The organism is Pseudomonas grimontii, assembly GCF_007858185.1.
Taxonomy (GTDB): domain Bacteria; phylum Pseudomonadota; class Gammaproteobacteria; order Pseudomonadales; family Pseudomonadaceae; genus Aquipseudomonas; species Aquipseudomonas grimontii.
The window spans coordinates 111,822-168,273 of sequence record NZ_VFES01000012.1 but is presented as its reverse complement, the minus strand read 5'-3'; the positions used below and the strand labels follow the sequence as shown (position 1 = coordinate 168,273).

Sequence of the window (56,452 nt, the reverse complement as noted above, 5' to 3'; positions counted from 1 at the left end):
CGCTGTTCATTTCCTGGCGGCCCTGTTCCAGCTTGTCTTTAAGCGCACTGTGCCCGGTAAAGCCGCGAGCCAGCGCCACGCCGCCGATCGCCACCTGAATCAACCCGAAAATCCCGCCACGGCGCAGGCCTTTGCCCACCATCATCACGCCACCGGCCACTGAGCCGATGCGTTCCCAGCCATGCACGTTCTGGGTGGGCTGATTCTGGGGAGACGGGTTCTGGAAGGGGGTGTGTTCGATGATAGGTCGCAAGGTTTTGCTGTCGCTCATGATCTGTCTCCAACAAGGGCAAGTGTATGCAGCTGACTGCGTGCAGGCGCCGGATGTTCCCAAAAGATCAGTACTTGGGGCCCGAACGGGTGTTGTTGCCCTTGGCCATGCGGTCGTAGAGCACCACGTTGACGGTGGCGGCGAGGTTCATGCAGCCGGTGGTCGGGATGTACACGACGTCTTCGCACCAATCGCGGATGTCTTTATCCAGCGATCCGTCTTCAGGGCCGAAGATATACAGCGCGCGGTCTGGGTGAGTGTATTCGGGCAGTGGGCGGGCGCCTTCCACCAGCTCCACGGCGACCGGGATGCAGCCCAGCGGCAGGATCTTCTTCAGGTCATCGATGCCGATCAGTGGAATATCGTGGTGGACCTTCTTGGTGTCGGTGATGAAGTCTCGCGCGCGCTCGTAACGCACGCCGGTGTAGAACACCGAGGCCACGCCGTAGCAGCCTGCGGCACGCATGACCGAACCGACGTTTTCGGGGGATTTGGGGTTATACAGACCAATGCAGCTGTAGCGTTTATTGCCCACGGGAGTGCCTTAAAAAGGCAGCAGTATAGCGGCAAGCTACAAGCTGCAAGTAAAAGAGCCATGGCTTTTTCTTGTAGCTTGCTGCTTGAAACTTGAAGCTGCGTAATTCAGTCGTCTTTCTTCATCAACCCCGCCAACGCTGCAAACGGGTTATGCGTGGCCTTGGCGATTGTCGGGCTGCTGGTGGAGCCTTCGCCGAAGTACTGCTGGTCGGTGTAGCGCGAGTGTTCGTTGTCGTGGCAGTACAGGCACAGCAACTCCCAGTTCGAGCCATCCTGGGGATTGTCATCATGATTGTGGTTACGGTGGTGTACGGTCAGTTCACTCAAGCGCTTGCCGGCGAACTCACGGGCGCAGCGGCCGCACACGTGGGGGTACATCTTCAGGGCTTTGTCGCGGTAGCCCATTTCCCGGTCGCGCTGGGCATCGGCAAGGATGCGGTCCAGCTTGGCGGTATGGGAGGGCGGGTTGGTCGAGCTCATCATGGCTCCTGGCTATTTGGTGGGTCACGGATGAGGGTGATTCTAGCCGTTCGACATGCAGTTGGCTGCGGCTTTTTCAGTAACGTACGCAAGCGCTCTCATCCGAGACATACCCTGTACACCAATACCGCCGGGCCAGCCGTGAGCAGCGCCCAGGCCTCAGGTACTCTCGTTTGCTCCACAACAGAGAACCTCAGAGGTATGTGATGCCCCGAGTAACCACACCAAATCAAATTCCCTCTTTCCAGGCCGTCAGGCCTGGCTGTGACGATGCTGGCCCGGCTGCTAACCGTTCTATTTTTATCAAGGTGAAAGGTTTTTTCCGCAAAGGCCATGCAGTATCGCCAAGCCAAAAAGCCTCACCGCCCACGCAAACCGTTTTTGTCGACACGGGGCGTTTCAAGACCGTCAGGGACAACACGTCGATGCTGTCCGCGCAGTATTTGTCCAGCTGCTCAGCCCTGGCAGTGCTTTCAGGCTGGAATGGCAGTACCTACGAATCGCGTACGTTGATGCATCTGAATGGAGGCAGCCTGCCCTACGGCTTGATCGATCAAGACGTCCCTGAGTTGCTTGCCGAGCTCAAGGGTTCTTTGGCGGGTGGCGGTAAAGTCATCTGGGTAGGGGGGGGGGATGCGCAGACCGATTTTCAGCTGGCACTCAGCCTGAAGCAGGAGAAGGGAGGTCTTCATCCACTGAGGGACCTGCTGGAAACTCCAGGTATTTGCACGGTAATCGCCGGCTCCAGCGGCATTGACGTAAAGCCTGACGGCACCTTCAAGCTGGCACCGGTGGGCCGGGGCGAGCTGACCGAGCGGGACGTGCAGCAGATGCGTCAGTTCATGTGAGGATTGTCTAGCAGGCACCTGGCGCCCTGAAGGGTGCCAGCGTGCAACCGGGGGGCACCAAGCCGGGCAGCCTTGTCGTTATGACCAACCACCGCCCAAGCTTTTGTAAAGGGATATCCGATTGTTGATCTGCAACAGGCGCACAGTGATCAGATCCTGTTGCGCCGAACTTAAGCGGCGCTGCGCATCCACGACTTCCAGATAACTGTTCAGCCCTTCGTTAAGCAGCAGGTTTGCCAATTCTACCCGGCGTAGCTCGTTCGCCACCGTGCGTTCCTGGGCGTCAAGCCTGATTTGCAGGGGTTCGGCAGAGCCCAATGCATCGGCCACTTCACGAAAGGCTTGCTGGACCGTCAACTGATAATGGGCCACGGCGCTTTCGCGTTGGGCCTTGGCAACGTCCAGTTGGGCCAGGCGCTTGCCCATATCAAACAGTGGCACTCCCAACTGCGGGCTGAACGACCAGCTTCTCGCATCACCGGAGAACAGTTGCCCCAACTGAGGGCTACTGAAACCGAGCAGTGCGGTCAGGCTGATGGACGGTAAAAAAGCCGAACGTGCAGCCCCTATGTTCGCATCGAGCGCCCGCAGGCGTGCTTCAGCCGCTCGGATGTCCGGGCGGCGGGTCAAGAGTTGCGACGCAAGGCCGGGGCTGACAGGCAGGATGACGGAGCCGTCGCGCCAAGCGGCCGACAGCAGGCGGGATTGATCCAGCGGGTTCCCCGCCAGGTACTCGAGGTTGTGAAGGGTGAGGTTCAGCTCGCGATTGGTCTCCGCCGATTGCCTCTGCAGATTCTGCAACCAGCTGTCTGCCTGGCGATCCTGCAACTCGCTGACAAGACCTGCTTCATAACGCGTGGTCATCATCCGTCTTGCAGCATGCGCCATGGTGAGCAATTGCTGGTGTTGGTCACGCATTTTCAGCAGGGCCAAGGCTTTGTAGTAGTGGCTGGCCACTTCTGCTATCAGGCTGATCTGTACGCTACGGGCATCCTCCTGGGTGGCCACAAAGCTATGGCCTGCGGCGTCCTTGAGTGCAGCCAGGCGCCCCCACAGGTCCAGTTCGAATGCTGTGATGCCAAGCCCGACCTGGCCGCGTTCGAGAATGTGGCGTTGACCATCAGGCGAATCCAGGGCGGACACCTGCTTTCGTTCGGTCGAGCCGTTGAGGCCTACTGCTGGCCATTGCCCGGCGCGTTGGATGCCATGCTGAGCACGGGCCTCCTCGATGCGCAGGATGGCAACATGCAAGTTGCGATTGTGCTGCAAGGCTTGCGTGATCAGCGCATAAAGTTGCGGGTCGGAAAAAACTTCGTGCCATTCAGACAGCGCCTTTGCCTCTATTTCAGTTGGGTGATCGCGCCAGTGCGCGGCAACTGGCAAGGCTGGCGCCTGGTAGTCAGGGGTCAGTGAGCAACCGGCCAGGCCCAACGTCAGCAATCCGGTCCAGGCTTTCATGGGGCAACTCGGCGGTGGGTGTGTTTGGTTAAGGCGGCAGGGATGTTTGAGCGTCGCTGCGCCGAATCGGGCTGTCTTTGATAGAAGGCTTCCATCTGCGACAGGTAGAACCAGTGTTCCGGTGCCTGGCGGATAAAGCGCTCCATGGCTTTGCTCCAATGGGCCAGCATGTCTTGCACCTCCCCGTGCGCGATATGGGCAATCGCATGCAGCTGGCCGTGGCTTCCAAGCTGGACGCGATGGCCGGCCAGCAGGACCGGGCAGCCCAGTCGTGAAGCGAGGAACATTGGCCCTTTGACAAACTGGGCTGCACGTCCGAAGAGTGTCCCATCGACCGGTTCACCGGCCCTGCTGGTATTCAGGCTCACCGGTATATCCGAGAAGATGATGACTTGATGGCCTTGCCTGATACGGCGCGCAATACACAGCGCTGTGGCGGGTGAGTTGCTGTCGAGAATCTCGACCTTATGACCCAGGCCTTCCAGGCTCATGAGGGCGCCGTAGGTGAACGGGTCTCGGTAGTTCCAGATCGGAATGACGAAACGCGTCGGTGCAACGTAGCGTTCCACCAGCCTGGCGACTGCCATCCAGTATTCGCCGGTATGGAGCAGCACCAGCAGGTACGGACTGTGAGGCAATCGTTGCCAGTGGTTTTCTGGATCGACCCAGGCAACCGAGCGAATCCAAGTGCGTAACAGCGCTGGGTGCCGCAAGGGGTAACGCTGTTGGTGGATGCCTTTTTGCCATTCAATAGCGATATGACGGCAGGCGCAGGCTTCAATGTCCTTGGGGGGCAGATCGAATAGCTCAAGGTTTTGGACGGTTCGCTGGTAGTGTGCGCCGCGCGCGCGCGCTGGCAAGTGCGCTAGCCACTGCGGTAACCGTACCAGCCCGCGCGCCCGCACTTCGTCGCCCAATGCCGTTGCCAGCAAGGTACACACGGTCTTGTGAATGCGGACCTTGCCGACAGCCCAGCGCAATTGCCAGCGCAGGCTCATGGGCGGTTTTCCGGCATGGGCAGCAGTTGGCCGTCGACCATCTGCAATACCCGGTCGCAGGCTTTGGTCACCGCCAAGTCATGCGTCACGACTACGCAGAGCATGGGGAGCCGGCGCAATGTTTCGATGATCACATCCCTGGCATCGCCATCCAGGTGCGAGGTGGGTTCATCGAGCAACAACAGGCTTGGGCGACGGAAAAGCGCGCGGGCGATCAACAGCCGTTGTCGTTGCCCGGAAGACAGCTGTACGCCGCCCGGGCCGAGCAATGTATTGAAGCCATTGCTCAATGCGCGAATGCTGTCCAGCAGGCCGGCCTGTTCGACACACACCAGCAGGTATTCGCCATCCAGGGGCTCGATGCCCATGGCGATATTTTCGATGACAGAGCCGTCGATGATTTCGCCAATCGCAGTGACATATGCCACGTTTTTTTGATAGCGCCGCAAGCCGAAGCGTTGCAGCGCCACACCATTGATCATCAACTGGCCCTGGTCGGGCGGGTAAAATCCCGCGAGGACTTTCAGCAAGGTGCTTTTGCCACACCCTGACGGCCCGAAGATCGCGATTTTGCGCCCGCTATCCGGCAGGCTCAGGTGCACGTCCTTGAAGGTCGGTCGATCAAACGAGCTGTAGCGAAACAATGCACCGTCCAGGCTGACCGAGGTAACCGGATCCGGTTCATTCAGCCCCTTGGCGCTATAGACGCAGGTCTCCATCGCTTCCCTGGGCTCGTCGACGATCTGCTCGACCCTGAGCAACTCGACACGTACCAGCCGCAGGTTGATGTAATTGTCGATGGCTTTGAACAGGCACCCCATGAACAGGTCTTTGTAGAGAACAAAGGCAAACAGGTCGCCGACGCTGTTTGTCCCATGCAGCACTGCCAACGCTCCTATCGCGCTCACCAGCAACGAGTGACTGTGAGATAACCCCTCGTGGACCACGTTGTTCATGACTTGCAGGTGTTGAACCCGTGCCCTGGCGCTTTCCATGTCAGCTTGGTGATTGTTCCAGGCGGCCAGTCGGTCCGCTTCGTATTGATAGAGTTTCATCGACTCGATGTTGCCCAGCGTGCTCAACAGCGTGACGTTGCGGGCCGTCTCTGCCTCGATTGAGGCCTTGTGATGTCGCTCCATTGCCGGCAGCGTGATGCTGCGGAATACAAAAAACACACCGCATAGCGCTATCGACAGTCCAGCCAACATTGGGTTGATCAGCGCCATCAACGCCAGGAACAGCACGCTGGCCAGCAGGTCGATGGTGATGTCCATCGTCCCGGAGGTGAATTGCAGATAGGCTTTTTCCGTGGCCTGGGTTCGACGCAGCAGGTCGGCCGCGGCGCGGCGCTCGAAGTACTGCACCGGCAGGCGCAGCAGCCAGGCAACGACTCCCGTTGCCAGGTCCAGGCTCAGCGCCACTCGCAGGCGCATGTCCAGGATTGCCCTGAGCCACGCAGCCAGGGTTTTGAAGATAAACAAAGCGCCAAAGATATAAAGGATAAGGTACAGAAAGTCCTGATCGTTCTTTGCCACGACCTCGTCGATTGTCAGGGCAAACAGTTTGGGGGCGGCGATGGCACCTACGTAGCCAAAAATGGATAGCAGCCCCATCGGTATCAGGTAGCGCAACAGCCAGGGGTTGCGCTCCAGCAGGTGGGTAAAACTCAACGACTGTTTGGCTGTGCCCTTGGCCTTCGTCGTGAATGAAAGACTCGGTTGCACTTCCAGCGCGATTGAACTGAACATCGTCAGCGCTTGGGCCCAGGTATAGAACCGCCGCCCGACCGCTGGGTCGACGATATGCAGCCCGCGAGCATTGGTGGATTCCAGAACCACGTAATGCCGGTTGTTCCAGAACAGGATTGACGGCGTACGCAGATGCACCGTGTTAGCGAGGGTCAAGCGCAGGGGGCGGGAAATCAAGTTGTGTTCTTCGCACATCTTGACCACTTGCAACAATGACATTCCATCGCGTGCCACCCGGTAGTGCTGGCGCATGTCGCGAAGGCTCAGGTTTTTGCCGTAGTAGCTGCTGATCATGGCGATGCAGGCGATGCCGCATTCGGACATCTCGTCCTGGAGAATCACTGGCATGCGTTTGCGCAGCCACTGCCGCGAGCGATTGAGTGCGTCGGTCAGTACCTGTTTGAATGCTGTCATACCGAATGCCCGTCAGTGGGAGGCAAGCTTCGAGGATCGGGGGTGCGTTCGATGCCCTTGAGCACAGGCAGGAATAGCCATTGCATCAGATTCAAGCGCTCCAGGCTCAATGAGGCGCGCAGGGTCATGCCGTCCTTGAGCCACCCCTGTTGGATCTGGGTCCTGCTGCCCTCGAAGTCGAGGTTGACCTCCACCAGATATACCTGGCCGTTGCGGGCAGGATCGGCGGTGCCAATCGGCGTGGTGTTCAGATAGGTACTTGAGGTGCTGTGGACAATAGACCCCTTGATGACCCCGTAACGCGCATAGGGGAACGCGTCGATTCGCACGATCACCTCACTGCCCACATGGGCGAAGCCAATGGCGGAAGGGCTGACTTCAAGCACCACCACCGGGGCATGGAGGGAGGGCTGGTCGATCCGCAGCACGATCATCGGGAGCCCGATGTCCGCTCGGCTGCCTGAAAAAACCGAAACACTGTCGACAACGCCGTCGACGGGGGAAAGCAGTACGTACTCTTGGTTTTTGTGCAGATTTTGCAGCTGTTCGCGCAGTTCATGGTCTTGACGTGCTAGTTCGCTGAGGCGGCGGGTCAAGGCCTGTTCGTTCTCAAGGCTGGCTTGTTCAAGCTCAAGCAAGCGCTGCTGGGCGTGAGTCCTGGCCAGCTCATTGGTGGCCAGGTCCTGAAGCACGGACTCGTGATGGACCGTTGCGGCGTTAAGATCTGCCTGGGATATGGCCTGTTGTTCTGCCAGGCGTTCATGCCGTTGTTTTTGTTCCAGGGCGATGTAGGCACGACGCTGTATGGACTGTTGGACGGTGCTGTTCAGTTGCAGGCTTGCACGCAATTGTTCACGTTGCAGGTGGAGCAGTTGCTGCTGGGCGTCATGGGTTGATCGTGCGCTGGCCTCGTCGGCAAGCCGGTCTGCCAAGAGGTGCTCAAGCCGTTCAGCGCTCGCGCTGGAAGACGTCGTGTGGGTTTGTCCACTGACGATTTCCGGGTTGTTGTTCAGCATCTGCAGTAATGGCTGGCCCTTTTTGACTGCCTCTCCGGCGCCCACCAGCACCTCTTTGATATGGGCTGATCGTTCGCTGGTAATACGTACAATATCGCGGGTCTGAATATGGCCTGTTATTTCCTCTTTTCTTGCATAAGTGCCCGTGAACAGCAGGATGAGTGCAGTAATGAAAAAGAGGCAAATCAACCAGCCGAATACCAATGGCCGAAGGGATGACCTTGGCGTGACACTTCCCAGTTCAAGCATAATTAGACCAGTGACTCTCTCAATACTTGTAGGGGGATGTTAATGATCCAGTCAATAAGAAGGCCAAGGAAGGTAGTTGCTCTTTCCCTGGCCTGTTTTACAGCGCAAATAGTGGCTTTATGAATCAGCTGTTAGTAATAGCCTTGCCAACACCACCGAACCAGTCCTCGACCGTTTGTGCTGCTCCGTCCACCCACTTGCCTGCGTCTTGAAAAGCACCGCCGCCACGGATTTCCTCAAGTTCGTTGATGTCGAGTTCGATCATGGTTTCTTCTTGCATAACAATCACCCTTGTTACGTATGAGTAAGAAGCTGTAACGGATACTGAAAATAATTACTTCGTCTCCGAACAGTGTCTGCACGGTAAAGCGTTGTGCCGCGCAGTGGTGGCAGTTTCTTTGATTTTTAACGAAAGGAATGTCAGCCGCGGGTGTTGGTGTATGTAAGAAACAGGTAAAAGTGTCGGTGGTCATTTATCGGCAAGCACAGGCGTTGCCGATAAAATATAAAGTTTGGTTCATACGGCGGAGCGGTTTTTTCAGCTCTTGAGTTTTTCCGCAATCCAGATGGTGTGCCGGGTGCCCTTGTTGCCATGGGCAAACACCTGCACTTCCTCGGCCTTGAAACCGGCCTTGCGCAGTTTGTCGCTGAACAGCCTGTCGGCGCTGGCGGACCATACCGCGAGCACGCCCTTTGGCCGCAAGGCCTTGGCGCAGGCGGCCAGGCCACCGGCGGAGTAGAGCCAGCTGTTGGCCTTTTGCGTGAGGCCTTCGGGGCCGTTGTCGACGTCAAGCATGATCGCGTCAAAGCCCTGAGGCTCGGCCTGCAGCACCTTGGCCACGTCTTCCATGCGGACCACTGTGCGCGGGTCCAGCAGTGGGCGCCCTGACTTTTCCCCCAATGGCCCACGGTTCCACTCCACGACACCGGGCACCAGTTCCGCCACCACCACTTCGGCGGTCTTGCCCAGGTGCTTGAGCGCCGAGGCCAAGGTGAAGCCCATGCCCAACCCACCGATCAATACCCGTGAGTCCGGGCGCCCCGCGACCTTGCGGCAAGGGATTTCTGCCAGCGCGTCTTCGGAGCCGTGCATGCGCGTGTTCATCAACTGGCCGCCGTCACCGCCCTGGATCTTGATGACAAAGTCTTCACCGTATTCGAACAGGCACAAGGCACCGCCGTTGTCGGGGATCGGGGTGGTGTCCAGCAGAACGAAACGTTTCATGGAAATCTCATTGGGAAGGGCATTCTTGCGCGGTTGGGAGTAGCCTTACGACATTCCGGTCAGGCCATGGAGCCATCGATGAAGTGCAGCATTCTAACGGTCATTGTGTTGAGCGCGCTCGCATTGGGTGCAGCGCAGGCTCAGGAGTTGCAAACCGTACCGGTGGCGCCGGCACCGACCCCAGGCGCACCGGGCACTCCAACGCCGACGCTGTATCCGCAGATCACCCCGCCGGCCGTGCCGAAGACGAACGGCTCACCGCCGTTGGTGCCGATCGTATTACCGACACCGCCGAAGGACCAGACGGTGCCTGGCCTGCAGCAGAACGACAGCAAGCCGAAGACGCCCGGCGGTTAAAACTGTTGCGAGAGTAATTGCCCATCGGCCATGCGCAGGCGCTTGGACAATGCGATGGCGATTGCGCGAATGATCTTCGCCGCCACACGCGGCGTTTCATTGAGCATCTTTTCCAGGGCGTCCTTGCCCAGGTTCAATAACACGCAGTCACTGGCGGCCACGCAACTGGCGGAGCGCCGCTCGCCGTCAAGCACCGCCATCTCACCAAAGGCCCGGCCGCTGCGCAGGGTGGCGATGGTCAGGCGTTGGCCGGTGTGGTTGGTTTTCTGCACCGCCACCTGGCCGCTGTGGATGATGCACATGAAAGTGCCGGCATCGCCCTCGAGGAAAATCACCTCGCCCTCGGCAATGCTGCTGATATTGAAGTAGCCGGCGGCGACGTGAAAGTCTTCCGGCAGCAAAGGGTCGAACAGGCCGCAGTCCATGAGCATGTCGCGGATTTCGGTATTCATTAGCGTCGGTAGTGCCATGGCTGCAATCTTGGTCCATCAATCAGGAGGCGGTCCTGTGTTCAGACAGGGCCGCCCCGTGAAGTTCCTTAAATCAGCCCCAGCGCCTTGAACACAAATGCATATTCGAGCGCTACGTCACGTAATCCCTGGTAACGACCGCTCATCCCACCGTGGCCGGCACCCAGTTCGGTCTTGAGCAACAGCAGGTTGTCGTCCGTCTTGGTGTCGCGCAACTTGGCCACCCACTTGGCCGCCTCCCAGTACTGCACGCGGCTGTCGTTGTAGCCGGCGATCACCAGCGTGGCCGGGTAGGCCTGGGCGCTGACGTTTTCGTATGGCGCGTAGGCCTTGATGCGTTCATACACCTCGGGCTCTTCGGGGTTGCCCCACTCGTCGTACTCGGTGATGGTCAACGGCAGTTCCGGGTCGAGCATGGTGTTGAGCACGTCGACAAACGGCACTTCGGCAATCGCCGCCTGGAACAGCGCCGGACGCTGGTTGAGCACCGCGCCGATCAACAGGCCGCCGGCACTGCCGCCGCTGATGGCCAATTGCTTGGAGGTGGTCACGCCTTTGGCGATCAGGTGCTCGGCACACGCGATAAAATCGCTGAAGGTGTTCTGCTTGTGTTCCTGCTTGCCATTGCGATACCAGGCTTCACCCAGTTCGCCACCGCCGCGCACATGCGCAATGGCGAAGGCCACGCCACGGTCCAGCAGGCTCAGGCGGGCGTGGGAGAACCACGGGTCGAGGCTTTGGCCGTAGGCGCCGTAGCCATACAGGTACAACGGCGTCGGCTTGCCGAGCTGGTCGCGCTTGACCACCAGGCTGATCGGCACCTGGGTGCCATCGGCGGAGGTGGCCCACAGGCGCTGGCTGACGTAGTCGTCGGCATTGAACACGCCGAGTACCGGGGTTTCCTTGAGCACCTGCTGCGCGCCGCTGGCCAGTTCCAGCTGGCGGACCTGGGCCGGGCGGTTCAGGGCTTCATAGCGCAGGCGAATCTTGTCGCTGACGAATTCCAGGCTGTTCTGCACGTAGAGGCTGTAGGCGGCGTCGGGTAACTCCACGCGATAGGCCGGCACGCCTTGGGGGTGCACTTCGATCACCGGCAGGCCGCCGATGCGCAGGCTCAGGGTCATGGCGGTGGTGTTCAGGCTGACGCCATCGAGCATCACCTCGTCGCTGTGGGGGATCAGGTTCTGCCACTCATCCTCGGTCGGCACGTCGCCAATGTCGGTAGCCACAAACAGGGCGTAGTTGATGCCATCACGGTTGCTACGGATAAACCAAGTCCACGCGCCATTCAGTTGGCCGTGGTCGACATCGTATTCATGGTCCTCGACCCGCGGTGCCAGGCAAGTGAAGTCCAGGTGCGGCTGGTTGGCGTCCAGCGCCCAGATTTCGCTGGTGGTCTTGCTGCCCAGGGCCAGCAGCAGCTGGCGCTCGGAGCTGGAGCGGTAGCAATGCAGGAAGAAACGCCCGTCGGGCTCATGGAACACTTCCTGCGCCGCCGTGCCATCCAGGCGGTAGCGATACAGCTTGTGCGGACGGTGGGTGTCGTCCAGCTCGCCGAAGAACAGGGTCAGGCTGTCATTGGCCCAGGTCATGCTGCCGTCGCAGTTCTCGAACGCCAGTTCGCTGACTTTGTCGGTGGCCAATTCCTTCACGAAGAGGGTGTAGATCTCTTCGCCACTGGTGTCGAGGCTGTAGGCCAGGCGCTGGTGGTCGGGGCTGATGCTGAATGTACCGAGGGAAAAAAAGCCGCCGTTGGCCAATACGTTCGGGTCCAGCAACAGTTCTTCGCTGCTGTCGTCCACCTGGTTGCTGTCGTCGGCCGGGCGGCGGCAGCGGTAGTGGCGGGCGTATTCGTCACCGGCGGTGGTGCGCGTGTAATACAGGTACGGGCCCCAGGGGGAGGGCAGGGACAGGTCGGTTTCGAGAATGCGCCCCTTGATCTCCTCGAACAGGGTTTCGCGCAGGGCCTGCTGGTCGGCGAGCTGCGCTTCCTGCCAGGCGTTTTCGGCTTTGAGGTAATCGAGGACGTCGCTGCTGTCACGCTCTTGCAGCCAGGCGTACGGGTCTTGGCCTGGGGCCTTGCGGGCAATCGGGGCGGCAGTGATGTGGGGCGATGACGGCATGGATCACTCTCTGTCTGGCGGAAGGTGGCAGGCATTGCAGCCGCGACACGCAAAAGCCGTTATCATAGCCGCCTGTTTGCCTACCTTGCCATGGACACCATGACCGAGAACGACTATCTGACCGCTTGGGGCCTTTACGCCTTCGCCGCTTTGGGCTGCCTGTTGGTGTGGTGGCGCATGACCCGCTGGATCTGGCGCTGGCTGCGCGAGCCGCTGCAATTGCTGATGGCGGTGCTGTTGTTGAGCCCGACCATCGTCGACCCGGTCAAGACTCAGTTCGCGCCAGCCGTGGCCATTACCGCCCTGGACCTGGTGCTCAAGGTCGGCAATAACGCCTGGCGGGCCATTTCCGATTTGTTCATGTACACCATGATCGCCTTTGGCGTGTACATCGTGTTTGTGCTGATCCGCTGGCCCATCGAGCGCGCCGCCAACGCCCGCCGTGAGCGCAAGGCCGCCACCGATGCCGCCTTGGCCGCCGAGCCTGAGGACGAAGACGACGAGCCTTTCCGCCGTCCTGCACCGGTGAGCGGTATGCGGGTCGAACCGCGCCTTTAACGTTGTCCGCCCTGCAGCGAGAGCCCTGGCATGTGTGAATTATTGGGCATGAGTGCCAACGTCCCCACCGATATCGTGTTCAGCTTCACCGGGCTGATGCAGCGCGGTGGGCGCACCGGCCCCCACCGCGACGGTTGGGGCATCGCTTTCTACGAAGGCCGTGGCCTGCGCCTGTTCCAGGACCCGGCCGCGAGCAGCGAGTCGGAAGTCGCCCTGCTGGTGCAGCGTTACCCGATCAAAAGCGAAGTGGTGATCGGGCATATCCGCCAGGCCAACGTCGGCAAGGTGAGCCTGGCCAACACCCACCCGTTCGTGCGCGAACTGTGGGGCCGCAACTGGTGTTTCGCCCACAACGGCCAACTGGCGGACTTCACCCCCCGCGCCACCTTCTACCGCCCGGTCGGCGATACCGACAGCGAAGCGGCCTTTTGCGATTTGCTCAACCGCGTGCGCGAAGCCTTCCCCGAGCCGGTGGACATCGAACAGATGCTGCCGGACCTGATCGCCGCCTGTGCCGAATACCGCAGCAAAGGCGTGTTCAACTGCCTGCTCAGTGATGGCGATTGGCTGTTTTGCTACTGCTCGACCAAATTGGCGCAGATCACCCGGCGGGCACCGTTTGGCCCCGCGCGCCTGAAAGATGTCGACGTGATCGTCGATTTTCAGGCTGAAACCACGCCTAACGACGTGGTAACGGTGATCGCCACCGAACCGTTGACCGACAACGAAAACTGGACCCGCTACGAACCGGGCCAATGGAGCCTGTGGCGACGCGGTGAATGCGTCAGCCAGGGCGTTACCGAGTAAGGATATCGATTATGTTGCTCAGTTATCTGCGGTTGGTGCTGTTTGCCATTGGCCTGTTGGTTGGCGTGCAAGTGCCGGGGTTTATCAACGACTACGCCAAGCGCGTCGAAGCCCACCTGATCGAGGCCCAGACCGGCCTGAGCGGGTTTGAAACCACTGCGCGGCAGTTCTTCAACGGTGACTTGAAGGCCTTGGTGGCGCATTACCGCGCCAGCGATGACCCGGTGTTCCAGAGCGACGCCAACAGCCTGGGCGCGATGCTTGACCGCCAGGTGGCGTTGGACAAGCAATTCCAGGCCATGCAAGGCCCGTGGTACATCCGCGCCCTGCAAGTGGCGGTGGCCGCCGACCCGGATATTCGCCTGGAGACCTGGAACGGCTACAGCTACCAGATCCTGCTGACCCCCGAAGCCATGGGCTGGGGCCTGGGCGGGGCGATGCTGCTGTCGTTCGGCCTGGAGTGTTTGTTCCGCCTGATCGACTGGGTGGTGCTGGGCGGCAGGCGCCTGCGCCAGAGCCGGCCGATTGAGGAGCGGGACCTGAAAGGTCTCTAAAAACCAACGCAAATCCAATGTGGGAGGGGCGGTGCGACGATTCGACTTGCTCCCGATAGCAGAGTAACAGTCGCTACATCTGGTGACTGATCCACCGCTATCGGGAGCAAGTCGAATCGTCGCACCGCCCCTCCCACAGTTTTAATCGAGTTTCGTCAGGGGGCCAGCACCATCCGCTCTTCGCCGACTTCCTCGGCATAGCGGGCAACCACCTTCTGGCACAACCCCACAATTTCCTCCACCAACTCCACGCCCACGCGCCACGACACCACCACCTGCAGGTTCGGCAGTTTCTGCGCCATCGGCAACATCACCAATTCGCCACGCGCCAGTTCTTCGCTGACCAGCACCGGTGGCAGTGCGCCAATGCCAAAACCATCGCGCAATAACCGGGTAATCGCCGACACCGAGTTCACACAGTTCATCCGTGGCGCGGCCACGCCGTTGGCTTGCATCAGGCTAATGACGTCCTGGTGCGGGTGGGAGTTTTTCGAGTAGGTGATGATGCGCTCCTGGGCCAGTTCGGCGAGGGAGGCGTAGTCGCGGTTGTAGATCGACTGGCTGGCGACGATCCAGGCCATGGGGTGGCTGGCCAGCTCCAGGCTGCGCACGGTTTCCAGGCGCAGCAGGTCGGTTTGCAGGATCAGGTCGAGGAAGCCTTTTTGCAGTTGATCGCTGAGGTTAAGCGCGGTATCGGCGACCAATTCGATTTCCACCAACGGGAAGTGGTCCATCAGTTCCGCCACCAACGGGCTGAGCCAGGTGTGGATCACCGTGTCCATCGCGCCGATACGGATGCGACCGACCTTGCTGCTGGTGGTCTCCAGGGACTGCTTCAGGCCCTGCATGGTCACCATCATTTGCTCGGCATAATCGAGCACCTTCAGGCCTTCCGGGGTCAGGCTCACGCCCCGTGAATCACGCAGAAACAGCTTCACCCCCAGCTCGCTTTCCAGCACGGCGATGCGGCTGGAAATCGAGGCCTGGGTGGTGAACAGCTTCTCGGCGGTCAGGCGGAAGCTCTTGAGCTTGGCCACCCAGACGAAGGTTTCGAGGAACTTCAAATTCATGGGATCAACTTTTTCTTATGCATGGATCGGTTTTTATTAGTTGGACGCCGCACCGGGCAAACGCCAAAAATCGAGCCATTCCACGATAAGCGCCGTTGGGGTGTCAGGACAAGTTGCGAGTTCTGCGTAAAAAATCCCACACTACAAAAAAACAAAGCCTACAGGAGCAACCACCGTGAGCCGTCTGCTATTGAATTGCGACATCGGCGAGAGCTTTGGCAACTGGACCCTGGGTCTGGATGCCGAGGTCATGCCGTTTATCGATTGCGCCAACGTGGCCTGCGGCTTTCATGCCGGCGATCCGAGCATCATGCGCAAGACCGTCAGCCTGGCCCTCAAGCACGGTGTACAGGTAGGCGCACACCCGGCGTACCAGGACCTGCAAGGCTTCGGTCGCCGCTCCATGGCCTACACCCCTCAGGAAATCCAGGACCTGCTGCATTACCAGATCGGCGCACTGGATGGCATCTGTCGTGCCCAGGGCGGGCGTGTCAGTTACGTCAAACCCCACGGCGCGATGTACAACGACATGATGGCCAACCCGGCGCAACTGCGTGCAGTGATCGAGGCCGTGGCCGCGTATGGCGACCTGCCGCTGATGCTGCTGGCGACCCGCGACAACAGCGCGGCCCAGGCATTGGGCGACGAATACGGGGTGATCCTGTGGTTCGAGGCTTTCGCCGACCGTGCCTACGACCCCAACGGCCATCTGGTTTCGCGCCAGTTGCCGGGCGCCGTGCACCATGATCCAGAGGTCATCGTCCAGCAGTCCTTGACCCTTTCCCGTGGCGAACCCCTGACCGCCAGCGATGGCAGCCCGTTGCTATTGCGCGCCAACACCTTGTGCGTGCATGGCGACAATGCCAGCTCGGTCGCCGCCGTAAAGCGTATCCGCGAGGCATTGAAGCCAGCATGAAGCCACGGATTGAAGTGGTGGCCATCGACTGCCTGATGGTGCGTCTGTTTGAGGTAATCGCCGAAGCCAATATGCCGTGGATGCTCGCTGCCACCCAGCGTTTGCGCAGTTGTTTTGGTGCAGCCTTGGTGGATCTGGTGCCGTCCTACACCACCTTGATGGTGCATTACGACCTCACTGCGTTAAGCCCGGCGCAGGCACGGGGTTTGATTGATCAGGCGCTGACCGACCTGCAACCCCAGGCCCGGGGCAGCGGTCAGTGCCATGTGCTGCCGGTGTGGTACGACCTGAGTGTCGGCCCTGAACTGACGTTGCTCGCCCAACGCAGTGGCCTGGCCGTCGACGAGGTGATCCGCCGCCACAGCGCCCACGAATACCAGGTATTCGCCCTCGGCTTCGCCCCCGGTTTTGCCTTTATGGGGCTGGTGGATGAAATCCTCGCCACACCGCGCCTGAGCACCCCACGCAAACGCGTGGCGGCCGGCAGCGTGGGCATCGCCGAGCGGCAAACCGCCGCCTACCCGGTGGTGTCCCCTGGTGGCTGGAACCTCATTGGCCGCACGCCGGCCAAGCTGTTTGACCGCGAGCGCGACGGTTACAGCCTGATGCAGCCTGGCGACACGGTGCGCTTTGAGTCAGTCAGCCACGCCGAATTTATCAATCTGGGTGGCGATGACACGCCGTTGGAGGCGCAGGCATGAGCCGCTTGATCATCGAGGCCAGCACGCCGCTGTGCCTGTTGCAGGACGCCGGCCGTTTTGGCGTGCGCCACCTGGGCGTGACCCAGGGCGGTGCGCTGGATTGGGTGTCGATGTCCTGGGCCAATTGGCTGCTGGACAATGCGCTGGATGCGCCGGTGGTGGAAATCACCCTCGGCGGCTTCACCGTGCAAGCCGAAGAGTATTGCCTGCTGGCCTTGGCCGGTGCGGATCTGGGCGCGTATATCGACGAGCGCGCCATCAGCCCTGGGCGCAGTTTTATCCTGCAAAAGGGCCAGCGCCTGCGCTTTACCCAGCCGTTCAGCGGCGCGCGGGCTTACCTGGCGGCGCCCGGCGGGTTTGATGCACCGCCAGTGCTGGGCAGTTGCGCCACGGTGGTACGTGAGGCACTGGGCGGGCCGGACGGTTTCGGCAAGGCCTTGGCCGAAGGCGGGCGCTTGGCTTATTCCGGTACCGGCGGAGCGATGAAAGTGCTGAGCGCGCAAGCGTTGCCAACCAAGGCGCCGCTGGAGGTGATCGTCGGTGCCCAAATTGGTCTGTTCAGCGGCCAGAGTCTGCTCGATGCCTTCAACACCGACTGGGCCCTGGACAGCCGCGCCGACCGCATGGGCATGCGCTTACTCGGTACGCCGTTGCAGTACCAGGGGCCGTCGCTGATTTCCGAAGGGATTCCGTTGGGTGGCATCCAGGTGCCGCCGGATGGGCAGCCGATTGTGTTGCTCAATGATCGGCAGACCATTGGCGGGTATCCGCGTCTGGGGGCATTGACGCCGTTGGCGCTGGCCCGGCTGGCGCAGTGTTTACCGGGAGAAAAGGTGAGGTTGGCGCCGGTGGTGCAGGAGACGGCGCATCGGCAGCATGTCGAGTATGTGCGCCGATTTACATAACACCGCAATTTAAAATGTGAGAGGGGGCTTGCTCCCGATAGCAGTGTGTCAGTCAACACATCAGTGACTGAACCACCGCCATCGGGAGCAAGCCGAATCGTCGCACCGCCCCTCCCACATGAGATCTCCTGCAGTATGGGGATCGGCGTTTATTTGGAGAGGAAGCGCATCCCTTCCTCAAGCCCGCGCAGGGTCAGCGGGTACATCTGATCCTCCACCAACTCCCGCACAATCCCCGTCGATGCCGTATAACCCCACGTATCCTTGGGATACGGGTTAATCCAGATCAGCTTCTTGTACTTGGCCATGAAGCGCTGCATCCACACATACCCCGGCTCTTCATTCCAATGCTCGACGCTGCCGCCGGCCTGGGTGATTTCATACGGTGCCATCGACGCATCGCCGATAAAGATCACTTTGTAATCGGCACCGTACTTGTGCAGCAGGTCCTGGGTGGAGGTGCGCTCCGAGGTGCGGCGCTGGTTGTTCTTCCACACCGACTCGTACACGAAGTTGTGGAAGTAGAAGTACTCCAGGTGCTTGAACTCGGTCTTGCATGCCGAGAACAGCTCTTCGCAGATCTTCACGTGGGCGTCCATCGAACCGCCGATATCGAACAGCAACAGCAGCTTGATGGTGTTGCGCCGTTCCGGGCGCATCTGGATATTCAGCAGCCCTGCATCGCGGGCGGTGTGGTCGATGGTGCCATCGATGTCCAGCTCTTCGGCCGCACCCTGGCGTGCGAACTTGCGCAGGCGGCGCAGGGCGATCTTGATATTGCGCGTGCCCAGTTCCACCTGGTCGTCGAGGTTCTTGTACTCGCGCTGGTCCCAGACTTTTACCGCCTTGCCCTGGCGTTTGCCGGCGTCGCCGACGCGAATGCCTTCCGGGTTATAGCCACCGGAGCCGAACGGGCTGGTGCCGCCGGTGCCGATCCATTTATTGCCGCCGGCATGACGTTCCTTCTGTTCTTCCAGGCGCTTTTTGAATTCCTCGATCAGCTTGTCCAGGCCTCCAAGGGACTGGATCTGCGCGCGTTCTTCATCGCTCAGCGAGCGTTCGAACTCCTTGCGCAGCCAGTCTTCGGGGATCAGCGCCTGCAGGTGGTCGTCGAGTTTTTCCAAACCGTTGAAATAGGCGCTGAAGGCGCGATCGAATTTGTCGAAATGCCGCTCGTCCTTGACCAGGATCGCCCGGGCCAAGTAGTAAAACTCGTCCATGTCGGCGAAGGTAACGCGCTGTTTCAGCGCGTTGATCAGGTCGAGCAGCTCGCGCACCGACACCGGTACCTTGGCGGCCCGCATTTCATTGAACAGGTTGAGCAACATTAGCGATTACCGCGACGGCTCATGAATGCCAGACGTTCCAGCAGCTGCACGTCTTGCTCGTTCTTGACCAAGGCACCGGCCAGGGGCGGGATGGCCTTGGTGGGGTCGCGCTCGCGCAGCACCGCTTCGCCGATATTGTCGGCCATCAGCAGCTTGAGCCAGTCGACCAGTTCGGAGGTGGATGGTTTTTTCTTCAGGCCCGGCACTTTGCGCACGTCGAAGAACACGTCCAGCGCTTCGCTGACCAAGTCTTTCTTGATGTCCGGGTAGTGCACGTCGACGATTTTTTGCAGGGTGGTGCGGTCGGGGAAGGCGATGTAGTGGAAGAAGCAGCGGCGCAGGAACGCGTCCGGCAGCTCTTTTTCGTTGTTGGAGGTAATGATGATGATCGGGCGCTTCTTGGCTTTGATGGTCTCGTCGATTTCGTAGACGTAGAACTCCATCTTGTCGAGTTCTTGCAGCAGGTCGTTGGGGAACTCGATGTCGGCCTTGTCGATTTCATCGATCAGCAGGATCACCCGCTCCTCGGACTCGAACGCTTCCCAGAGCTTGCCCTTCTTCAGGTAGTTGCGCACGTCGTGCACTTTGTCTACGCCCAGCTGCGAGTCGCGCAGGCGGCTGACCGCGTCGTACTCGTACAGGCCCTGATGGGCCTTGGTGGTGGACTTGATGTGCCAGGTGATCAGCTTGGCGCCGAAGGACTCGGCCAGTTGCTCGGCGAGCATGGTCTTGCCGGTGCCGGGCTCACCCTTGACCAGCAGCGGACGCTCCAGGGTGATGGCAGCGTTGACGGCCAGTTTCAGGTCATCGGTGGCAACGTAGGCCTGGGTGCCTTCGAACTTCATCGGTCATTCCTCGAATTCATCAATGCCCGACTATACCGCGAGCCCCCGGCGACTGTGAACGCATACGGGTTATTCAGTCTCTGAATGACCAATGTGGGAGGGGGCTTGCTCCCGATGACGGATCAGCCAATGAATCTGTTGGCTGAAACATTGTCATCGGGAGCAAGCCCCCTCCCACATTTTAATCTGCGCTGGGCTTGGGCTGTTCATACCGTGCATTGAACGCCTGGATAAAACCATTGCGTAAAATCGCCAAAAAAGCGGAGAACGCGCTGACATCTTGTTGATGCACGCTGCCACTGAGTTCCACGCGGGTGGCGAACTGGTTCTTCGCCTGGTTTTTCAGCACGGTCTCGCTGGCGCCCACCACCGCCTCCCAGATTGAGCGAAAGATGTTCTTGTCCTTGTTCTCGACGTCCTGCTGCCAGTCGAAGACTTCCACATCGCGCAGCAGCGGCTTGATGTAGCCGGTCAATTGGCCTTTTTCCGCCTGGGCTTCGATTACCACATCCCCGGTGCCGGCCTTGAAGTCGAACTTGCCATAGGCCGAGGCGAAATCATTCATGCGCTTGAGCTGCAAGTCCCTGGCGCGAAAGCGAAACTCGAAGTTCTCGAAATTGCTCAGCGGGTCGAAGGTGGCGGTGGCTTCCAGCGGAGCCTGGCCTTGCAGCAGGGCCTTGCCGTCGAAGCGCGCGTCGCGTCGGCCTTTGACGTCGACCACATTGGTCAGGTTGTAGAAGCTGGCGTTGACGTCGGTCGCGTCGATCTTCACCACGGGCTTGGAGCTGAAGTTGTGGAAGGCGATCTTGCCGTTTTCGATGCGCACTTCATCGAGGGTGATGGGGGCCAACTTACTCAACTGCTCGCGCCAGTCGGTGCCCTTACCGGTCTGGGAGGCTTGCTTGTTGGCGCCGCCGTCGACGAAGTTCACTTCGGGGTTGATAAACAGCACTTTGGCCACCACCGCGTGGTCGTACCAAAGAGAATGCCAGCTCACTGCCAGGTCGATCAGCGGCGCCTTGACGAACGGGACGGGCACCTTGCCGTCGACCTTGATGATCTCAAGGCCGTTGATCCGGTACGCGCCACGCCACAGCGCGAGGTCCACGTCGGTCACCTGGCCACGGTAATCGCCCATGTCGGCGAGCTTGTCATTCAGGTAGTTGCGCACCAGATAGGGCAGCGCGATGCTCACGGCGACCAGGACCACCAGCAATCCGGCAACGGTCCATAGTGGCCAGCTGTAGCGACGTTTCATGGGGCAGTTCTCCTTGCAGGTAGGAAATGGACTGCCGGGACACGCGCAACGTTCCTCTGACTGGACGCTTTGCAACACGAGGCATACCCTTGGAACCTTCCTGAAAACCGCCCAATAGGACCCGCCATGAGCCGCATTTTTGCAGACAACGCGCACTCCATCGGTAACACGCCCCTGGTTCAGATCAACCGTATCGCACCGCGTGGCGTGACCATCCTGGCCAAGATCGAAGGGCGTAACCCAGGTTATTCGGTGAAGTGCCGCATTGGCGCAAACATGATCTGGGACGCCGAAGGCACCGGCAAACTCAAGCCGGGCATGACCATCGTGGAACCGACTTCCGGCAATACCGGCATCGGCTTGGCCTTTGTGGCCGCCGCCCGTGGCTACAAGTTGCTGCTGACCATGCCGGCGTCCATGAGCATCGAACGCCGCAAGGTGCTCAAGGCCCTCGGCGCCGAATTGGTCCTGACCGAGCCGGCCAAGGGCATGAAGGGGGCCATCGACAAGGCCGGCGAAATCGTTGCCAGTGATCCGGCCACCTACTTTATGCCGGCCCAGTTCGAAAACCCGGCCAACCCTGCCATCCACGAAAAAACCACCGGCCCGGAAATCTGGAACGACACCGATGGCGCCGTGGACGTGCTGGTCGCAGGCGTGGGCACCGGGGGCACCATCACCGGTGTGTCGCGCTATATCAAGAACACGGCGGGCAAGCCGATCCTGTCGGTAGCCGTCGAGCCAATGGTGTCGCCGGTGATCACCCAGGCCCTGGCCGGTGCAGAGATCAAGCCCAGCCCCCACAAGATCCAGGGCATTGGCGCCGGGTTCGTGCCGAAAAATCTTGACCTGTCGATGGTCGACCGCGTGGAACTGGTGACCGACGAGGAATCCAAGGCCATGGCCCTGCGCCTGATGCAGGAAGAGGGGATCCTGTGCGGTATCTCCTGCGGTGCCGCCATGGCCGTGGCCGTGCGCCTGGCCGAAAAGCCGGAAATGCAGGGCAAGACCATTGTGGTGATCCTGCCGGACTCCGGTGAGCGCTACCTGTCGAGCATGCTGTTCAGCGATTTGTTTACCGAGCAAGAAAACCAGGCTTGATTTATGTCAGCCGGTCAGCCTGGGCCTTCTGCATAATGGCCCAAATGTTTATCATGGCCGGCTGTTACGTCTGGTCTCCCATCGCCGGGAGGCTGTTGGCCAGGCGCTTATTTCCAGGAGTTGCTGCATGACCTTTTCTTTGGCCGCCAAACTGTCGGTGCTGTTGCTGTTTATCGGCAGCACGCTGTATGTGCACTTGCGCGGCAAGGCCCGTTTGCCGATGTTGCGCCAGTTCGTCAACCATTCGGCGCTGTTCGCCCCCTATAACGCCTTGATGTACCTGTTTTCGGCCGTGCCGTCCAAGCCGTACCTGGACCGCAGCAAGTTTCCGGAACTGGACGTGCTCAAGGACAACTGGGAAGTGATCCGCGAAGAGGCCATGCACCTGTTCGACGAGGGTTACATCCGCGCCGCCGAAAAGAACAACGATGCCGGTTTCGGTTCGTTCTTCAAGAAGGGCTGGAAGCGTTTCTACCTCAAGTGGTACGACAAACCCCTGCCATCGGCCGAGGCACTGTGCCCGAAAACCGTGGCCTTGGTGAGCAGCATCCCCAACGTCAAGGGCGCGATGTTCGCGCTGTTGCCGGGCGGCAGCCACCTCAACCCGCACCGTGACCCGTTTGCCGGTTCCCTGCGTTATCACCTGGGCTTGTCCACGCCGAACTCCGACGCTTGCCGCATCTTTGTCGATGGTCAGGAATACGCCTGGCGTGACGGCGACGATGTGATGTTCGATGAAACGTACGTGCACTGGGTGAAGAACGAAACCGAACAGACCCGCGTGATCCTGTTCTGCGACATCGAACGCCCGCTGAGCAATCCTCTGATGACCCGCGTCAATCGCTGGGTCAGCAAGCAACTGGGTCGCGCCACCGCGCCGCAGAACCTGGATGACGAACGCGTCGGCGGCATCAACCAGGCGTATGCCTGGAGCAAGACCTTCAGCGACAAGCTCAGCGGCGTGGTCAAGCAGTGGAAGCGCAAGCATCCCAAGGCTTACCGCATTGCGCGGCCGGTGCTGGCGGTGGTGGTGCTGGTGCTGCTGTGGAAGTGGCTGTTTGGATGAAAACAGCTGCAGGTTTCAAGCTACAAGCTACAAGTTGACACCTCACTTGCAGCTTGAAGCTTGTAACTTAAAGCTCTCCTTTAGGAGCCAATCAACTGCCGCAGCACATAGTGCAAAATCCCCCCCGACTTGAAGTATTCCACTTCATTCAAGGTATCGATCCGGCACAGCACCTCGACCTTCTCGCGGCTGCCATCCTCGCGGGTAATCACCAGTGTCAGGTTCATCCGCGGCACGATCTCCGCGTCCGTGAGCCCGAGAATATCGACCTTCTCCTTGCCCGTAAGCTTGAGCGCCTTGCGGTTCTGATCCAGCTTGAACTGCAGCGGCAGCACGCCCATGCCCACCAGGTTGGAACGGTGAATCCGCTCGAAACTCTCGGCGATCACCGCCTTGACCCCCAGCAGGTTGGTGCCCTTGGCGGCCCAGTCGCGACTGGAGCCGGTGCCGTACTCCTGGCCGGCGATCACCACCAGCGGAGTGCCGGAGGCCTGGTACTTCATGGCCGCATCGTAGATCGGCATTTTCTCGCCGGTAGGGATGTACAGCGTATTGCCGCCTTCCTCGCCGCCGAGCATTTCGTTGCGGATGCGGATGTTGGCGAAGGTGCCGCGCATCATCACTTCATGGTTGCCCCGGCGTGAGCCATAGGAGTTGAAGTCACGCGGCTCCACGCCTTGCTCGCGCAGGTAGTGGCCGGCAGGGCTGTCGGCCTTGATATTGCCGGCGGGGGAGATGTGGTCGGTGGTCACCGAGTCGCCCAGCAGCGCCAGTACGTTGGCGCCCTTGACGTCTTTGATCACCGGCAGAGGCCCGGCAATGTCATCGAAGAACGGCGGGTGCTGGATGTAGGTCGAGTCTTTCTGCCACACGTAGGTCGCGGCCTGCGGTACCTCGATCGCTTGCCACTGTGCGTCGCCGGCGAACACTTCGGCGTATTCCTTGTGGAACATGCCGGTGCTGACTTGCGCTACGGCGTCAGCGATCTCCTGGCTGCTCGGCCAGATGTCCTTCAAATACACCGGATTACCCTGTTGATCGTTACCCAGCGGTTCGCTGCTGATGTCGATGCGTACGGTCCCCGCCAAGGCGTAGGCCACCACCAGCGGCGGTGAGGCCAGCCAGTTGGTTTTCACCAGTGGGTGCACGCGGCCTTCGAAGTTGCGGTTGCCGGACAGCACCGACGCCACGGCGAGGTCGGCCTTCTGGATGGCTTTTTCGATTGGTTCAGGCAGCGGCCCGGAGTTGCCGATGCAGGTGGTGCAGCCATAACCCACGAGGTCGAAGCCAAGTTTATCCAGGTACTGGGTGAGGCCCGCGGCCTTGTAGTAGTCGGTGACCACTTTGGAGCCGGGCGCCAGGGAGGTTTTCACCCAGGGTTTGCGCGTGAGGCCTTTCTCCACGGCCTTTTTCGCTACCAACCCGGCGGCCATCATCACGCTGGGGTTGGACGTGTTGGTGCAGGAGGTGATGGCGGCGATCACCACGGCGCCGTTTTTCAGGCGATAGGTCTGGCCTTCGTATTCATAGTCGGTTTCACCCACCAGGTCGGCGTTGCCCACGGCCACACCGCCGCCGCCTTCACTTTCCAGGCGGCCTTCTTCCTTGTTGGTCGGCTTGAATTGCAGGTCGAGGAAGTCGCTGAACGCCTGGCCGACGTTGGGCAGGGACACGCGGTCCTGTGGGCGTTTTGGCCCAGCGAGGCTGGCTTCGACGCTGCCCATGTCGAGGGCCAGGCTGTCGGTGAACACCGGTTCCTGGCCAGCGTTGCGCCACAGGCCCTGGGCCTTGGTGTAGGCCTCGACCAGCTTCACGGTTGCGGCCGGACGACCGGAGAGGCGCAGGTAGTCCAGTGTCACCTCATCCACCGGGAAAAAGCCGCAGGTGGCGCCGTATTCCGGGGCCATGTTGGCGATGGTCGCGCGGTCCGCCAGGGGCAGGTCGGCCAGACCGTCGCCGTAGAACTCGACGAACTTGCCCACCACGCCTTTCTTGCGCAGCATTTGGGTGACGGTCAGCACCAGGTCGGTGGCGGTAATGCCTTCCTTGAGTTTGCCGGTGAGCTTGAAGCCGATCACTTCCGGGATCAGCATCGACACCGGTTGGCCGAGCATCGCCGCTTCCGCTTCGATCCCGCCCACGCCCCAGCCGAGTACGCCGAGGCCGTTGATCATGGTGGTGTGGGAGTCGGTGCCGACCAGGGTGTCGGGGAACGCGTAGGTGCGGCCGTCCTCGTCCTTGGTCCACACGGTGCGGCCCAGGTATTCAAGGTTGACCTGATGGCAGATGCCGGTGCCCGGCGGTACCACGCTGAAGTTGTCGAAGGCACTCTGGCCCCAGCGCAGGAAGGCGTAGCGTTCGCCGTTGCGCTGCATTTCGATGTCGACGTTCTGCTCGAAGGCGTCGGCGTTGCCGAATTTGTCGACCATCACCGAGTGGTCGATCACCAAGTCCACGGGGGAGAGCGGGTTGATGCGCTGCGGGTCGCCGCCGGCCTTGGCCACGGCGGCGCGCATGGCGGCCAGGTCGACCACGGCGGGTACGCCGGTAAAGTCCTGCATCAGCACACGGGCGGGGCGGTACTGGATCTCGCGGTCGGACTGGCGCTCTTTGAGCCAGGCGGCAATCGCCTTGAGGTCGGCGCCGGTGACGGTCTTGTTGTCTTCCCAGCGCAGCAGGTTCTCCAGCAGCACCTTGAGGGACATCGGCAGCTTATCCAGGTCACCCAGGCTCTTGGCGGCCTCGGGCAGGCTGAAATAGTGGTAGGTCTTGTCGTCGATTTCTAAAGTTTTAAGGGTTCTCAGGCTATCAAGGGATGACATTACATGACTCCTTATGGTCCGCACGGCTACGGACCTGACGGGACGAACAGAGCGTTCAAACTAGCGCTGTTTTCAGTAGCTGGCTAATTACTGGACTCTATGGACAGAACCAAGGTTCCGAACTCGGCTATCATGCGCGCGTTTTCATGACAGGCATTGCGATAGCGCAACGTCAGTTGAGTCACCAGGAGAGTCGATGAACACCCTTTTTATGCACTGCCGCCCGGGGTTTGAGGGCGAAGTCTGTTCCGAGATCGCGGAACACGCCGCGCGCCTGAACGTTTCCGGCTACGCCAAGGCCAAGACGGGCAGCGCCTGCGCCGAATTTGTCTGCACCGAAGAAGACGGCGCTCAGCGCCTGATGCACGGCCAGCGCTTTGCCGAGCTGATCTTCCCGCGGCAGTGGGCGCGCGGGGTGTTTATCGACCTGCCGGAAACCGATCGTATCAGCGTGATCCTCGCTCACCTGCGTGAGTTCCCGGTGTGCGGCAGCCTGTGGCTGGAGATGGTCGACACCAATGACGGCAAGGAACTCTCGAACTTCTGCAAGAAATTCGAAGTGCACCTGCGCAAAGCCTTGTTGAACGCCGGCAAGCTGGTGGACGACCCGAGCAAGCCGCGCCTGCTGTTGACCTTCAAAAGCGGCCGCGAAGTGTTCATGGGCCTGGCCGAGTCGAATAACTCGGCGATGTGGCCGATGGGCATCCCACGCCTGAAATTCCCTCGGGACGCGCCCAGCCGCTCGACCCTGAAGCTGGAAGAGGCCTGGCACCACTTTATCCCCCGCGATCAGTGGGATGAGCGCCTGCATGGCGACATGACCGGCGTCGATCTGGGCGCGGCCCCTGGTGGCTGGACCTGGCAGTTGGTCAACCGTGGCATGCTGGTGACCGCCATCGACAACGGCCCCATGGCCGAAAGCCTGATGGACACCGGCCTGGTGCAGCACCTGATGGCCGACGGCTTTACCTTCGTGCCCAAGCAGCCGGTGGACTGGATGGTGTGCGACATCGTCGAAAAGCCGGCGCGCAACGCGGCGCTGCTGGAAACCTGGATCGGCGAAGGGTACTGCCGCGAGGCGGTGGTGAACCTGAAGCTGCCGATGAAACAGCGTTACGCCGAGGTCAAGCGCCTGCTGGAACGTATCGAAGACGGTTTCAAGGCGCGCGGCATTCGGGTGGAGATCGGCTGCAAGCAGCTGTATCACGACCGTGAAGAAGTGACCTGCCACCTGCGTCGGCTGGTGGATGTGAAGAAAACCAAGGCCCGCTAAACTGGGCGCCGGTTTCAGGAGTAGACAATGAGCGATATTTTCGACACCGCCGTTGACGGCACCCTCGACGCAACGGGCCTCAACTGCCCTGAGCCGGTGATGATGCTGCACCAGCACATCCGCGACCTGCCGCCCGGCGGCTTGCTCAAGGTGATCGCGACCGACCCGTCAACGCGCCGCGATATTCCCAAGTTCTGCGTGTTCCTTGACCATGAACTGGTGGATCAGCAGGAGCAGGCCGGTACGTACTTGTACTGGATCCGCAAAAAGGCCGATTAACCCCGCGCCTTCTCCAGGCGAATGCGCCGGCGTGCACTGCGCGCCAGGCGCACCAGCAGCATCCCCGCCGCACAGCTCAACCCCACGATCAGCCCTTGCCACAAACCGCTCGGGCCGCTGGGTTCGCCCAGCCAGTGGGTCAGCCCCAGGGCGTAACCCACCGGCAGCCCCACGCCCCAATAGGCAAACAGGGTCAGCACCATGGTCACGCGGGTGTCCTGGTAGCCACGCAGGGCGCCGGCGGCGGTGACCTGGATCGAGTCACTGAACTGGAACAGCGCTGAAAACACGATCAGCGTCGATGCCAGGTGGATGACGATGGGGTCCGGGGTGTAGATCGCCGCAATCTGCTCGCGAAACACCAGCATCAGGCTGCAGGACAGGCAGGCGTACGCCAGCGCCGTGCCCATGCCGACCCCGGCGGCGAAGCGTGCTTCACGCGCCTCGCCACGCCCCAGGGCCTGGCCGACGCGCACGGTGACGGCCATGCTCAGGGAGTAGGGAATCATGAACACCAGTGAGCTGACGTTCAGCGCGATCTGGTGCCCCGACACAACGGTGGCGCCCAGGCTGCCGAGCAGCAGGGCGATGACGGCAAAGATGCTCGATTCGGCAAAGATCGCGATGCCGATCGGTAGGCCAATCCCCAAGACGCGCTTGATCACCGACCACTGTGGCCAGTCGAAGCGCTTGAACAGTTCACTGCTTTGGTAGGCCGCCCCCCAGCGGGTCCAGGCGGCCATGCCGAGCATCATCACCCACATCGCAATCGCCGTGGCCCAGCCGCAGCCCACGCCGCCCATGGCCGGTAAGCCCAGGTGGCCGTAGATGAAGATGTAGTTCAGCGGGACATTCAGCGCCAGCCCGCACAGGCCCATGGCCATGCTGGGCAGGGTGCGGCCCAGGCCGTCGCTGAAACAGCGCAGCACGTAATACAGGGCAACGGCCGGCATCCCTGCGGCGATGCCATGCAGGTAGCCCATGGTGGGGGCGATAAGCTCGGGTTCAACCTTCATCGCATGCAGGATCGGCTCGGCGCAGAGCAGCAGCAGCGAGCCGATGATGCCGACCACCACGGCCAGCCACAGTGACTGACGCACCAACGGCCCGATTTCGCCGTAGTGGCCCGCACCGTAGCGTTGGGCGACTTTCGGCGTGGTGGCCAGCAACGTACCGGTCATCAGCAGGTACACCGGAATCCAGATCGAGTTGCCCAGGCCCACCGCCGCCAGGTCCTGGGGACTGACGCGGCCGGCCATCACCGCATCGACAAAACTCATGAAGGTGGTTGCCAGTTGGCCGATCATGATCGGCAGCGCGAGTGTCATCAGGCCGCCCACTTCCCGGCTGATGCGGGCGGGGCGGGTAAGGGGGGCAGTGGCAGTGTTCACGTACGGGTGTCCAGTAGAGAAGGGCGCAAGGCCGGCGGATTCTACGCCTTGACGCAACAGTCAGGAAAAAACCTGTGTTAGCGATTTGTAAGCGACCTGCCAGGCTATCGCCCCTCCCACATTGGTGACCGCATCCCTGTACACTGCTGATCCGCCAAAGGAGCCTGCCATGCTGATTGTTGCCGACGAAAATATCCCGCTGCTCGATGAGTTCTTCCAAGGATTTGGCGAGATTCGCCGAGTGTCCGGCCGTTCCATCGACCGCGCGACGGTTGAACAGGCCGATGTACTGCTGGTGCGCTCGGTGACCAACGTCAACCGCGCCCTGCTGGACGGCACGAAGGTGCGTTTTGTCGGCACCTGCACCATCGGCACCGACCACCTCGACCTCGAGTACTTCAAGCAGGCCGGTATCCAGTGGTCCAGCGCTCCCGGCTGCAATGCCCGTGGCGTGGTGGACTATGTGCTGGGCAGCCTGCAAACCCTGGCCGAGATCGAAGGCGCCGACCTCAATCAGCGCACCTATGGCGTGGTCGGCGCCGGTGAAGTGGGCGGGCGACTGATCGAAGTGCTCAAGGGCCTGGGCTGGAAGGTGCTGGTGTGCGACCCGCCGCGACAGATCGCCGAAGACGGCGATTACGTCAGCCTCGAGCAGATCATCGAGCAATGCGATGTGATCAGCCTGCACACGCCGTTGACCAAATCCGGCAATGGTTCCACCTGGCATCTGTTTGATCGCGACCGCCTCAGCCGCCTCAATCCCGGTACCTGGCTGATCAATGCCAGCCGTGGCCCGGTGGTCGACAACGCCGCCCTGCGCGACGTGCTGCTTGCGCGCGAAGACCTGCAAGCGGTGCTGGACGTGTGGGAAGGCGAGCCCGAGGTGGACGTCGACCTGGCCGACCTGTGTGTGTTGGCCACCCCGCATATCGCCGGCTACAGCCTTGACGGCAAGCAGCGCGGTACGGCGCAGATCTATCAGGCGTTCTGCGCGCACCTGGGCCAGGAACAGAGCATTCAGCTGAGTGACTTGTTGCCGCAACCGTGGCTGGCCGAGGTGCACTTGAACGCCTCGACCGACCCGGCCTGGGCGCTGGCGACGTTGTGCCGCAGCGTGTACGACCCGCGCCGTGATGATGCGGATTTCCGCCGCAGCCTGGTGGGCAGCGTCGAAGAACAACGCAAGGCGTTCGACCTGCTGCGCAAGCATTATCCGGAGCGTCGTGAAATCGATGGCTTGAAGGTGCGCATTGTGAACGGGGAGTCGGCGGTGTTGGCGAGCATCGTGTCCGCATTGGGCGCGGCAACCGTTTAAACACCGAATAAAAAACCCGGCCACCTGGGCCGGGTTTGAAAGAGCGTGGGCCCTTCAGCCTTGCTGGGCAGGCTTGACCAGTCGCTGTTCCAGCTCGCGGCACGCTTGCTGGATCATCTCTTCGGTAATCTGCACTTCGCGGCCCTGTGCGTCGATCACGGAGCAAGGCAAGTGCTGCGGTTGGCGGATTACTTCAATCTTGGCATCGCTGCTATTTTGCAAGGTCATGGCCTGTCTCCTCATCAGGTTGTGTACCTACTGTATAACCCCCGAGTGACCGCGCTGTTACAACTCCTTACGAGATCACCGGTTCGAACGTCCAGTCCACCAGAAACCGTTACGGATTTCCAGCCGGGCGTTAGACCGATAGCCTCTAGGGGTCAGCATCGGTGGGCATAATTAACCTGACTCATTGTTATTCGCCCAAGTTCCCCCCATGTAAGCAGGGTCAGGTACCAACCCTTTCCGATCAGGTGATGCCCCTCATGTTCTCAGTCCGTCAACGCCGCGCGATTCGCCTGGCCAGTCGCTTTATCGCGCCCTATCGCTGGCAGGCACTGGGTGCTTTGGTGGCGCTGATCGTCACCGCCGGCATCACCTTGTCGATGGGCCAGGGCATTCGCCTGCTGGTGGACCAGGGCTTCATGACCCAGTCGCCGCACCTGCTCAACCAGTCCATCGGCCTGTTCATGGTGTTGGTGCTGGGCTTGGCCGTGGGCACGTTTGCGCGGTTTTACCTGGTGTCGTGGATCGGTGAACGGGTGGTGGCGGACATTCGCCGGCAGGTTTTCAACCACCTGATCTACCTGCACCCGGGTTTCTACGAGAACAATCGCAGTTCGGAAATCCAATCACGGCTGACCACCGACACCACCTTGCTGCAATCGGTGATCGGCTCGTCGCTGTCGCTGTTCCTGCGCAATGCCTTGATGGTGATCGGCGGCATCGTGCTGTTATTCATCACCAACCCCAAGCTCACCAGCATCGTGGTGGTGGCGCTGCCGCTGGTGTTGGCGCCGATCCTGATCTTCGGCCGCCGCGTACGCAGTTTGTCGCGCCAGAGCCAGGACCGTATTGCCGATGTAGGCAGCTACGTGTCCGAGACCCTCGGCCAGATCAAGACCGTGCAAGCCTATAACCACCAGGTGCAGGACGAGCAGCGCTTTGCCGTAACCGTTGAAGAGGCCTTCACCACTGCACGCAAACGCATCGCCCAGCGTGCCTGGTTGATCACCCTGGTGATCATGCTGGTGCTGGGGGCTGTGGGCGTGATGCTCTGGGTCGGAGGCATGGACGTGATCAGCGGGCGCATTTCCGGCGGCGAGTTGGCCGCGTTTGTGTTCTACAGCCTGATCGTCGGCAGCGCCGTCGGTACCCTGAGCGAAGTCCTCGGTGAACTGCAACGTGCCGCCGGTGCCGCGGAGCGCATTGGTGAACTGTTGCAGTCGAGCAACGATATTCAGGCGCCGGCCACGGGCAGCGTGCAGTTGCCGGCGCGCGTCAGCGGTCGCATGGAGCTGCAGAACCTGCGCTTTTCCTACCCTTCACGGCCGGACAGCTATGCCATCGACGGCTTGAGCCTGACCATCAACGCCGGCGAAACCCTGGCGCTGGTGGGCCCGTCCGGCGCGGGCAAGTCGACGATTTTCGACCTGTTGCTGCGCTTCTACGACCCCCAGCAAGGCCGCATCCTGCTTGAAGGCCAGGCGTTGACCGATCTTGATCCGCTGGACCTGCGTCGCCACTTCGCCCTGGTGTCCCAGAGCCCGGCGCTGTTTTTCGGCAGCGTCGAGGAGAACATCCGTTACGGCAACCCAACGGCCACTCGCGAGCAAGTCGAAGCCGCCGCCCGCATCGCCCACGCCCACGATTTCATCCTGCAAATGCCCGACGGCTACCAGACCCACCTCGGCGACGGCGGCATGGGCCTCTCCGGCGGCCAACGCCAACGCCTGGCGATTGCCCGTGCGTTGCTGGTAGACGCGCCGATCCTGCTGTTGGACGAGGCTACCAGCGCCCTGGATGCCCAGAGTGAACACCTGATCCAGCAAGCGTTGCCGCAGTTGATGCAAGGGCGCACCACGCTCGTCATCGCCCACCGTTTGGCGACCGTAAAGCATGCGGACCGGATTGCGGTAATGGACCAGGGCAAGCTGGTGGCGGTGGGCACGCACCAGCAGTTGATTGCGAGCAACCCGCTGTATGCGCGGTTGGCGGCGTTGCAGTTCAGCGACGCCGCAGAGGTTGCAAAAAACCAGGCCTAGCACGATCTATGTGGCGAGCGGGCTTGTTGTGGCGAGCGGGCTTGCCCCGCGTTGGGCTGCGTAGCAGCCCCCCAAAAACTATCAGTTGCACCGCAACGACTGGCTCAGGAACGCTTCGCACTCCAACGCGGGGCAAGCCCGCTCGCCACAGGGATGTGGTGCGTCATTGGTCGTCAAAATACCGCTCATGCCAATCCACTAGTGGCTGTGGCGAGTTGAGCTTCTGCCCGTAGATCACCGAATAAGACAGCACGTTCTGCACATACTGGCGGGTTTCGTCGAACGGGATGCTTTCCACCCACACGTCGAAGCTCAGGTGGTCGGCGCCGCGCAGCCATTGGCGCACGCGGCCGGGGCCGGCGTTGTAGGCGGCGGAGGCGAGAACGCGGTTGCCATTGAACTGGCTGTGCACCTGGCTCAGGTAAGCGGCGCCGAGCTGGATGTTTTTGTCCGGGTCCAGCACCTGGGCCGGTGAGGCCAGGGGGATGCTGAACTTGCGTGCGGTGTCCTTGGCGGTGCCGGGCATCAGTTGCATCAGGCCGCTGGCGCCGACGCCGGAGCGGGCGTCGTCCATGAAGGCACTTTCCTGGCGGGTGATTGCGAATACCCAGCTGGAATGCAGGCCACGCACCTTGGCTTCGCGCACCAGGGTGTCGCGGTGGGCCATCGGGAAACGGATGTCCAGGTCATCCCAGTACTGCGCCTGGCTTATGGTGCGGATCGCCGGGAAGTACCATTTCATGTCGTAGGCCAGCTTGGCCTGGGCGACCATTTCGTCACGGTTGAAGTGACGGCTGACGTGGTACCACTCGCGGCGACCATCCACCACTTGGCCACGCGCATAAAACTCAAGGGCACGCCGCACGCCGGGGGTGTTACGCACCTTGTTGACCAGCGCCTGGCTCATTACCAGCGGCTTGTTGTTCAACTGGTACGGCGCTTTGGAGCGATCTGCGGCGAGGAAACCGTAGAAATCACGCTCTCGTGACAGGTTTTTGTACAGTACCAGGGCTTGCGGGTTTTTCGGCTCGGCCAGTTCCAGGCTGCGGGCCTGCCAGTAGCGCCAGCGGTTGGTGGTGGCCAAATCCTGCGGGAGTTTTCGCGTCAGTTGGTAGGCATCTTCCCAGCGGGCCAGGCGCAACAGCAGGCGCAGGCGCCATTCGGACACAGTGTTGTCGCGCAACTCGGGGTCGTATTTGGTCATCACCTCAAGTGCGCGCGGGTCGAAGCGCTTGGCCAGGGTCAGGCCGATTTCACGGGCGATTGCCACTTTTTCGTCACGGGAGAAGTGCATGCTGCTGGCATAACCGTCGAGCAGGGCCATGGCTTTGTCCGGATCCTGGCGTGCCAGACGGCGCAGGCCCAGGCCGACGGCGTCAGACATCGCCTCGGTGGCCGGCAGGAAGCGCGACGGGTCGCTGAGCATGTCGGGCTTTTGCGCCACGTCCACCATCAAACGACCCTGGGCACTCAACGTCGGCAGGGTTTTTACCAGGCTGTTGGCCAGCGCGTAGTTGCGTGCTTCGGCGGCGAGTTTGGTGCGGTCCCAGATTTTTTGTTCGGTGAGTTGGCCGTCGGCCGCCCATTGGCCGAAGGTGGCATCACAGGCGGTCGGCTGGGATTTGCCGGTCATCCAGAGTTTTTCGGCGGTCTTGTAGCCTTCAGCTTTCAAGTTGTGGGTCAGCTGGAACTGGCCATGCAGGCAGTCCAGCTCGACGAAATTGAGCTTGGGGTCGTAGTACTTTTCAAAGGTCTGCCAGTCGCCACGGTCGGCCAACCAGCGTAACCAACGCAGTTTCATCCAGTTGGCCTGGGGCAGGTCGCCGTTTTTGGCGAGGAATTGTTCGATTTCCTCGTTGCTGGCGGTCTTCAACCGGGCGGTCAGTTCGTCGTAGGCCAGGTAGGGCGTCAGCGGGTAGTCGGCCAGGGCCTGGCTGTATTGCATGTAGGGGCCTGTATCGCCCTTGGCCAGGGCGCGTTTGGCTTCATCGTAATATTGACGTTGGGTGGTGAGGTCCACGGCCTGGGCGGATTGAGCGGCGGTGGCAGAAAGAAGCAGACAAGATAAAAAGTTGAAAAGGCGACTGCGCATGAGACGTCCGTGCAGAGAAATCACGACTAGCACCGGCACCGCCGACACTGATTGCCCCTAGCTTAGCCTTTTGCCAGCGGCCGGCGAAAGCTTTGCCAGTGGGTTCGTTCAAGTTCGCCGGAAATGTCCTACAGAACGTGTCGGCAGCGAAAATGCTGGCCGCATCCCACCCTCAAGTCAGGTAGAATGCGCGCCCAGTTTTTGGAGAAGCGTATGACCCTGCTCAAATTCAGCGATGTGTCCCTTGCTTTCGGCGCTATGCCGTTGTTGGACAAGGTGTCCTGGCAGATCGCCCGTGGTGAGCGGGTGTGCATCATCGGCCGCAACGGCACCGGCAAGTCCAGCATGATGAAGCTGGTAAAAGGCGACCAGAAGCCCGATGACGGCTCTGTATGGCGCGCCCCAGGCCTCAAGATTGGCGAATTGCCGCAAGAATTGCCGGTTGCCGACGGACGGACCGTGTTCGACGTGGTTGCCGAAGGCCTGGACGGTGTCGGTGAGTTGCTTGCGCAATACCATCACCTGGCGCAGAACTGCGTCACCGAAGAGGACCTGGACAAGCTGATGCACGTCCAGCAAGACCTCGAAGCCCGTGACGGCTGGCGCCTGCAGCAATTGGTCGACAGCACCCTGAGCCGCCTGCAACTGCCGGCCGACAAGACTCTCGCCGAGTTGTCCGGCGGCTGGCGTCGTCGTGTGCTGCTGGCCCAGGCCCTGGTGTCCGAGCCCGACCTGCTGCTGCTCGACGAGCCGACCAACCACCTGGACATCGGCGCCATCGCCTGGCTGGAAGAAGCCCTCAAGGATTTCCAGGGCTCCGTGCTGTTCATCACGCACGACCGTTCCTTCCTGCAAAACCTGGCGACGCGCATCCTCGAACTGGACCGTGGCGGCCTGATCGACTGGAACGGCGATTACGCCAGCTTCCTGGTCCACAAGGAAGCCGCGCTGTCCGCCGAAGAAACCGCCAATGCCCTGTTCGACAAGAAACTGGCCCAGGAAGAAGTCTGGATCCGCCAGGGCATCAAGGCGCGCCGCACCCGTAACGAAGGCCGCGTGCGTGCCCTCAAAGCCCTGCGTGTTGAGCGCAGCGAACGTCGCGAGCGTACCGGCAAGGCCAATATCCAGCTGGATACCGCCGATAAGTCGGGCAAGCAGGTCATGGTGCTCGAGAACGTCAGCTTCCATCACCCGGATGGCCCGTTCCTGATCAAGGACTTCTCGATGGTCCTGCAGCGCGGCGACCGTATCGGCCTGTTGGGCGCCAACGGTACCGGCAAGACCACCTTGCTGAAGCTGATGCTCAATGGTCTGAAACCGACCAGCGGCACCGTGGAAGAGGGCACACGCATCGACGTGGCCTACTTCGACCAGTTGCGCCATCAGTTGGACCTGGAAAAAACCGTGATCGACAACGTCGCCGAAGGCCGCGACTTCATCGACATCGACGGCCAGAGCCGCCACGTACTCAGCTACCTGGGCGACTTCCTGTTCAGCCCGCAGCGTGCACGTACGCCAGTGAAAGCCTTGTCCGGTGGTGAGCGTGCGCGCCTGCTGCTGGCCAAGCTGTTCAGCAAGCCGGCCAACCTGCTGGTGCTCGACGAACCGACCAACGACCTCGACGTGGAAACCCTCGAGCTGCTGGAAGAGGTCCTGCTGACCTTCAACGGCACCGTGCTGATGGTCAGCCACGACCGGGCATTCCTCGACAACGTGGTCACCAGCACCCTGGTCTTCGAAGGTGAAGGCAAGGTGCGTGAGTACGTCGGTGGTTACCAGGACTGGCTGCGCCAGGGCGGCTCGCCGCGCCTGTTGGGCGTGACCGAGAGCAAGTCCGGCAAGGCCGACCTGGCCTCCGCTGTGGTGGCTCCGGTGGAAGTTGCCGCACCTGCCCAGGACGCTGCACCGGCGGCCAAGAAAAAACTCAGCTACAAGCTGCAGCGTGAGTTGGAAGCCTTGCCGGGGGACATCGACGCCAAGGAACAGCAGATCGCAGCGGTAGAAGCGGAAATGGCTGACGCGGGTTTCTACCTGCGTCCCGCGGCGGAAACCGCCAAGGTCATCGCTTCCCTGGAGACGTTGAACCAGGAACTGGAAGTGCTGGTGGAGCGTTGGGCTGAGTTGGATGCCTGAGTGACCTTAGGTCAGTAAAAAGCGGTTCAAATGTGGGAGGGGGCTTGCCCCCGATAGCGGTGTCTCAGCCAGTGATGTTTCAACTGACAGACTGCTATCGGGGGCAAGCCCCCTCCCACATTGGATTTCCATCGGTCTTACGAACTTTTTACCAGCTTCACCGCCAACACATCGCACGGCGCACCGTGCAGCACATCATTGGCGGTGGAGCCCAGCAGCAGCGCCAAACCGTGACGGCCATGGCTGCCGACCACGATCAGGTCGCAATGCTGTTCCTTGGCCAGGTGATGAATTTCCTGGCGAGGCTGGCCGTAGGTGAGGTGGGAGTTTTCCTTGGTCACTTCGGGGTACTTGAGGATCAGGCGGTCAAGGCGCTCCTTGGCCTGGTCGAACTGTTGTTGCTGCAATTGGGAAAGGTCCATGGGCACGTCGCCGCCAAAGGCCATGGCCATGGGTTCGACGATATGCACCAGGGACAGTTTGGCGTTGCTGGCGACGGCGAACGCTCGGGCGCGCTTGATCACTGGATCGCACTCTTCGGTCAGGTCTACGGCGACCAGAATATGTTCGTAGGACATGGGGCGTTCCTCCAGGGGACTGCAATAGATTCAGTATGGCTGCTTTCAAGCGGATAGGGTTACGTCAGGTCAAATCCGCTCATCAGAAAAATCGGGGGTACTCATATGACGGTCTGGATAGTGGTGTCAATCCTTGTTGTGGTGCTGAGCCCCCTGGCATGGCTGCGCCCATCGCGCCATCAGAGCGGGCGCATGGCCCTGCGCATGGAGGCACGCCGCATCGGCCTGGCCATGCAATTGGCCCCCCAGGAGTGGCCGCACTGGCTCAAGCACGAGCCGCCGAGCCCGTGTGCGCAGTACTGCCGGCCACGGCGCGGCAGCACGCCGGCCATTTGGAGTTACTGGCAGTTGGAGCCGGGCGTGTGGGTCAACCAGTGGCGCGAGGTGTGTGAGGACGAGAAGTTGTTGCCGCATTTTGCAACGCTGCCGGCCAACGTCTACAAGGTCGAGGCCGACAAGCAAATGATCGCCCTTTACTGGGGCGAGAAGGGCGAGGCGAGCGACCTGCTGGCCATTGATAAATTGCTCAAGGCCCTGGCCTGACTCTTCAGTGTTAAACGCCAGGCAATAAAAAGCCCGAAAGCATCATCGGGCTGGAGTTGGCCAGGCAGGCCGGTAAATCTGTGTTTCCCGCGTCGGATGTTCATCCAGGCGCGTTACGGTTGTCGCTAGCCTAGCCGCATATCCCGTCCTGTACAGCGTTTTCCCTTATCTTTTTCATTATTGATTTCATGAATAGTTGAATATTGACGAATCGCGGGCTTGGGGCCGGGGTTCTGAAATGACTGGAAAGTCGCGTTTTTCCTAGCCTTTCGAGCGATTGACAATTGCTCGGAATTGGATGAAGGTGGCGTACCCAAATCAAACGGGCGTATGAATTGAGCGTTTGTCTGTCAGACCGCTCATACAGAACCCGACTATCGCATTGGCGGGTGTGCCTGGCGGATTGGCCTGAGCATTGACGAAATTATCAATGTCCAACCATAGGCCAGCGTCCAATGTGTACTGTTCAGCTTCCATATCGTGGAGATCAGTTGATGATTTACGAAGGTAAAGCCATCACGGTTAAGGCTCTTGAAAGTGGCATCGTCGAACTGAAGTTCGACCTCAAGGGTGAGTCCGTCAACAAGTTCAACCGTCTAACCCTGAACGAACTGCGTCAGGCCGTAGACACCATCAAGGCTGATGCATCGATTAAAGGCGTGATCGTCTCCAGCGGCAAGGACGTGTTCATCGTCGGCGCTGACATCACCGAATTCGTCGACAACTTCAAGCTGCCCGATGCCGAGCTGGTGGCTGGCAACCTCGAAGCCAACAAGATTTTCAGCGATTTCGAAGACCTCAACGTGCCGACCGTTGCCGCGATCAATGGCATCGCCCTGGGCGGCGGCCTGGAAATGTGCCTGGCGGCGGACTTCCGCGTCATGGCGGCCACTGCCAAAATCGGCCTGCCTGAAGTCAAGTTGGGCATCTACCCAGGCTTCGGCGGTACCGTGCGCCTGCCGCGCATCATCGGTGCCGACAACGCCATCGAGTGGATTGCCGCTGGTAAGGAAAACCGCGCTGAAGACGCACTGAAAGTCGGTGCCGTCGACGCGGTTGTGGCGCCGGACAAACTGGCCGAAGCCGCGCTGAACCTGATCAAGGGCGCCATCAGCGGCGAATTTGACTACAAGGCCAAGCGTCAGCCGAAGCTGGAAAAACTCAAGCTCAACGCCATCGAACAAATGATGTCGTTCGAAACCGCCAAAGGTTTCGTGGCTGGCCAGGCCGGCCCGAACTACCCGGCGCCGGTTGAAGCGATCAAGACCATCCAGAAGGCTGCGAACTTCGGTCGCGACAAAGCCCTGGAAGTGGAAGCTGCAGGCTTCGTCAAACTGGCGAAAACCTCGGCTGCCCAGAGCCTGATCGGCCTGTTCCTGAACGATCAGGAGCTGAAGAAAAAGGCCAAGGCCTACGACGAAATCGCCAAGGACGTGAAACAGGCTGCCGTACTCGGTGCCGGTATCATGGGCGGCGGTATCGCCTATCAGTCGGCGTCCAAAGGCACGCCGATCCTGATGAAAGACATCAACGAGCACGGGATCGAGCAGGGCCTGGCCGAAGCCGCCAAGCTGCTGGTTGGCCGCGTCGATAAAGGTCGCATGACGGCTGCGAAGATGGCCGAGGTGCTTAACGGCATTCGTCCTACGTTGTCCTACGGCGATTTCGGCCATGTCGACCTGGTGGTCGAAGCGGTTGTCGAAAATCCGAAGGTCAAGCAGGCGGTACTGGCTGAAGTTGAAGGCCACGTCAAAGACGACACCATCCTGGCGTCCAACACCTCGACCATTTCCATTTCGCTGCTGGCCAAGGCCCTCAAGCGTCCGGAAAACTTCGTCGGCATGCACTTCTTCAACCCGGTGCACATGATGCCACTGGTGGAAGTGATCCGTGGCGAGAAGTCCAGCGAGCTGGCGATTGCCACCACCGTTGCCTACGCCAAGAAAATGGGCAAGAACCCGATCGTGGTCAATGACTGCCCGGGCTTCCTGGTCAACCGCGTGCTGTTCCCGTACTTCGGCGGTTTCGCCAAGCTGGTGAGTGCCGGTGTGGACTTCGTGCGCATCGACAAGGTCATGGAGAAGTTCGGCTGGCCAATGGGCCCGGCGTACCTGATGGACGTGGTTGGCATCGACACCGGCCACCACGGTCGTGACGTGATGGCTGAAGGCTTCCCGGACCGCATGAAAGACGACCGCCGCTCGGCGATCGACGCGCTCTACGAGGCCAAGCGCCTGGGCCAGAAGAACGGCAAGGGCTTCTACGCCTACGAGGCGGACAAGAAGGGCAAGCAGAAGAAAGTGGCCGACCCATCGGTGCACGAAGTACTCGCGCCGGTCATCTACGAGCAGCGTGAGGTGTCCGACGAGGACATCATCAACTGGATGATGATCGCCCTGTGCCTGGAAACCGTGCGTTGCCTGGAAGACGGCATCGTTGAAACCGCCGCCGAAGCCGATATGGGCCTGGTGTACGGTATTGGCTTCCCTCCATTCCGTGGTGGTGCGCTGCGTTACATCGACTCGATCGGTGTGGCCGAGTTCGTTGCCCTGGCTGATCAATACGCTGATCTGGGCCCGCTGTACCACCCGACCGCGAAGCTGCGTGAAATGGCCAAGAACGGCCAGCGCTTCTTCGGTTAAGTGCCCAGACGACTAGAGCGAGAATATTTATGAGCTTGAATCCAAGAGACGTCGTGATTGTCGACTTCGGTCGTACTCCGATGGGCCGCTCCAAGGGCGGCATGCACCGCAACACCCGCGCTGAAGACATGTCGGCGCACCTGATCAGCAAGCTGCTGGAACGCAACGTCAAGGTCGACCCTAACGAAGTCGAAGACGTGATCTGGGGCTGCGTCAACCAGACCCTGGAGCAGGGCTGGAACATCGCGCGCATGGCGTCGTTGATGACGCAGATCCCGCACACGGCAGCCGGCCAGACCGTCAGCCGCCTGTGTGGCTCGTCCATGAGTGCGCTGCACACCGCCGCCCAGGCAATCATGACCGGTAACGGTGATGTGTTCGTGGTCGGTGGCGTGGAGCACATGGGCCACGTCAGCATGATGCACGGGGTCGATCCTAACCCGCACATGTCGCTGTACGCGGCAAAAGCCTCGGGCATGATGGGCCTGACCGCGGAAATGCTCGGCAAGATGCACGGCATTACCCGTGAAGCCCAGGATGCGTTCGGCGTGCGTTCCCACCAGCTCGCCCACAAGGCGACCGTGGAAGGCAAGTTCAAGGATGAAATCATCCCGATGAACGGCTACGACGAGAACGGTTTCCTGAAACTGTTCGACTACGATGAAACCATTCGTCCGGATACCACCCTGGAAAGCCTGGCGGCCCTCAAGCCTGCCTTCAATCCGAAGGGCGGCACCGTGACGGCGGGTACTTCGTCGCAAATCACCGACGGCGCCTCGTGCATGATCGTGATGTCGGCGCAGCGTGCCCAGGACCTGGGTATCCAGCCGCTGGCGGTGATTCGTTCGATGGCTGTGGCGGGTGTGGACCCGGCAATCATGGGCTATGGTCCAGTACCGGCGACACAAAAAGCCTTGAAGCGCGCAGGCCTGACCATCTCCGATATCGACTTCTTCGAGCTCAACGAAGCGTTCGCTGCACAGGCCCTGCCGGTGCTGAAAGATTTGAAAGTACTCGACAAGATGAACGAGAAGGTTAACCTGCACGGCGGTGCGATTGCCCTGGGCCACCCATTCGGTTGCTCCGGTGCGCGTATTTCCGGCACTTTGCTTAACGTGATGAAGCAAAATGGCGGTAACCTTGGGGTTGCAACCATGTGCATTGGTCTCGGCCAAGGCATATCCACCGTCTTCGAACGCGTCTAAGCGTTGAGTTGACGGAAGCCGGGGCCCAGTGCCCCGGTTTTTGTTTTTTGGAATTTTTAATATTTTTTTTCAACAAATTTTGTAAGGGGGCCAGAGCATGAAAGTCGAACCAGGGCTCTACCAACATTATAAAGGTCCGCAGTACCGCGTTTTCAGCGTGGCACGGCATTCCGAGACCGAAGAAGAAGTGGTGTTCTACCAAGCACTGTATGGCGATTACGGCTTTTGGGTGCGTCCCTTGAGCATGTTCCTGGAGACCGTCGAAGTTGACGGCGAGCAGGTCCCGCGCTTTGCTTTGGTCCAGGCCGAACCCAGTCTTTTTTCAGGGCAATAACGGCAGGCCGCGCAGAATGCTGCGCTTGACCTCACCTTGTTGCCACTATATATAGCGTTGCCGCGTCAGGCGCCAACTGCCTTTCACTTCTCGAATTCAGGAATTTTCCGATCCATGGGCAAATCGCTGGTCATTGTGGAATCCCCGGCTAAGGCCAAGACCATCAACAAGTACTTGGGCAACGAGTACGTGGTGAAGTCGAGTATCGGCCATATCCGAGACCTGCCCACCAGCGGTTCGGCTAGCGCCAGCAAGGAGCCTGCCGCCAAGCGCGGCAAGGCGGCTGCGGGCGAAGGCCCGGTGCTCACGCCTAAAGAGAAAGCGCGCAAGCAGCTGGTCTCGCGCATGGGTGTGGACCCGGATCATGGCTGGAAGGCCAAGTACGAAATCCTTCCGGGCAAGGAAAAGGTCATCGAAGAGCTGCGCCGGCTCGCCAAAGATGCCGACACCATCTATCTCGCAACGGACTTGGACCGCGAAGGGGAAGCCATTGCCTGGCACCTGCGGGAAGCCATCGGCGGTGATGACAGCCGCTACAAGCGCGTGGTGTTCAACGAAATCACCAAGAAAGCCATCCAGGAAGCCTTCTCCAAGCCGGGTGAGCTGGACATCGACCGCGTCAACGCCCAGCAGGCCCGTCGTTTCCTCGACCGTGTCGTGGGTTACATGGTCTCGCCGCTGCTGTGGGCCAAGATCGCCCGTGGCCTGTCCGCCGGTCGTGTGCAATCGGTAGCGGTCAAGCTGGTGGTGGAGCGTGAGCGTGAGATCCGTGCGTTCAACCCCGAAGAATACTGGGAAGTCCACGCCGACCTGGGCACCGCCAAGGGCGCCAACGTGCGCTTCGAAGTGGCCCGTGAGAAAGGCGAGGCGTTCAAGCCGCTGAACGAAGCCCAGGCCATGGCCGCGCTGGAGAAGCTCAAAGCCTCCAGCTACAGCATCGTCAAGCGTGAAGACAAACCGACCAGCAGCAAGCCGTCGGCGCCGTTCATCACCTCGACCCTGCAACAGGCCGCGAGCAACCGCCTGGGCTTCGGGGTGAAGAAAACCATGATGATGGCCCAGCGTCTGTACGAAGCCGGCTACATCACTTATATGCGTACCGACTCCACCAACCTGTCGCAAGACGCGGTGGCCATGGCGCGTACCTATATTGAAAGCGAATTCGGCAAGAAGTACCTGCCGGAGAAGCCGAACGTCTACAGCAGCAAAGAAGGCGCCCAGGAGGCTCACGAAGCGATTCGTCCTTCCGATGCCAACACCGAGCCAAGCAAGCTGAGTGGCATGGAACGCGACGCTGAGCGCCTCTACGAGCTGATCTGGCGCCAGTTCCTGGCTTGCCAGATGCTGCCGGCGCAATACCTGTCCACCACCGTCAGTGTGGGCGCTGGGGACTTCGAGCTGCGGGCCAAGGGCCGTATCCTCAAGTTCGACGGCTACACCCGCGTAATGCCGCAGATCGCCAAGCCCGGTGACGACGATGTGCTGCCGGACATGGCCCAGGGCGACACGTTGAAGCTGATCAAGCTCGACCCGTCCCAGCACTTCACCAAGCCGCCGGCGCGTTATTCGGAAGCCAGCCTGGTGAAAGAGATGGAGAAACGCGGTATCGGTCGTCCTTCGACCTACGCGGCGATCATTTCCACCATCCAGGACCGTGGCTACGTCGCGCTGCACAACCGTCGTTTCTATTCGGAAAAGATGGGCGACATCGTCACCGAGCGCCTGTCCGAGAGCTTCTCCAACCTGATGGACTACGGCTTTACCGCCGGTATGGAAGAGAACCTCGATGATGTGGCCCAGGGAGAGCGTGACTGGAAAAACGTACTGGACGAGTTCTACGGCGACTTCAAGAAAAAACTCGAAGTGGCCGAAAGCCCTGAGAGCGGCATGCGTGCCAACCAGCCGGTGATGACCGACATCCCGTGCCTGACCTGTGGCCGTCCGATGCAGATTCGTACTGCGTCCACCGGCGTGTTCCTCGGTTGCTCGGGCTACAGCCTGCCGCCGAAAGAACGCTGCAAGGCTACCGTCAACCTGGTGCCGGGCGATGAAATCGCCGCCGACGACGAGGGTGAATCCGAGTCGCTGGTACTGCGTGGCAAGCACCGCTGCCCGATCTGCAGCACGGCGATGGATGCCTACCTGCTGGACGAGAAGCACAAGCTGCACATCTGCGGTAACAACCCGGATTGCGACGGCTACGAGATTGAAGAGGGCAGCTACCGCATCAAGGGTTACGAAGGCCCGAGCCTGGAATGCGACAAGTGCGGCAGCGAGATGCAACTCAAGACCGGCCGCTTCGGCAAGTTCTTCGGTTGCACCAACCCGACCTGCAAGAACACGCGCAAACTGCTGAAAAGCGGTGACGCGGCGCCGCCGAAGATGGACCCGGTGAAGATGCCGGAACTCAAGTGCGAGAAGGTCAACGACACCTACATCCTGCGTGACGGCGCTTCGGGCCTGTTCCTGGCCGCCAGCCAGTTCCCGAAAAACCGCGAGACCCGAGCGCCGTTGGTGCTGGAGATCGTGCCGCACAAGGACGAGATCGATCCGAAGTACCACTTCCTGTGCGAAGCGCCGAAGAAGGACCCGGATGGTCGCCCAGCCGTGATCCGCTATAGCCGCAAGACCAAGGAGCAGTACGTGCAGACCGAAGTGGACGGCAAGCCTACCGGCTGGAAGGCGTTCTACGACGGTGGCAAGTGGAAGGTCGAGGACAAGCGCCAGGGCGCTTGACCCGTCGGATGCGCTGAAGATCCAATGTGGGAGGGGGTTTGCCCCCGATAGCGGTATATCAGTCGACATGTGTATGACTGATGCTTCGCTATCGGGGCAAGCCCCCTCCCGCATTTGGATCTGTTTGGATCTGAAAGTCGAGTTTTGACCCGCATAAGCAGCGGTTTATTGCACTTGCAGTAGGCTCGGCTGATCCGTGACACTGTTCAGCCAGTATCACGCTTATTCGTTGTGGAGATTGCCGTTATGGCCAACGAACTCTATACCCGTACCAACCAGAAAATTTACTTCGCGGGTTTGTCCCTGGAAGCCCTTGGCCGTGCCGAGGAAGGGAAGGAGATGAACGCGATTGCGCTGGTTCAGGCCGGGCGTGAAGCCGCGTTGTTCCACCTGTATGGTGCGTTACTGGGCTTGTGTCATGAGATCGCCGGGTTCTACCGCTTGCCCCAGGCCGGTTCGCCCCGTGCGGAGATGATCATGAATCGTGAAGTGCTGGAAAGCATGGCGATCCCTGAGCTGGCCGAGCTGGTGGAAATGGCCCAGAGCCCTGACAGCTGGGTCGCGCGTCTGCTTAAGGCCCATGCGGATATGTTTCAGCCGCCCCGTGTTCCCCATGTGCCTAAGGGCGATGTCACCCAGCCCTTGATCGTGGCGGTTGCGTTGGAAGAGGAAGAGCCCAAGCCACTGAGTCGCGAAGAATTGGAAGGCTGGCGTCAGGCGCTGAAAAAGATGGCATTGCGCTTTCGTGAAGGTTTGAACGAGTGCTGAACGTTGGTCGGATTCACATGGCACCGTTCATCAAGCCGTAAAGAAACCTCCTCAGATCCTCAGCGAGGCCGGGCGGATGACTGATATAATCCCGGCCTTTCGTGGAGAACAGACTTTTATGCCGACGTCCTTTCTGGAAATTGTTGAGTTGCCTGACGGCCGAATCGAGCTGCGCCGGGCTGAGGACGAAGGTTCTCTGGTTATTCTGGATTTTTCCGAGGACGCCAAGGCGTTCCTGCAAGGCCAGCACGTGGAAGTGGCAAAAGCCATGCTGAGCGTTGGTGTGCAGATGGCAGGTCGCCTGGCAGAAGGCGAGCCGGAGAAAGAAGACGGCCCGCGCGTTCTTCACTGAGTGTGGCAGGTGGGTTCGCTGTTGTGGCAAGCCCGCTCGCCACAGCAGGCCCCACCGCAGGGATAGCCTGCGGCACACCGAACTACCCCAATCGAATATTCAAGCTCTGCGCATCGCCGGTACGTGCCGCGTTGATCAGCTGTGCCTTGGTAGTGGCATTCAGTGGGTTGAGCCAGCTCACCACGGTGTGGCTACGGCCCAGGCGCAAGGCTTCACAGGTCAACTGCTGAGCGCTTTGCGTGCCACGTGGTTGCAGCAACAGGATGCGTTCGCGGTTAAGACCGGCGTCTCGCAGCCAGGCCTGGGTCAGGCTGGTGGGCGGGGCAATCAGCGTCAACCAGCGTGCATCCTGTTCCTCGCTCAGTTCGCGAAGGATCGGCGCCAGCAGACTCAGGCAGCTCCCGGCCGCACCGCGCAACGACAGTTCACTGAACGCCTCAGGTTCGGCGCTCCAGGGCGCCTCGACCGTTTCCTTGAGGATGGGCGCAAGGGGTTGGGCCATAAAGGCCTCGAACAGCGACAGTTGTGTGTGTTGGGGGGTGTGCACGAGCTGCATGATGCCTCCTTTAGCGGCGAATGACGCCGACGCTCAGGCCTTCGATCACCAGGTCCTGATCTTTCAGGTTCACTTCAATCGGGGCGAACTCAGGGTTCTCGGCCAGGAGCCAGACCTTGCTGCCTTCGCGCTTGAAGCGTTTGACGGTGACTTCATCGCCGATCCGGGCGACGACGATCTGGCCATTACGGGCTTCGCGGGTGGTGTGGACGGCCAGCAGGTCGCCATCGAAGATACCCACGTCCTTCATGCTCATGCCGTGCACCCGCAACAGGTAGTCCGCACGTGGATGGAAGAAGGTCGGGTTGATGTTGCAGGATTCCTCGACGTGCTGCTGTGCCAGGATTGGCGCACCGGCGGCGACGCGACCGATGATCGGCAGTGTCGATTCGTCGGCCTTGGCTTCGAAGCCAGGGATGCGAATGCCCCGCGAAGCACCGGGGGTCATCTCGATCGCGCCTTTGCGAGCGAGGGCCTTGAGGTGTTCTTCGGCAGCGTTGGGGGATTTGAACCCCAGTTCCAGCGCAATTTCCGCTCGCGTCGGCGGGTAGCCGTTGTCATCGAGGCAGCGCTTGATAAAAGCCAGAATCTCAGCTTGGCGTGGCGTCAGTTTTAGCATGTTGATCGCTCTGTCTTTTTATACAGTGACTGGGATTATATACAGTGAACTGCGCTTGGCAATCATCCTTTTCTGCGATGCCGCTGGACGGTCATTCGTTAGCTGTCCTACAAGGCAGAGATAGCGCTGCCTACAGACCTTGGAGTATGTGATTAAATAGCGATGAAATAGATGACTGCCCGGCCGGAAAGCGAACTTGCAGGCTTGACAAGACACACCCTGAAACGTATGTTTCAAACAAGTGTTTGTCAGGCGGAGTATCCATGGCCCAGTCGGAAACCGTTGAACGCATTCTCGATGCTGCCGAGCAATTGTTCGCGGAAAAAGGATTTGCTGAAACTTCATTGCGGCTGATCACCAGCAAGGCCGGGGTCAACCTTGCCGCAGTGAACTACCATTTCGGCTCGAAAAAAGCCCTGATCCAGGCAGTGTTCTCGCGCTTCCTGGGGCCGTTCTGTGCCAGCCTCGACCGTGAGCTCGAGCGCCGCCAGGCCAAGGCCGACCACAAGCCCTCCCTGGAAGACCTGCTGGAAATGCTCGTGGAGCAAGCGCTGGTGGTTCAGCCACGCAGCGGCAATGACCTGTCGATCTTCATGCGTCTGTTGGGCCTGGCATTCAGCCAGAGCCAGGGCCACTTGCGCCGTTACCTGGAAGACATGTACGGCAAGGTATTCCGCCGCTATATGTTGCTGGTCAACGAAGCTGCGCCGCGTATTCCGCCTATCGAACTGTTCTGGCGCGTGCACTTCATGCTCGGTGCGGCCGCATTCAGCATGTCCGGGATCAAGGCGTTGCGTGCGATTGCCGAGACCGATTTCGGTGTCAACACCTCCATTGAGCAGGTCATGCGCCTGATGGTGCCGTTCCTGGCCGCCGGCATGCGCGCTGAAACCGGCGTGACCGACTCGGCCATGGCTGCCGCCCAATTGCGCCCCCGCAGCAAATCCGCGCCAGCCCCCGCCAAGGTTTGACCGCCCCGGGTGTGCGCAGCCGCTTGCATCCGCTAAGCTAGCCGCCCATGCCGAATTCAGCTATTTACTCGCAACCTGTTGTTCTCACTGCGCATGGTGAGGTCAATGGGGTGTGTGCGTTATTTAAGGAAGGTTTATGACTGCTGCCCTGCAAGGTTCTTTGATGGTCGACGTGGCGGGTACTTGGCTGACGGCCGAGGATCGCCACCTGTTGCGCCAGCCTGAAGTCGGTGGCCTGATCATTTTTGCGCGCAATATCGAGCATCCGCGCCAGGTGCGGGAACTGAGCGCGGCGATTCGTGCCGTGCGCCCGGACCTGCTGTTGGCCGTCGACCAGGAAGGTGGTCGTGTCCAGCGTCTGCGCCAAGGCTTTGTGCGCCTGCCGGCCATGCGTGCGTTGGCGGATAACCCCAATGCCGAATACCTGGCCGAGCAGTGTGGCTGGATCATGGCCACCGAAGTGCTTGCCGTTGGCCTGGACCTGAGCTTCGCTCCCGTGCTGGACCTGGACTACCAGCGCAGCGCCGTGGTCGGCACCCGTTCCTTCGAAGGCAATCCCGAGCGCGCTGCGGTGCTCGCCGGTGCCTTTATCCGTGGCATGAACAGCGCGGGCATGGCCGCCACCGGTAAACACTTCCCGGGCCATGGCTGGGCTGAGGCCGATTCCCACGTCGCGATTCCCAATGACGAACGCAGCCTGGAACAGATTCGGTCCAATGACCTGGTGCCTTTCGCACGCCTGAGCAAGCAGTTGGCGGCAGTGATGCCGGCGCACGTCATTTACCCACAGGTGGATGCGCAGCCCGCCGGCTTCTCACGCCGCTGGTTGCAGGACATCCTGCGCGGCGAGTTGCAGTTCGATGGGGTGATTTTCAGCGATGACCTGTCGATGGCCGGTGCCCATGTGGTCGGCGACGCGGCCAGTCGGATTGAAGCGGCGCTGACCGCCGGTTGCGACATGGGGCTGGTGTGCAATGATCGTGCAGCTGCTGAACTGGCTCTCACTGCGGCCCAGCGGATGAAGGTCACGCCTTCGGCCCGCATCGCGCGTATGCGTGGGCAGGCGATTGCCTCGACTGACTATAAGCAGGATCCCCGCTGGCTGGCGGCTCTGGGCGCGCTACGGGGTGCTCAACTTATTGAGTAGGTAAACAGAGTCTTTGCGCGCGTGTTTACCTGAGCGTTTAACACTCGGAAATATCAAAGTGCAGCGGCTGTAAATTCGTACCTCTGTGTAGGCGATTGCTTCGTTTTTGTGCCGATTTCGCTGGTGTAGAGTTCGTCTCCATGAATGACTTGATCACGCGCTTTATAAATTCGGACTGGCAGGAAAACTTCGACTCCCGTTCATTGGACCGGGGCTTCGGCTATGCGCAGGAAGGGCGTGTAAAGATTGTCGAGGCAGGCCCGCAGCGGATTATTGCTTGGTGCGAGGGTTCCGGGGGGAATGCCTACTCCCTGGCAATCTCCTTTGAATCAGCCGATTCCCACTCGACCCATATCGACTGCGTGTGCTCTTGCCCGGTTGCGGTGAATTGCAAACATGCAGCGGCGGTTCTTTTTACCCTGATCTCTCAGTTCGACACGCTCAAGACGCAACGAGAGCCGGCGGGCAACCGCCTTAGCCCACACATCGAACATTGGCTGAAAAGCCTGCCCGCACCCGTCATCGAAGCTGAGACGGTGCCCAAAGGCAGTAACACGTGCCTGTTGTACAAACTCTTTGTTGATCGGTACTCAAGTGACTGGTCATTGGCGGTTTATCGGGCCCGGGTGTTAAAAAATGGCGGCTTTGCCGATATCAAGTCGCTGTACTCCCTGGAAGAGACCCTGATGCGTTCTCCAGGCTATCTCTTGGAGGTGGACAAGCGCCTCGGGAGGTTGCTCCTGGTCGGACGACCTTACGGGCGTTACGGCAGTAACTTTCCCCTGGTGGGAAAAGAGGGGGTGGAAATACTGGAGGCGGCGCTTAAGACCGGGCGTCTGTTTCATGATTTCGATGACCCCCGCCCTCTTGGCACCGCCGCGGCACAGGTGGCTCGTTTCGATTGGACGGTATTGCCCAACGGTAACTACCTCCCGCAATGGCTGATCGGCGCGACACCGCTGCAGTACGTGCTGCCGCTCGAACCGCTGTATAACCTGGACCTTGCCCGGATGGAGCTGGCGCCTCTTGAGCATGGGATGGAAGAGAGTCTCGCCGTTCACCTGTGTAGCTTGCCTGAGATTCCGGCGAGCGAGGTCGCGTTGTTCAGCCACCGCGTCGGCGGGTTGGCCGCAGGGATTCCACCGCCCCAGAAGCTGACTGAGCGCGTCGTTGATACCCTTGAGCCTCAAGGCTGCCTGACGCTAGGTAGTCACGAGTCCTACAACTACCGTTCCGGGTTCCCGGAGGTTGAGCACTGCGCCGCCCTGGCTTTTCGCTACGGTACGAGTCTGGCCACCGACAAGGCTGGGAAGGAGATTTTACTGCTCAGCGGCACCGAGACCCAACGTATTCAGCGCAAGCCGACAGCCGAGAAGGCCCTGCGCAAGGTCTTGACCAAGCTCGGTTTTGCCAAGGTCAACCGAAGGGCCAAGGCGCTGCCGGCGGGAGCCGGCGAAATGTTTGATCTGTCGAGTGATGAAGACTGGCTGAGTCTGGTTGAAAACCGTTTACCCATCCTGCGTGAAGCAGGCTGGGAGGTGAGTATCCAGCCGGGCTTTTATTACCATGTGCAGACCATTGACCAGTGGTATGCCGAGATTGACGAATCGCCCGGTCACGAGTGGTTTGATCTTGAGTTGGGCATCGAAGTCGATGGTCAACGCCATGGCTTGTTGCCCATCATCCTGAATCTGCTGCGTCGCCAACCCAAGCTACTCGACGCCGCCTATCTGGCGGAGCGGGCTGACGACGAGCGCGTGCTGGTAAACCTGGGCACCCGTGAGAAAACCAAGGTCGCCTTGCCTTATGCGCGAATCAAGCCGTTGATGGCCACCTTGAGCGGCCTTTATCTGCGTGAACCGGAAGGTAATGCCCTGCGATTGACCGCTCCTGATGCAGCGCTGCTCAGCCATCTCGAGGGGCTTCCTCTGATCTGGCAAGGCGCAGAGCGCTTACGTGATTTCGCCAAGCGCCTGAAACACGCCACGCACTCCCATGTGCCAGCACCGCAGGGCTTGAACGCCGAGCTGCGTGGCTACCAGCTCGAAGGCTTGAACTGGATGCAGACCCTGCGCGAACTGGAAGTGGGCGGCATTTTGGGCGACGACATGGGCCTGGGCAAAACCTTGCAAGCCCTTGCGCATCTGCTCTGCGAAAAGCAGGCCGGTCGTTTACAAACACCCGCACTTGCGGTGATGCCCACCAGCCTGATCCCCAATTGGATGGATGAAGCTGCGCGCTTCACGCCGCAACTCAACGTGTTGGCCTTGCATGGCGCGCAGCGTCAGAGCGACTTCACGCGTGTGACCGATTACGATTTGGTGCTGACCACCTATGCGTTGCTGCCCCGAGACCTGGAAGTGTTGCAGGCGCAGCGTTGGAGCGTGCTGATTCTCGATGAAGCGCAAAACATCAAGAACCCCAATAGCAAGGCAGCCCAGGCTGCTCGGCAATTGGAGGCTGGCCAGCGTTTGTGCCTTAGCGGTACGCCCTTGGAAAACCACTTGGGCGAACTCTGGTCGCTGTTCCATTTCCTGCTGCCGGGGTGGCTGGGTGATAGCAAGACCTTCAACCGCGATTACCGCACGCCGATTGAAAAGCACGGTAATGCGCAGCGCATGCAGCACCTGACGGCGCGGATAAAACCCTTCCTGTTGCGGCGTAAAAAAGAACAGGTCGCCACCGAGTTGCCGCCCAAGACAGAAATAGTGCACTGGGTGGATTTGAGCGACGCGCAGCGCGATGTGTACGAGACCGTGCGTGTGGCGATGGACAAGAAGGTGCGTGACGAAATCAGCCGTCATGGTGTGGCGCGCAGCCAGATCATCATTTTGGAAGCGTTGCTCAAGTTGCGTCAGGTCTGCTGCGACCTGCGCTTGGTCAAGTCTGCGCCAGCGTCCAAATTGACTCGCGCGGGAGCGGGCAAGCTTGGCAGTTTGATGGAGATGCTTGAGGAATTGCTCAGCGAAGGGCGTCGAATCCTGTTGTTCTCGCAATTCACGTCGATGCTGGCGCTGATTGAGGAAGAGTTGAGGCAGCGCGACGTTGAATACTCGATCCTGACCGGTGAAACCCTCGACCGGCGCACACCGGTGAAGAATTTTCAGGAGGGCAATACGCCTTTGTTCCTGATCAGTCTGAAGGCGGGTGGCACAGGTTTGAACCTGACAGCGGCAGACACGGTGATTCACTACGACCCGTGGTGGAACCCTGCGGTGGAAAACCAAGCCACCGACCGTGCGTACCGCATCGGGCAGGAGAAACCGGTGTTCGTGTACAAGATGATTGCGCGAGGCACGGTGGAGGAAAAAATCCAGGCGTTGCAATTGGAAAAAGCAGCGCTGGCCGACGGTGTGCTTGAAGGCGGCGCGAGTGCCGGCTGGAAGCTGGAGGAGCGAGATATTGAGGCGTTGTTTGCGCCGTTGTCAGGCTGAGGACCGAGTCGTCTTCATCGCAGGCGAACGCATTCCAAATGTGGGCGCTGGCTTGCCTGCAATAGCAGTCTGACAGTCAACGTTTCTCTTGCTTGTTCGGCAACGGCGCAAACAACGCCTCGATATCCTCGTTGCCCAGCTGCCAATCCCCAGTCGTACGCCCATCCAGCACACCCGCCGCCAGGTCGGATTTTTCCTTTTGCAGGTGCTGGATTTTCTCCTCCACCGTGCCTCGCGCAATCATCTTGTACACGAACACCGGCTTCTCCTGACCGATGCGGTACGCACGGTCAGTGGCCTGGTTTTCCGTGGCCGGGTTCCACCACGGGTCGTAGTGAATCACGGTATCGGCTTCGGTCAGGTTCAGGCCCACACCGCCGGCCTTCAGGCTGATCAGAAAAATCTGTAACTTGCCGCTCTGGAAATCCTTCACCGGTGTGCGCCGATCGCGGGTCTGGCCCGTCAGCAGTGCGTAGGCGACGCCGCGTTTTTTCAGCTCGACTTCGATCAGGCTCAACATCGAGGTGAACTGGGAAAACAACAGGATCCGGCGGCCTTCCTCAAACAGCTCTTCGAGCATGTCCATCAGGCTGTCGAGCTTGCCCGAGCTGCTGCCACGGGTGGGCAGGGTCGCATCGTTGACCAGGCGCAGGTCGCAGCACACCTGGCGTAGCTTCAGCAGTGCCTCAAGGATGATGATCTGGCTGCGCGCCACGCCTTTGCGGGTAATCTCGTCGCGCACCTTTTTGTCCATGGCCAGGCGCATGGTCTCGTACACATCGCGCTGGGCCTCATTGAGGTCGACCCAGTGGATGATCTCGGTCTTGGGCGGCAGTTCCGTGGCCACCTGCTCCTTGGTGCGGCGCAGCAGGAAGGGTTTGATCCGGCCGTTGAGGTGCTGCAATCGCACCTCACTGGCGCGCTTTTCGATGGGGACGCGGTAGTCGCGGTTGAAGCTTTTGACGTCGCCCAACCAGCCCGGCAGCAGGAAGTGGAACAGCGACCAGAGTTCGCCCAAGTGGTTTTCCAGCGGTGTGCCGCTCAGGCACAGGCGCTGCCGGGCATTCAGCTCGCGCGCGGCCTGGGCAGCCTTGCTGGAAGGGTTCTTGATGTACTGGGCTTCATCGAGGATCAGCACATGCAAGGGCAGGGCGGCGAGGTGTTCGATGTCCTTGGGCAGCAGGGCGTAAGTGGTCAACAGCAGGTCGTAGTCTTGCAGGCTGGCGAAATGTTTCTTGCGCGTTGCACCGTACAGCGCCAGCACCTTGAGTTGCGGGGTGAAGTGCGCCGCTTCGTCGAGCCAGTTGGGGATCAGGCTGGTGGGCATCACCACCATGCACGGCCGGTCCAGGCGCCCGGCGATCTTTTCGCTGAGGATATGTGCCAAGGTCTGCAGGGTTTTGCCCAGGCCCATGTCATCCGCAAGAATCCCGCCCACCTCCAGTTGGCGCAGCGACTGCATCCAGCTCAAACCTTCCAGCTGATAAGGCCGCAGTGTTGCGTTCAACCCCTCAGGCGCTGCACAGGTGAAATCCTTGATGTTCCGCAGTCGCTGGGCAAAGTTGCGGATCTTCTCGCCGCCCTCCCATTGCAGGGGCAGGTCTTCCAGCGGGTTGAGGCGAATCGCATCGGCCTTGGCCAGGCGCAGCGTGGTGGTGCCGGGCTCTTGCAGGTAGAACTCCCCGAGGGTGGCGAGCACCGGTTTCAAGCGGCCGTAGGGCAGTGCCACTTGCAGTGGGCCGTGACCGCCGTTGGGCAGGCCGGGGATATTCACCAGGATCAGTTCTTCATCGCGGCGGCGTGCGAGTTTTTCCGGGTTGAGGATTTCGGTGTGGGAGCGCATCAGGTTGAGCAGGATCGGCAGCAGGCTCAGGCGCTCACCGTTGACGATAATTCCCAGCTCCAGGTCGAACCAGTCGCGTTCCGGGCCTTCATCGACAGTGGCGTACCAGTCGTCGACGGCGCTCAGGTCAAAACCGAAGTCTTCGTCGATCTGCAGCTCCCAGCCCTCGGCCCGCAGGGTCGGCGATGCATTGAGGGTGAAGTTCAGCCAGGCGCTGTCATTGACCATCTCGAACAACTCGCCGGCGCTTTCCGGCAATGCCTTGCTCTGGCGCGTGGCGATCTTGAAACCGAGCAGGCGCAGTTGCTCGCGATAGGGCTGCTCCAGCTCGGGATGGCGCTTGATGCGCAGGCTCTGGGTTTCCTGGCGCACGATGATGTCGGCGTTCTTCTGCCCGCTGACATAGTTGCCCAAATAGTTGAACGACAGCGCCGCACGGTGCTGGATATAGCGCTGCATCTTGCCGTTGCGCGGTTCAAACGCGCTGAACTCGACGCTGGCCAGCCACAGGCGCGGCACGGGCACCACATCCTCCATCACCACCTGTGGCAACACCACGCGGTTATCCAGCACGGCCTGGAGTTTTTCCAGCAGCTCGGCATCCTGGGCCGCAGCCGGGTAGGCCAGGGTTTCCTGGACCTTGAGCAGCACCGCCGCGATGTGTTTGCAGTTGGTGTGCACCGGGCAGGTACAGCGGCTGTCCACCAGGATCAGCGTGCCCTTGGCCGATTCACGCAATGAGATGGTCTGCCGGTAAACGTTGCCCCCTGAGCCTTCGCAACTGGCGATGATGGTGCTGTCGCCGGACTCGACGATGCGCACACGGTTCTCCAGGGCGTAGCGTCGTCCGCGCTCCAGGCTTTGCTCTTTGAAGCGATTGGCCCATGAAGGGGCCAGGGGTTTGGTCAGCGGCGACGTCAGGGGCATGGCGCTGGATCAGTCCTGAATGTCGGGCGGGGGGGCGCTGGGTGGTTTGGCGGTCAGCGAAGTGATCTTGATCAGCAGTGCCAGGTGGCCGCCGTCCAGGTAGTTGAGCTGGTTGTTCTTGGTGCGCACGTCTTTCTGGCTCAGGTGTTCGCTGGCCACCACGCTGCCGTTGCTGTCGAACGTGTTGAGCCAGAAGTCCGCATCGATATCGGTGAAGCGGCCCAGTTGCAGGCTCAACACACCCTCGATGGGGAACTGGCCGAACTGCTCCTGGCCGTCGGTGATCGCGATCTTCACCGGCTGCTCGCCAAGGTTCTGTTCCCAGGCCTTGTGCGCCAGTACGGTAAAGCTGTTATCGGCGTTGAGTTTGTCGACGATATTGTTCAGGCGCGGCGGGCTCATCCTGTCGCCCAGGCGCACGGCCCCGTCGTCCCAGTTTTCCGGTGCGGCGCGGCTGTTAAGCGCAGGCTCTGCATTCTGGCGTACCAGGATCATTTCCACCTGGTACGGACTGTCGGCAAATGCCGAAGGCGCGAGTACTACCAATAACAGGCTCAGAATGCGGAACAGGCGCATTGGGGCGTCCTTCAAACAGATTTCGGGATGAGGCGCTCGAACAACGCCTCCAATGTATTAAAGCGTTCTTCGGCACGTTCCATCGGCACCATGAATTTGAACAGCGTAGCCCCTTCGAACTTGTAGCGGTTGGGCTGGCCCTGGATCAGCTTGATCAGCACCAGTGGGTCCACCGGTGTCTGCGCTTCGAACTCGATACGCCCGCCCTGCGGCCCGGCGTCGACTTTCTTGATCCCAAGCTGCTCGGCCTGCAATTTGAGCAAGGTCAGGCGCACCAGGTTCTTGGTTGGCTCGGGCAGCAGGCCGAAGCGGTCGATCATCTCCACCTGCAGGTCCTTGAGGCCCTCTT

General features: G+C 60.5%; 50 protein-coding genes (2 of these 50 only partly in view). 25 read left to right on the top strand and 25 right to left on the bottom strand.

What is annotated here, in order from left to right; genetic code table 11:
* The 3 genes from FIV39_RS19520 to FIV39_RS19510 form a co-directional block, all read right to left on the bottom strand.
* Positions 1 to 271, bottom strand: the 5' portion of a protein-coding gene (locus FIV39_RS19520; protein ID WP_090407844.1) for a YgaP family membrane protein. It extends 95 nt beyond the left edge of the window; 271 of the gene's 366 nt are visible here — the first part of the coding sequence; the start codon lies at positions 269 to 271; the stop codon falls past the left edge of the window.
* A 67-nt stretch (positions 272 to 338) separates the two neighbouring features.
* Positions 339 to 806 (bottom strand): RNA methyltransferase, encoded by a 468-nt coding sequence (locus tag FIV39_RS19515; RefSeq protein WP_010563721.1) that lies wholly within the window; start codon positions 804 to 806, stop codon positions 339 to 341.
* A gap of 107 nt (positions 807 to 913) precedes the next feature.
* Positions 914 to 1,288, bottom strand: coding sequence for a YajD family HNH nuclease (locus FIV39_RS19510; RefSeq protein ID WP_003210675.1), 375 nt, complete (start codon positions 1,286 to 1,288; stop codon positions 914 to 916).
* Positions 1,289 to 1,494: 206 nt separating this feature from the next.
* On the opposite strand from FIV39_RS19510, the gene FIV39_RS19505 reads away from it, so the two are divergent.
* The gene (locus tag FIV39_RS19505; RefSeq protein ID WP_143513901.1) at positions 1,495 to 2,136 is read left to right on the top strand and encodes a hypothetical protein; all 642 of its coding nucleotides are present in this window, start codon (positions 1,495 to 1,497) and stop codon (positions 2,134 to 2,136) included.
* 78 nt (positions 2,137 to 2,214) lie between these two features.
* On the opposite strand, the gene FIV39_RS19500 is transcribed toward FIV39_RS19505, so the two are convergent.
* The 6 genes from FIV39_RS19500 to FIV39_RS19480 form a co-directional block, all read right to left on the bottom strand.
* Complete coding sequence (locus FIV39_RS19500) at positions 2,215 to 3,594, bottom strand: efflux transporter outer membrane subunit (RefSeq protein ID WP_090407838.1); 1,380 nt, start codon at positions 3,592 to 3,594, stop codon at positions 2,215 to 2,217.
* Positions 3,591 to 4,592, bottom strand: coding sequence for a lysophospholipid acyltransferase family protein (locus tag FIV39_RS19495; RefSeq protein ID WP_090407835.1), 1,002 nt, complete (start codon positions 4,590 to 4,592; stop codon positions 3,591 to 3,593). The genes FIV39_RS19500 and FIV39_RS19495 overlap by 4 nt, the downstream gene beginning before the upstream one ends.
* A complete protein-coding gene (locus tag FIV39_RS19490) occupies positions 4,589 to 6,754 on the bottom strand; it encodes a peptidase domain-containing ABC transporter (RefSeq protein WP_090407832.1) in 2,166 nt (721 codons plus the stop codon). Before FIV39_RS19490 ends, FIV39_RS19495 begins: the two co-directional genes overlap by 4 nt.
* Positions 6,751 to 8,019, bottom strand: coding sequence for an HlyD family secretion protein (locus tag FIV39_RS19485; protein WP_244176411.1), 1,269 nt, complete (start codon positions 8,017 to 8,019; stop codon positions 6,751 to 6,753). Before FIV39_RS19485 ends, FIV39_RS19490 begins: the two co-directional genes overlap by 4 nt.
* Before the next feature lie 124 nt (positions 8,020 to 8,143).
* Positions 8,144 to 8,299, bottom strand: a complete 156-nt coding sequence (locus FIV39_RS33035; RefSeq protein WP_159440139.1) for a hypothetical protein — start codon at positions 8,297 to 8,299, stop codon at positions 8,144 to 8,146.
* 258 nt (positions 8,300 to 8,557) lie between these two features.
* Positions 8,558 to 9,244, bottom strand: a complete 687-nt coding sequence (locus FIV39_RS19480) for a spermidine synthase (protein ID WP_090407828.1) — start codon at positions 9,242 to 9,244, stop codon at positions 8,558 to 8,560.
* A 78-nt stretch (positions 9,245 to 9,322) separates the two neighbouring features.
* On the opposite strand from FIV39_RS19480, the gene FIV39_RS19475 reads away from it, so the two are divergent.
* Positions 9,323 to 9,601, top strand: coding sequence for a hypothetical protein (locus FIV39_RS19475; protein ID WP_090407826.1), 279 nt, complete (start codon positions 9,323 to 9,325; stop codon positions 9,599 to 9,601).
* On the opposite strand, the gene FIV39_RS19470 is transcribed toward FIV39_RS19475, so the two are convergent.
* Both FIV39_RS19470 and FIV39_RS19465 read right to left on the bottom strand, forming a co-directional pair.
* Positions 9,598 to 10,071, bottom strand: coding sequence for a cyclic nucleotide-binding domain-containing protein (locus tag FIV39_RS19470; RefSeq protein ID WP_053136635.1), 474 nt, complete (start codon positions 10,069 to 10,071; stop codon positions 9,598 to 9,600). The genes FIV39_RS19475 and FIV39_RS19470 overlap by 4 nt on opposite strands.
* A gap of 68 nt (positions 10,072 to 10,139) precedes the next feature.
* Positions 10,140 to 12,194, bottom strand: coding sequence for a S9 family peptidase (locus FIV39_RS19465; RefSeq protein WP_090407823.1), 2,055 nt, complete (start codon positions 12,192 to 12,194; stop codon positions 10,140 to 10,142).
* Positions 12,195 to 12,218: 24 nt separating this feature from the next.
* Here FIV39_RS19465 and FIV39_RS19460 point away from each other — a divergent pair, with 24 nt between their 5' ends.
* From FIV39_RS19460 to FIV39_RS19450, 3 genes are read left to right on the top strand one after another with little or no spacing between them, the layout of a single operon-like run.
* Positions 12,219 to 12,752, top strand: coding sequence for an MFS transporter (locus FIV39_RS19460; RefSeq protein WP_090407821.1), 534 nt, complete (start codon positions 12,219 to 12,221; stop codon positions 12,750 to 12,752).
* A gap of 30 nt (positions 12,753 to 12,782) precedes the next feature.
* Positions 12,783 to 13,559, top strand: a complete 777-nt coding sequence (locus FIV39_RS19455; RefSeq protein ID WP_053136626.1) for a class II glutamine amidotransferase — start codon at positions 12,783 to 12,785, stop codon at positions 13,557 to 13,559.
* Positions 13,560 to 13,570: 11 nt separating this feature from the next.
* Complete coding sequence (locus tag FIV39_RS19450) at positions 13,571 to 14,113, top strand: DUF2937 family protein (protein ID WP_090407818.1); 543 nt, start codon at positions 13,571 to 13,573, stop codon at positions 14,111 to 14,113.
* 155 nt (positions 14,114 to 14,268) lie between these two features.
* On the opposite strand, the gene FIV39_RS19445 is transcribed toward FIV39_RS19450, so the two are convergent.
* Positions 14,269 to 15,183 (bottom strand): LysR family transcriptional regulator, encoded by a 915-nt coding sequence (locus FIV39_RS19445; RefSeq protein WP_090407815.1) that lies wholly within the window; start codon positions 15,181 to 15,183, stop codon positions 14,269 to 14,271.
* Between the two features lie 175 nt (positions 15,184 to 15,358).
* On the opposite strand from FIV39_RS19445, the gene FIV39_RS19440 reads away from it, so the two are divergent.
* From FIV39_RS19440 to FIV39_RS19430, 3 genes are read left to right on the top strand one after another with little or no spacing between them, the layout of a single operon-like run.
* Positions 15,359 to 16,099: a 5-oxoprolinase subunit PxpA gene (locus FIV39_RS19440; protein ID WP_090407814.1), complete on the top strand. Its 741-nt coding sequence runs from the start codon at positions 15,359 to 15,361 to the stop codon at positions 16,097 to 16,099.
* Entirely contained in the window at positions 16,096 to 16,800 is a 705-nt protein-coding gene (pxpB, locus tag FIV39_RS19435; protein ID WP_090407811.1) for a 5-oxoprolinase subunit PxpB, read from the top strand. Before FIV39_RS19440 ends, pxpB begins: the two co-directional genes overlap by 4 nt.
* Positions 16,797 to 17,705 (top strand): 5-oxoprolinase subunit C family protein, encoded by a 909-nt coding sequence (locus FIV39_RS19430; protein ID WP_090407807.1) that lies wholly within the window; start codon positions 16,797 to 16,799, stop codon positions 17,703 to 17,705. Before pxpB ends, FIV39_RS19430 begins: the two co-directional genes overlap by 4 nt.
* Positions 17,706 to 17,854: 149 nt before the next feature.
* Here the strand turns inward: FIV39_RS19430 and FIV39_RS19425 are convergent, their stop codons facing one another.
* The 3 genes from FIV39_RS19425 to FIV39_RS19415 form a co-directional block, all read right to left on the bottom strand.
* Complete coding sequence (locus FIV39_RS19425) at positions 17,855 to 19,033, bottom strand: vWA domain-containing protein (protein ID WP_017848758.1); 1,179 nt, start codon at positions 19,031 to 19,033, stop codon at positions 17,855 to 17,857.
* Positions 19,033 to 19,878 carry an AAA family ATPase gene (locus FIV39_RS19420; protein ID WP_003210690.1) on the bottom strand — a complete coding sequence of 282 codons (846 nt, stop codon included), beginning with the start codon at positions 19,876 to 19,878 and terminating at the stop codon, positions 19,033 to 19,035. The genes FIV39_RS19425 and FIV39_RS19420 overlap by 1 nt, the downstream gene beginning before the upstream one ends.
* 181 nt (positions 19,879 to 20,059) lie before the next feature.
* On the bottom strand, positions 20,060 to 21,136 hold the full coding sequence (locus FIV39_RS19415) for an AsmA family protein (RefSeq protein WP_090407805.1): 1,077 nt from the start codon (positions 21,134 to 21,136) through the stop codon (positions 20,060 to 20,062).
* Between the two features lie 126 nt (positions 21,137 to 21,262).
* On the opposite strand from FIV39_RS19415, the gene cysK reads away from it, so the two are divergent.
* On the top strand, positions 21,263 to 22,237 hold the full coding sequence (cysK, locus tag FIV39_RS19410) for a cysteine synthase A (RefSeq protein WP_027604255.1): 975 nt from the start codon (positions 21,263 to 21,265) through the stop codon (positions 22,235 to 22,237).
* A 127-nt stretch (positions 22,238 to 22,364) separates the two neighbouring features.
* Positions 22,365 to 23,303, top strand: a complete 939-nt coding sequence (locus tag FIV39_RS19405) for an aspartyl/asparaginyl beta-hydroxylase domain-containing protein (RefSeq protein WP_090407802.1) — start codon at positions 22,365 to 22,367, stop codon at positions 23,301 to 23,303.
* A gap of 80 nt (positions 23,304 to 23,383) precedes the next feature.
* Here FIV39_RS19405 and acnA read toward each other — a convergent pair whose 3' ends face one another.
* A complete protein-coding gene (acnA, locus tag FIV39_RS19400; RefSeq protein ID WP_090407800.1) occupies positions 23,384 to 26,125 on the bottom strand; it encodes an aconitate hydratase AcnA in 2,742 nt (913 codons plus the stop codon).
* A 196-nt stretch (positions 26,126 to 26,321) separates the two neighbouring features.
* Here acnA and rlmM point away from each other — a divergent pair, with 196 nt between their 5' ends.
* The gene (gene rlmM, locus FIV39_RS19395) at positions 26,322 to 27,398 is read left to right on the top strand and encodes a 23S rRNA (cytidine(2498)-2'-O)-methyltransferase RlmM (RefSeq protein ID WP_046490414.1); all 1,077 of its coding nucleotides are present in this window, start codon (positions 26,322 to 26,324) and stop codon (positions 27,396 to 27,398) included.
* Between the two features lie 27 nt (positions 27,399 to 27,425).
* Positions 27,426 to 27,677 (top strand): sulfurtransferase TusA, encoded by a 252-nt coding sequence (gene tusA, locus FIV39_RS19390; protein WP_027604251.1) that lies wholly within the window; start codon positions 27,426 to 27,428, stop codon positions 27,675 to 27,677.
* Here the strand turns inward: tusA and FIV39_RS19385 are convergent.
* Positions 27,674 to 29,068, bottom strand: coding sequence for an MATE family efflux transporter (locus tag FIV39_RS19385; RefSeq protein WP_090407797.1), 1,395 nt, complete (start codon positions 29,066 to 29,068; stop codon positions 27,674 to 27,676). The two genes, tusA and FIV39_RS19385, sit on opposite strands and share 4 nt — an antisense overlap.
* A 169-nt stretch (positions 29,069 to 29,237) precedes the next feature.
* Between FIV39_RS19385 and pdxB the strand changes: the two genes are divergently transcribed.
* A complete protein-coding gene (gene pdxB, locus FIV39_RS19380; protein WP_090407793.1) occupies positions 29,238 to 30,383 on the top strand; it encodes a 4-phosphoerythronate dehydrogenase PdxB in 1,146 nt (381 codons plus the stop codon).
* A gap of 54 nt (positions 30,384 to 30,437) precedes the next feature.
* On the opposite strand, the gene FIV39_RS33030 is transcribed toward pdxB, so the two are convergent.
* Positions 30,438 to 30,611 carry a PA1571 family protein gene (locus tag FIV39_RS33030; protein ID WP_027604248.1) on the bottom strand — a complete coding sequence of 58 codons (174 nt, stop codon included), beginning with the start codon at positions 30,609 to 30,611 and terminating at the stop codon, positions 30,438 to 30,440.
* Positions 30,612 to 30,859: 248 nt separating this feature from the next.
* Between FIV39_RS33030 and FIV39_RS19375 the strand changes: the two genes are divergently transcribed.
* A complete protein-coding gene (locus FIV39_RS19375; protein ID WP_167361129.1) occupies positions 30,860 to 32,647 on the top strand; it encodes an ABC transporter transmembrane domain-containing protein in 1,788 nt (595 codons plus the stop codon).
* A 163-nt stretch (positions 32,648 to 32,810) separates the two neighbouring features.
* Here FIV39_RS19375 and FIV39_RS19370 read toward each other — a convergent pair whose 3' ends face one another.
* The gene (locus FIV39_RS19370) at positions 32,811 to 34,739 is read right to left on the bottom strand and encodes a transglycosylase SLT domain-containing protein (RefSeq protein WP_090407786.1); all 1,929 of its coding nucleotides are present in this window, start codon (positions 34,737 to 34,739) and stop codon (positions 32,811 to 32,813) included.
* A gap of 213 nt (positions 34,740 to 34,952) precedes the next feature.
* Here FIV39_RS19370 and FIV39_RS19365 point away from each other — a divergent pair, with 213 nt between their 5' ends.
* Entirely contained in the window at positions 34,953 to 36,872 is a 1,920-nt protein-coding gene (locus tag FIV39_RS19365) for an ATP-binding cassette domain-containing protein (protein WP_090407782.1), read from the top strand.
* Positions 36,873 to 37,009: 137 nt separating this feature from the next.
* On the opposite strand, the gene FIV39_RS19360 is transcribed toward FIV39_RS19365, so the two are convergent.
* Positions 37,010 to 37,450: a universal stress protein gene (locus FIV39_RS19360; protein WP_090407779.1), complete on the bottom strand. Its 441-nt coding sequence runs from the start codon at positions 37,448 to 37,450 to the stop codon at positions 37,010 to 37,012.
* A gap of 105 nt (positions 37,451 to 37,555) precedes the next feature.
* Here FIV39_RS19360 and FIV39_RS19355 point away from each other — a divergent pair, with 105 nt between their 5' ends.
* The 7 genes from FIV39_RS19355 to FIV39_RS19325 all read left to right on the top strand — a co-directional run bounded on the left by FIV39_RS19355 (position 37,556) and on the right by FIV39_RS19325 (position 46,030).
* Positions 37,556 to 37,993, top strand: a complete 438-nt coding sequence (locus FIV39_RS19355) for a hypothetical protein (RefSeq protein WP_090407775.1) — start codon at positions 37,556 to 37,558, stop codon at positions 37,991 to 37,993.
* 494 nt (positions 37,994 to 38,487) lie between these two features.
* Positions 38,488 to 40,635 (top strand): fatty acid oxidation complex subunit alpha FadB, encoded by a 2,148-nt coding sequence (gene fadB, locus FIV39_RS19350; protein WP_065947397.1) that lies wholly within the window; start codon positions 38,488 to 38,490, stop codon positions 40,633 to 40,635.
* A gap of 29 nt (positions 40,636 to 40,664) precedes the next feature.
* On the top strand, positions 40,665 to 41,840 hold the full coding sequence (gene fadA, locus FIV39_RS19345; protein ID WP_026136849.1) for an acetyl-CoA C-acyltransferase FadA: 1,176 nt from the start codon (positions 40,665 to 40,667) through the stop codon (positions 41,838 to 41,840).
* A 97-nt stretch (positions 41,841 to 41,937) separates the two neighbouring features.
* Positions 41,938 to 42,174: a DUF1653 domain-containing protein gene (locus tag FIV39_RS19340; protein ID WP_010212074.1), complete on the top strand. Its 237-nt coding sequence runs from the start codon at positions 41,938 to 41,940 to the stop codon at positions 42,172 to 42,174.
* A 114-nt stretch (positions 42,175 to 42,288) separates the two neighbouring features.
* Positions 42,289 to 44,910: a type I DNA topoisomerase gene (topA, locus tag FIV39_RS19335; RefSeq protein ID WP_027604240.1), complete on the top strand. Its 2,622-nt coding sequence runs from the start codon at positions 42,289 to 42,291 to the stop codon at positions 44,908 to 44,910.
* A 246-nt stretch (positions 44,911 to 45,156) separates the two neighbouring features.
* Entirely contained in the window at positions 45,157 to 45,678 is a 522-nt protein-coding gene (locus tag FIV39_RS19330) for a DUF6586 family protein (RefSeq protein ID WP_090407773.1), read from the top strand.
* A gap of 118 nt (positions 45,679 to 45,796) precedes the next feature.
* The gene (locus FIV39_RS19325) at positions 45,797 to 46,030 is read left to right on the top strand and encodes a hypothetical protein (RefSeq protein ID WP_017254451.1); all 234 of its coding nucleotides are present in this window, start codon (positions 45,797 to 45,799) and stop codon (positions 46,028 to 46,030) included.
* Positions 46,031 to 46,112: 82 nt separating this feature from the next.
* Here the strand turns inward: FIV39_RS19325 and sulA are convergent, their stop codons facing one another.
* Positions 46,113 to 46,586, bottom strand: coding sequence for an SOS-induced cell division inhibitor SulA (gene sulA / locus FIV39_RS19320; protein ID WP_090407770.1), 474 nt, complete (start codon positions 46,584 to 46,586; stop codon positions 46,113 to 46,115).
* A gap of 10 nt (positions 46,587 to 46,596) precedes the next feature.
* Positions 46,597 to 47,205, bottom strand: coding sequence for a transcriptional repressor LexA (gene lexA, locus FIV39_RS19315; RefSeq protein ID WP_003172575.1), 609 nt, complete (start codon positions 47,203 to 47,205; stop codon positions 46,597 to 46,599).
* A gap of 263 nt (positions 47,206 to 47,468) precedes the next feature.
* Between lexA and FIV39_RS19310 the strand changes: the two genes are divergently transcribed.
* The 3 genes from FIV39_RS19310 to FIV39_RS19300 all read left to right on the top strand — a co-directional run bounded on the left by FIV39_RS19310 (position 47,469) and on the right by FIV39_RS19300 (position 52,757).
* Positions 47,469 to 48,176, top strand: a complete 708-nt coding sequence (locus FIV39_RS19310) for a TetR/AcrR family transcriptional regulator (protein ID WP_090407767.1) — start codon at positions 47,469 to 47,471, stop codon at positions 48,174 to 48,176.
* Between the two features lie 136 nt (positions 48,177 to 48,312).
* A complete protein-coding gene (gene nagZ, locus FIV39_RS19305; protein WP_090407765.1) occupies positions 48,313 to 49,323 on the top strand; it encodes a beta-N-acetylhexosaminidase in 1,011 nt (336 codons plus the stop codon).
* A gap of 140 nt (positions 49,324 to 49,463) precedes the next feature.
* Positions 49,464 to 52,757 (top strand): DEAD/DEAH box helicase, encoded by a 3,294-nt coding sequence (locus FIV39_RS19300; RefSeq protein WP_090407762.1) that lies wholly within the window; start codon positions 49,464 to 49,466, stop codon positions 52,755 to 52,757.
* Between the two features lie 76 nt (positions 52,758 to 52,833).
* Here FIV39_RS19300 and FIV39_RS19295 read toward each other — a convergent pair whose 3' ends face one another.
* The 3 genes in view from FIV39_RS19295 to mfd are tightly spaced (at most 11 nt apart) and all read right to left on the bottom strand, a layout consistent with a single transcriptional unit that may run on beyond the window.
* Entirely contained in the window at positions 52,834 to 55,527 is a 2,694-nt protein-coding gene (locus FIV39_RS19295) for a DEAD/DEAH box helicase (protein ID WP_090407758.1), read from the bottom strand.
* 9 nt (positions 55,528 to 55,536) lie between these two features.
* Positions 55,537 to 56,103, bottom strand: a complete 567-nt coding sequence (locus FIV39_RS19290) for a CsiV family protein (protein WP_090407756.1) — start codon at positions 56,101 to 56,103, stop codon at positions 55,537 to 55,539.
* A gap of 11 nt (positions 56,104 to 56,114) precedes the next feature.
* Positions 56,115 to 56,452, bottom strand: the final stretch of a protein-coding gene (mfd, locus tag FIV39_RS19285) for a transcription-repair coupling factor (protein WP_090407753.1). Its footprint extends 3,112 nt past the window's final position; only the last 338 of its 3,450 coding nucleotides appear in the window; the start codon falls outside the window, past its right edge; the stop codon is at positions 56,115 to 56,117.

What these genes read in the sequence shown, in the direction of transcription:
- FIV39_RS19510 (WP_003210675.1), bottom strand. Translation starts at nt 1,288, where the DNA reads ATGAGCTCGACCAACCCGCCCTCCCATACCGCCAAGCTGGACCGCATC.
- FIV39_RS19505 (WP_143513901.1), top strand. Translation starts at nt 1,495, where the DNA reads ATGCCCCGAGTAACCACACCAAATCAAATTCCCTCTTTCCAGGCCGTC.
- FIV39_RS19500 (WP_090407838.1), bottom strand. Translation starts at nt 3,594, where the DNA reads ATGAAAGCCTGGACCGGATTGCTGACGTTGGGCCTGGCCGGTTGCTCA.
- FIV39_RS19495 (WP_090407835.1), bottom strand. Translation starts at nt 4,592, where the DNA reads ATGAGCCTGCGCTGGCAATTGCGCTGGGCTGTCGGCAAGGTCCGCATT.
- FIV39_RS19490 (WP_090407832.1), bottom strand. Translation starts at nt 6,754, where the DNA reads ATGACAGCATTCAAACAGGTACTGACCGACGCACTCAATCGCTCGCGG.
- FIV39_RS19485 (WP_244176411.1), bottom strand. Translation starts at nt 8,019, where the DNA reads ATGCTTGAACTGGGAAGTGTCACGCCAAGGTCATCCCTTCGGCCATTG.
- FIV39_RS33035 (WP_159440139.1), bottom strand. Translation starts at nt 8,299, where the DNA reads ATGCAAGAAGAAACCATGATCGAACTCGACATCAACGAACTTGAGGAA.
- FIV39_RS19480 (WP_090407828.1), bottom strand. Translation starts at nt 9,244, where the DNA reads ATGAAACGTTTCGTTCTGCTGGACACCACCCCGATCCCCGACAACGGC.
- FIV39_RS19475 (WP_090407826.1), top strand. Translation starts at nt 9,323, where the DNA reads ATGAAGTGCAGCATTCTAACGGTCATTGTGTTGAGCGCGCTCGCATTG.
- FIV39_RS19470 (WP_053136635.1), bottom strand. Translation starts at nt 10,071, where the DNA reads ATGGCACTACCGACGCTAATGAATACCGAAATCCGCGACATGCTCATG.
- FIV39_RS19465 (WP_090407823.1), bottom strand. Translation starts at nt 12,194, where the DNA reads ATGCCGTCATCGCCCCACATCACTGCCGCCCCGATTGCCCGCAAGGCC.
- FIV39_RS19455 (WP_053136626.1), top strand. Translation starts at nt 12,783, where the DNA reads ATGTGTGAATTATTGGGCATGAGTGCCAACGTCCCCACCGATATCGTG.
- FIV39_RS19450 (WP_090407818.1), top strand. Translation starts at nt 13,571, where the DNA reads ATGTTGCTCAGTTATCTGCGGTTGGTGCTGTTTGCCATTGGCCTGTTG.
- FIV39_RS19445 (WP_090407815.1), bottom strand. Translation starts at nt 15,183, where the DNA reads ATGAATTTGAAGTTCCTCGAAACCTTCGTCTGGGTGGCCAAGCTCAAG.
- pxpB (WP_090407811.1), top strand. Translation starts at nt 16,096, where the DNA reads ATGAAGCCACGGATTGAAGTGGTGGCCATCGACTGCCTGATGGTGCGT.
- FIV39_RS19430 (WP_090407807.1), top strand. Translation starts at nt 16,797, where the DNA reads ATGAGCCGCTTGATCATCGAGGCCAGCACGCCGCTGTGCCTGTTGCAG.
- FIV39_RS19425 (WP_017848758.1), bottom strand. Translation starts at nt 19,033, where the DNA reads ATGTTGCTCAACCTGTTCAATGAAATGCGGGCCGCCAAGGTACCGGTG.
- FIV39_RS19420 (WP_003210690.1), bottom strand. Translation starts at nt 19,878, where the DNA reads ATGAAGTTCGAAGGCACCCAGGCCTACGTTGCCACCGATGACCTGAAA.
- FIV39_RS19415 (WP_090407805.1), bottom strand. Translation starts at nt 21,136, where the DNA reads ATGAAACGTCGCTACAGCTGGCCACTATGGACCGTTGCCGGATTGCTG.
- cysK (WP_027604255.1), top strand. Translation starts at nt 21,263, where the DNA reads ATGAGCCGCATTTTTGCAGACAACGCGCACTCCATCGGTAACACGCCC.
- FIV39_RS19405 (WP_090407802.1), top strand. Translation starts at nt 22,365, where the DNA reads ATGACCTTTTCTTTGGCCGCCAAACTGTCGGTGCTGTTGCTGTTTATC.
- acnA (WP_090407800.1), bottom strand. Translation starts at nt 26,125, where the DNA reads ATGTCATCCCTTGATAGCCTGAGAACCCTTAAAACTTTAGAAATCGAC.
- rlmM (WP_046490414.1), top strand. Translation starts at nt 26,322, where the DNA reads ATGAACACCCTTTTTATGCACTGCCGCCCGGGGTTTGAGGGCGAAGTC.
- tusA (WP_027604251.1), top strand. Translation starts at nt 27,426, where the DNA reads ATGAGCGATATTTTCGACACCGCCGTTGACGGCACCCTCGACGCAACG.
- pdxB (WP_090407793.1), top strand. Translation starts at nt 29,238, where the DNA reads ATGCTGATTGTTGCCGACGAAAATATCCCGCTGCTCGATGAGTTCTTC.
- FIV39_RS33030 (WP_027604248.1), bottom strand. Translation starts at nt 30,611, where the DNA reads ATGACCTTGCAAAATAGCAGCGATGCCAAGATTGAAGTAATCCGCCAA.
- FIV39_RS19375 (WP_167361129.1), top strand. Translation starts at nt 30,860, where the DNA reads ATGCCCCTCATGTTCTCAGTCCGTCAACGCCGCGCGATTCGCCTGGCC.
- FIV39_RS19370 (WP_090407786.1), bottom strand. Translation starts at nt 34,739, where the DNA reads ATGCGCAGTCGCCTTTTCAACTTTTTATCTTGTCTGCTTCTTTCTGCC.
- FIV39_RS19365 (WP_090407782.1), top strand. Translation starts at nt 34,953, where the DNA reads ATGACCCTGCTCAAATTCAGCGATGTGTCCCTTGCTTTCGGCGCTATG.
- FIV39_RS19360 (WP_090407779.1), bottom strand. Translation starts at nt 37,450, where the DNA reads ATGTCCTACGAACATATTCTGGTCGCCGTAGACCTGACCGAAGAGTGC.
- FIV39_RS19355 (WP_090407775.1), top strand. Translation starts at nt 37,556, where the DNA reads ATGACGGTCTGGATAGTGGTGTCAATCCTTGTTGTGGTGCTGAGCCCC.
- fadB (WP_065947397.1), top strand. Translation starts at nt 38,488, where the DNA reads ATGATTTACGAAGGTAAAGCCATCACGGTTAAGGCTCTTGAAAGTGGC.
- fadA (WP_026136849.1), top strand. Translation starts at nt 40,665, where the DNA reads ATGAGCTTGAATCCAAGAGACGTCGTGATTGTCGACTTCGGTCGTACT.
- FIV39_RS19340 (WP_010212074.1), top strand. Translation starts at nt 41,938, where the DNA reads ATGAAAGTCGAACCAGGGCTCTACCAACATTATAAAGGTCCGCAGTAC.
- topA (WP_027604240.1), top strand. Translation starts at nt 42,289, where the DNA reads ATGGGCAAATCGCTGGTCATTGTGGAATCCCCGGCTAAGGCCAAGACC.
- FIV39_RS19330 (WP_090407773.1), top strand. Translation starts at nt 45,157, where the DNA reads ATGGCCAACGAACTCTATACCCGTACCAACCAGAAAATTTACTTCGCG.
- FIV39_RS19325 (WP_017254451.1), top strand. Translation starts at nt 45,797, where the DNA reads ATGCCGACGTCCTTTCTGGAAATTGTTGAGTTGCCTGACGGCCGAATC.
- sulA (WP_090407770.1), bottom strand. Translation starts at nt 46,586, where the DNA reads ATGCAGCTCGTGCACACCCCCCAACACACACAACTGTCGCTGTTCGAG.
- lexA (WP_003172575.1), bottom strand. Translation starts at nt 47,205, where the DNA reads ATGCTAAAACTGACGCCACGCCAAGCTGAGATTCTGGCTTTTATCAAG.
- FIV39_RS19310 (WP_090407767.1), top strand. Translation starts at nt 47,469, where the DNA reads ATGGCCCAGTCGGAAACCGTTGAACGCATTCTCGATGCTGCCGAGCAA.
- nagZ (WP_090407765.1), top strand. Translation starts at nt 48,313, where the DNA reads ATGACTGCTGCCCTGCAAGGTTCTTTGATGGTCGACGTGGCGGGTACT.
- FIV39_RS19300 (WP_090407762.1), top strand. Translation starts at nt 49,464, where the DNA reads ATGAATGACTTGATCACGCGCTTTATAAATTCGGACTGGCAGGAAAAC.
- FIV39_RS19295 (WP_090407758.1), bottom strand. Translation starts at nt 55,527, where the DNA reads ATGCCCCTGACGTCGCCGCTGACCAAACCCCTGGCCCCTTCATGGGCC.
- FIV39_RS19290 (WP_090407756.1), bottom strand. Translation starts at nt 56,103, where the DNA reads ATGCGCCTGTTCCGCATTCTGAGCCTGTTATTGGTAGTACTCGCGCCT.